The sequence below is a fragment of the Rhodobacter sp. NSM genome, assembly GCF_052244495.1.
GTDB lineage: Bacteria > Pseudomonadota > Alphaproteobacteria > Rhodobacterales > Rhodobacteraceae > Cereibacter_A.
The window spans coordinates 165,794-222,835 of the sequence record NZ_JBQPXH010000005.1; the positions used below are offsets into that span (position 1 = coordinate 165,794).

Here is a 57,042-nt window from a genome sequence, read left to right on the forward strand (position 1 = left end):
GGCGCAGGAGAACGGCATCGACATCGGCCATTATCGTGCGAGGCAGGTCGTGCGGCGCGACTTCGACCGGTTCGACCATATCGTGGCGCTCGATCTCGAAAATCTCGCGGCCTTGCGGCAGCTTCGTCCGCAAGGCGCGCGTGCGCGGCTGTCGCTTCTTATGGACCATGTGCCGGGACGCTCGGGCCAGGCGGTGGCCGATCCCTATTACGGCGGTCCCGAGGGCTTTCTCAGAACATGGTCGGATGTGACCGCCGGGGCGGATGGTCTGCTCGCCCGGCTGCTGGATCCTGCCTGACGAGCGCCGCCGACGCGCCGGAGCTTTTCGGGGTCGAGGTCCTGCACGTCGAGCCGCTGCGCGGCGGCGACCTGTCCAAGGTGCTGCGCCTCACGTTTGCCGATGGACGGCACGCCGAGGTGGATCCCTCACGCCTTTCACCACACCTCCTGCCGAAGTCCATGCGGACCACGGTCAGCCCGAGGCGGGAGCGGCGAGCCGGCGCGGCATCTGCCAGCTCTGACCGGCTCCGGTGCAGCCGACGCTCTTCGGTAGTGGCTTGCCGGGGCCTCGTGGAGCGGCGCCCCGGCGCGGGCCGAAGATCGCAGCGCCTCAGGCGTCCGCCGTCACGCGACGGCGGAGGGGCAGCTTCTCCGACGCGACGCGCAGGCCCTCGCGCAGCGTCTCGCGCCCCGAGGGTGTGAGCGAGATCATGAGCGCGGTCAGCGCATAGGCGAGAAGGCCGCCCTGCACCAGCGCGATGAACCCGGATCCCGGAAGGTGTGGCTTCACGAACCACAGGATCGCCATGACCAGATGGACCGACACGACCAGCGGTCCGACCCCGCGCAGCATGTCGACGAGCCGGATCGGCCCGCTCCGGCAGGTCAGCCCCCAGATGGCGGGCACCTTCAGGTATTCGGCAACCGCGACGGCCACCACCACACCGATCAGCCCGAACGGAAGGCCAGCCAGCACGGCCGCACCGGCGAAGAAGGCGTGGATCAGGCCCGAGTGGAAGAAGTCCTTCGAGCGGCCCTGGCTCAGGAACAGCCACCCTGCGATGTTGTTCAGTGGCTGCACCAGTCCCGCGATGCCGAGGGCCGTGAAGATCGCGACGCTCCCGTCCCAGTTCCCGCCGAAGGCGAGCGGGATCACGACGTCGGCAAAGGCTGCGGCACAGGCCATCATGGGCAGCAGCAGGAAAAGAAGCAGCCCTGCGACGCGGACGAAGGCGCTGCGATAGCGGTCCGGCTCATCCTGAAGTCGCGAGAGGGCGGGCACCATCACCCGCGCCAGCGGGTTGAAGATGGAGTTTGCCGGCATCAGCACGAGCTTGAAGGCCCGGTCGTAATAGCCCAGCGACTCGCCCCCGAAGGCGCGCCCGATCACCACCTTGTCGACGTTCATCGAGAAGAAGTTGGCGAAGTTGAACCCGGTAACGCCCGCGCCGAAGTTCAGGAGCGGCCGCCAGCCCTCGATCCGCCGGGGCAGGCCCGGCCGCCAGCGCGAGCCGAGCCACATGCCGACGGTGGGCACGATGGTTCCGACGAGCGCACCTCCAAAGAGCGCCCAGGGGCTCGGATGGATCCATCCCCAGAGCGCGGCCGCCGCGAGCGAGCAGACCGCGCCGGCCACCTGGATGACGCCCAGCCGCACATATTGCATGCGCCGGATGAGCAAGGCGCCGTGCTGGGCGCCGAGGCCGTTCAGCGCGATCGTGACCGACAGGGCAGCGATCAGCGGGCCGACGCGCGGCTCGTGGTAGAACATCGCGACGAGGGGCGAGGTCACGAGCAGCAGGACGGTCAGCGAAAAGCTGAGCGCCACGTTGATCCAGAACAGGAAATTGACTTCCTCGTCCTTCAGGCCCTTCTTCTGCACGGTGGCTGCGAGCAGCCCGAAATCCTGCAGCATCATAAGAAGGGCGATGACCGGAGTGCACATGGCCACGAGGCCGAAGTCCTCGGGCGACAACAGGCGCGACAGGATCACGACGGATCCGATCTGTGTGAGCATCAGCGCCGCCTGGGAGATGACGGTGACGACGGCCCCCCGGCTCGCGGTCGCTCGGAGAACGCCTTCAGGCGGGTCGAAGGCGCTGGAATCGGAAGTCACGTCGGAAATCTCCGTCACGATGGGGGGGCGGCAGCGCGGCGGGATCAGCAGACCTCGCCCGCAGTCCCGCGGCAAGCCTTTTCGGACCAGGGCCGCGAACGCAAGCTTCACGCTCCGCGCCGCGGCCGATCATCCCTGCGAGATCGGCGCGGCGCACTCCTGCGGCCGCGCCTGATCAGGATGGGGTTCGCGTCAGGCCCGCCGAAGCTCGATCTGAGGTTCCGGGGACGCATCCTCCATGAGGCGCAGGACCAACTCCGCCAGCGACGATGTGCCGGTCTTCGAGTAGATGCTCCGCAAGTGCGACCGCACGGTTGACCGTGCGAGGCCCAACTCGGCCGACGCGCCCTCGACCGAGAGACCCCGGCTGAGCAGGAGGCAGACGCGGAACTCGGCGCGGCTGAGGTGCATCGGGTTCGCCTCGCTCAGGATCGGCCTGCCGGCGGCAACATCGGCGCGGTTGCGGTGGCCTGCGATCGCGCGGGTGACGATGCCGCTCTGGCGGTTGGCCCAGGAGCGCGCGAGCATGGGCAGGACCGCCTCGATCGCGGCCTGCAGTTCGGGCATCAGATCCTGCCGGAAATGCAGTTCGACATGATCCCGCGCCGAGGGTCCGGCGGAAAGGACCAGGGCCACGAATTCCTTCATCCGCCGCGCGCCCTGCCAGTCGGCGAGGGCCCCGTCGCCCTCGGCGGAAGAGCCTAGCCAGAGACTGCCAGCCGAGGCCCGGCGGAACGCGTCGCCAAACTGGCCTTCGCCATAGGAGAGCACGAGCGGCCGAACCGGCGCTCCGCGGCGCTCGTCATGCATGGCCACCCGCTGCTGCGTCCCGTCGGCGAGGGAGCGCACGATCATGCCGCATTCGGCGCCGACACTGCGCACGAGTTGGGCGAGTGCCTCTGCCAGGCTCTGGCGTCCGCGAAGGGCCTCGCAGAAGTCGGTCATGGCATCGACCACGGCGACATGAACCACGGCGGGTCGGCGTTCGGCGGCGGTTCCGATTTTCCAATGTTTCGTCATGAAAATGCGTTCTCCTGAAGTCGTCGGCGTAAAATGGCCAGCGATGGGAAATTCCATACTTTAGGCTATGTCGATAATCCGTATAACCTCTTGCCCCATCTGTTAGGCAGGTTTCAATGCCGCAAGGGCGAAGTCAACAATCGGTCGCGTGATACTGTCGAAAAAGACCGGGCCTGCACGCGGGAGTAATCGTTTCGCCCGCGTTCGCGCAACCTGAAGCCGTAAAGCGGCTCACTCCTGCATCGGGCGGGAAACGGGTGCCGATCCTGATGTCCGGGACGGCGGCGGACCCATGGGGCCTCCACGCGCTCATTCTCGAAACGCGTCTCGGCAAGAGGCCGCCGCAGCCTGCGAAAATTCTTGCACGGAGAGGCCCCGCAGAATCGGTCAGTGTGATCGAGGGATCTTCATTGCCGTCTGACGGCGGTCGGCGGGTGCGACGCCCGCAGCAGTGCGGGCGCCGCCGTGACGGGCGGGCGGAGCCGGGGAGCTGCGGCCCGCCGCTCGCCCTAACGCAGGTGGTTCGGAGGCTCGAGGCCCCAGACCGGCGTGTCGATCCCGGCCTGCCGCGCCTTCAGTTGCAGCGACAGATAGCGCGAATAGTGCCGCGACTGGTGCAGGTTGCCTCCATGGAACCAGAGCCCCTCCTGCATCGTCGGCTTCCACATGTTGCGCTGTTCACCCTCCCACGGACCAGGGTCCTTGGTCGTGTCCGATCCGAGACCCCAGCACTTGCCGACCTTGTCCGCCACCTCCTGGCTGATCAGGTCCGCCGCCCAGCCGTTCATCGAGCCGTAGCCCGTCGCATAGACGACGAGATCGGCGGGAAGCTCGGTGCCGTCCTTCAGCACGACGGCGGTTTCGGTCAGGTGACTGACATCGGACCCCGACTTCAGCTTGATCGACCCGTCGATCACCAGATCGCAGGCGCCGACGTCGATGTAGTAGCCCGAACCGCGCCGGAGATACTTCATGAAGAGGCCCGAGCCGTCGTCGCCGAAATCCAGCATGAAGCCCGCCCTGCCCAGAGCCGCGTAGAACTCCGCGTCGCGGCGCTGGATCTCCTCGTACTGCGGGATGTGGAACTCGTGCATGATCCGATAGGGCACCGACGCGAAGACCATGTCTGCCTTTTCGTGGTCGATGCCGTTGGCCAGCGCCTGCTCGGAATAGAGACCCGAGAGGCAGACCTCCATCAGGCTGTCCGACTTGACGATATGGGTCGAAGAGCGCTGGACCATCGTGACGTCCGCTCCGCCTTCCCACAGCGCCGCGCAGATGTCGTGCGCCGAGTTGTTCGAGCCGATCACCACCACCTTCTTGCCGCGGTAGGCATCCGGGCCGGGGTGCTGGCTGGAATGCTGCTGCTCCCCCTTGAAGATGTCCTGGCCGGGGATGACCGGCACGTTGGCCTTGCCCGACATGCCCGTGGCGAGCACGAGCTGCTTGGGGCGCAGCACGACCTCCTCACCGTTGCGGTCGACCACCACCGTCCATTCCTTCGTGGCCTCATCGTAGCGCGCGGATTTCGCCGTGGTGGAGGACCAGTAGTTCAGCTCCATCACCTTCGTATACATCTCGAGCCAGTCGCCGATCTTGTCCTTGGGCGCGAAGACCGGCCAGTTGTCCGGGAACGGGATGTAGGGCAGGTGGTCGTACCAGACCGGATCGTGCAGGCAGAGCGACTTGTAGCGCCGCCGCCAGCTGTCGCCCGGCCGCTCGTTCTTCTCGACGATGATCGTGGGCACGCCCAGTTGCCGTAGCCGCGCGCCAAGCGCAATACCGCCCTGGCCGCCGCCGATGATCAGCACATAGGGCTGCTCCTCGTAGCCCAGCCGCTTCGCCTCTTCCTCGCGCTTCTCCTTCCAGGTCTTGCGGTTGGGATCGTGGCCATGCTCGGCCCCCATCGGCCGGCGGATGCGGCGCGGCTCCTCGTGGCCCTTCAGCTCGTGGAGAGCCGTCAGAAGCGTCCAGACCTTGCCGTCCTTCATCCGGACATGCCCCATGCCGCGCCCCGCGGCCGTCTCGAAGGCAAGCCAGCCCTCGGTCACGCCGTCGGCCGCCGTCACCATCTCCGCCGGGTCCAGCGACAGGGCCCGGGGCGCGATGGCTGCCAGCTGCGCCGAGGCCATCTCGCGGATCCGGTCCTTGCCCTCGCAGGTCTTGATGTTCCAGGTGAAGGCCGCGAGGTCGCGCCAGAACCCGGTCTCGAGGAAGCAGTCCGCGACCGCTTCCGCATCCTGCGCCACGAGGGCCTTCTCGAGCTTCGCCACGAGAGCGGCGAGTTCGAGGCTTTCACTTTGATCGAGCATGTGTGTCTCCCTTCTTCCTCCGGACAACAGCCTCCGCCGCGGAGGCGACGACGCAAAATGCGGATTCTCGGGCACCGGATTTCAGGCACTTGGCGGCGGCACCTGTCGCACGGCATGCAACAGGTGTTGCAGCCCTGGCGCCGGGTCCGAGCCTAAAGCCTCATTTTGTGATGTCTGGCGACGCGCTAGCATCCTCGCGCCGAAGGGGGGCGGACGTCGGTTGGTCCGCGAAACGGTCATGCGGAGCAAGAGAACGGGGAGCGGCATGGATCACGAGCTCAGCCATCTGCGCGAGATCGAGGCCGTGGCCGAGGGGCGACCGCCGGCGCGCGACAGGGTGGTGGTGGAAAGCTGGCTGCGTTGCCTCAACCAGCACCGTCTCAATCCCACGGCGCGGGCCGAAGCCTTCATCCTGCCAGAGACCGCGCTCCGCGAGCACCGCCAGCGGTCCGAAGCGCTGATCTCCATCGCACGGTCGGGGATCGAGAGCCTCTACGCCCTCGTGGCCGGGCAGAATTACGTCCTTCTGCTTGCCGACCGGGCAGGGGTGACGGTCGAGTATCTCGGCGACGCGGCCCAGAAGCAGGACCTGCGCCGGAGTGGTCTCTACATGGGGGCCGAATGGTCCGAGGCCCGTGCCGGAACTTGTGCGCTCGGCGCCTGCATCGAGACGGGCGAACCGCTCGTGATCCACCAGACCGATCACTTCGACGCCACGCATACCGGCCTCTCCTGCACGGCGGCCCCGATCTACGACACCCGCGGGCGGCTCACGGCCGTGCTCGACATCTCGCTGCTCTCCTCGCCGGTGGCGAAGGCGAGCCAGTCGCTCGCGCTGAACCTTGTGACCTCGGCCGCGCGGCGGATCGAGATGGCGAACCTCATGGCCGAGAACCGGCACGAGTGGGTGCTGCGCCTCGCGGGATCGCCGGACTTCCTGGACGTGGATCCCGAGGCCGCACTGTCGCTCGACGGTTCGGGGCGGGTGCTGGGGCTGACGCACGGGGCGGCGCGCATCTTCGCGAGGGCCGCGGGGCAGGACTGGCGTGCTGCGGCACGGCTGATCGGACGCCCGGTCTCGGATTTCCTGAACGTGCGGGTGGACCGTCTCGACGACCTCATGCGCCAGCGCCCGGCGTCGGAGCGGTTCATCGAGACCCGCGACGGACATCGGCTCTTTGCGCATGCCATCGAGCCGCGCCGGGCGCCGCCGCGGCCTTCGTCGGCACCAGCGACTCTTCCGCCCGCGCTGCGGGCGCTGGCCGGCGAGGATCCGGCGATGGCCGCACTGGTTCGGACGGCCGCGGCGCTCGCTTCCCGGCGGCTGCCAATCCTGATCGAGGGGGAGACCGGCACCGGCAAGATGACGCTCGCGCGCGCCATCCACGACGCTGGCCGCGGTGGACCCTTCACCGTCGTCCGCTGCGCGGAGATCGGCGAGGACGAGGCGCTGCTCTTCGGTCGCCAGAGCGGACGCCGGCAGGAAGAGGGGCTGATCGCGACCGCGCACCGCGGCACGCTCGTGCTGGACAAGATCGAGGACCTGCCGCCGCGGACACAGGCGCGCCTCCTGCGGCTCGCGGCCGAGGGAAGCTATCTGCCGGTGGGTGCGCTGCGGCCGGTGCCGGTGGATCTGAGGCTCATCTCGACCACACTGACGCGAGGCGCAGCGCAGCTGAGGCCGGACCTCCTCCACCGGCTGGCAGGGGCGCGACTGAGGCTGCCTGCCCTGCGCGACCGGCAGGACCGGCTCTGGCTCGCCGAACGCATGCTGGCCTCGGGCGAGCGGCCTCTCGTTCCGACGGCCGAGGCATTGGCTGCGCTCGCCTCCCATGGCTGGCCGGGCAACCTGCGTGAACTCGACCATCTGGTTCAAGGGCTCCGCGCCACGGCCACCTCGGCGCAGGTCGATCTCGAGGACATGCCGGAGCCGTTCCGGGACGCCGCACGCAGCTTCCACGAGCGGCCGCAGGCAGCAGGGGCAGTGCTCGCGCAGGTGCTGCGCCAGAGCGGCGGCAACGTCTCGGAAGCCGCACGACGGCTGGGCGTGAACCGCTCGACAATTCATCGCCAGATCCGGCGGATGGGCATGGTGCGATGAAATGCACTGGCTTTTGAGGGAACCCCGCGGCTGGACGCTTGACTTTGGAAACCGGATCGTTTCCTAAACATCCATCCGCAGCCGATGGAGTCCGTCCGTGTCCCTCTCCCGTCATTCGTTCGCCCTCGCGGTCCTGCTGCTTGCGGGAAGCGCCGCCTCTACCGGCTGGGCCCAGGGTCCGGCCGGAGGCGAGCGCCCGCCGTCGCCGGTCACGGTCGTCACGCTCTCCGAACAGGATTATCCCATCGTCTCGATCCTTCCCGGGCGGGTGACGGCCGCGGAAGTGGCGGAGGTGCGGCCGCAGGTGAACGGCATCATCCGCGAACGGCTGTTCGAGGAGGGCACCGAGGTCGAGGCGGGCCAGCCGCTCTACAAGATCGAGGACGACATGTATGTCGCAGCGGTCGCCGCTGCCCGCGCCGCCGTGGCGCAGGCCGAGGCGACACTGCGCTCGGCCGAGAAGGACGCGCGCCGGGCCGAGGAGCTCTTCGGCAACAATGCCGGCAGCGAGCAGCGGCTCGACACGGCCGTCGCCACCCGCGACGCAGCCGCCGCCGCGCTCCAGATGGCCCGGGCCGAGCTGCGCACGGCCGAGATCAACCTCAACCGCACCACGATCGTCGCGCCGATCGCGGGCACGATCGGCCTGTCGCAGACGACGACCGGCGCGCTCGTGGCCGAGGGGCAGGAATCGCCGCTCACCACGATCCGCAACCTCGACCGCGTGCATGTGGATGTGACGCAATCGGCGACCGACCTCCTGAAATGGCGCAGCCGCACCGGCCGGAATGTCATTGGCCGCTCGGAGCAGAACGTGGCCCTGATCCTCGCCGACAGCAGCCGCTACGCCCTGAAGGGCCGCCTTGCCGCAGCCGAACCGCAGGTGCAGCCGACGACGGGCATGGTGACGCTCCGGATCCATTTCCCCAATCCGCAGAGGATCCTGCTGCCCGGAATGTATGTGCAGGTCGAACTTCCGGTGGCGCGGGCCGACAGCGCAGTGGCGGTTCCGCACCAGGCGGTGGTGCGCGACCGGCATGGCGTTCCTGCCGTGTGGCTGGTGAATGAAGAGAACCGGGTCGAAGCGCGCACGGTCGAGATCGTGAAGTCCGACGGTGACCGTTGGGTGGTCACGAAGGGCCTCGCGACCGGCGATCGCGTGATGGTCGCGGGGTTCCAGAAGACCGCCATTGGCGCAGTGGTCGCGCCCGAGGGACAGGCTGCAGCGCCCGCCCCGGCTGTTGCGGCCGCAGCCGCGAACTGAGGGGCAGGACACCGCAATGGGACGCTTCTTCATCGACCGCCCGGTCTTCGCCTGGGTGATCGCCATCGTGATCATGGCGCTCGGGGTCCTCTCGATCCTGCGGCTTCCCGTGTCGCAGTATCCGTCGATCGCCCCGCCGGCGGTGGTGATCAACGCGACCTATCCGGGCGCCTCGGCCGAAACCGTGACGGACACGGTGACCCAGGTGATCGAGCGCGAGATGACCGGCCTCGACGGCCTGCGCTACATCCGCTCCTCCTCGACCTCGACGGGCGTCGCGCAGATCACCCTGACCTTCGAACTCGGCACCGATCCCGACATCGCGCAGGTGCAGGTGCAGAACAAGCTCGGCCAGGCGCAGGCGCTCCTGCCGCAGGCGGTGGTGCGTCAGGGCGTGACGGTACGGAAATCCTCGGCGGGCTTCCTCATGGTCATTGCCATGACCTCGACCGACGGCGCCTATTCGGCATCGGAGCTTGCGGACTACATGTCCTCGAACATGGTCGAGAGCATCAGCCGACTGCCGGGCGTGGGTTCGGTGCAGGTCTTCGGTTCGCAGCATGCGATGCGGATCTGGCTCGACCCGAACAAGCTCAATGCCTACGACCTCTCGCCCTCTGACGTGACCGACGCCGTCTCGGCGCAGAACGCGCAGATCTCGGCGGGATCCTTCGGTGCGCGCCCCGCGCCCGAGGGCCAGCAGCTTCAGGCCACGATCACCGCCCAGTCGCTGCTGCAGACGCCGGAGGATTTCGAGCAGATCGTGCTGCGGGCCGAGACCGACGGGGGGCTCGTCCTGCTGCGTGACGTGGCGCGGGTCGAACTCGGAGCGCAGAGTTACGAGATCGACGGCCGCTACAGCCGCAGCCCGGCCTCGGGCATGGCGATCCAGCTCGCCTCGGGCGCGAACGCACTCGACACGGCCGATGTGGTGCGGGCGCGGCTCGACGAACTGGCGGCCTTCTTCCCCGAGGGCATGACCTACGAGGTGCCCTATGACACGACGCCCTTCGTGCGGATCTCGATCGAGGAGGTGGTCAAGACGCTGATCGAGGCGATCATCCTCGTGGTGCTCGTCATGCTTCTGTTCCTGCAGAACTTCCGTGCAACCCTGATCCCGACGCTGGCGGTGCCGGTCGTGCTGCTCGGCACCTTCGGCGTGATGGCGGCGCTCGGCTTCTCGATCAACACGCTCACCATGCTCGCGATGGTGCTCGCCATCGGCCTCCTTGTCGACGACGCCATCGTCGTGGTCGAGAACGTCGAGCGGATCATGGAGCAGGAGGGGCTCGACCCCGTTGCCGCCACCCGCAAGAGCATGGGCGAGATCTCGGGCGCGCTGGTGGCCATCGCCATGGTGCTGTCGGCCGTCTTCGTGCCCATGGCCTTCTTCGGCGGCTCGACGGGCGAGATCTACAAGCAGTTCTCCATCACCATCGTCTCGGCCATGGCGCTGTCGGTGCTGGTGGCGCTGACGCTGACGCCGGCCCTTTGCGCGACCATCCTCAAGCGCAACCACCATGCGGCCCGGCGCGGCCCGGTGGGCTGGTTCAACCGCGGCTTCGAGGCGACGACCCGCGGCTATGGCGGGCTCGTCTCGCGCGTCGTGCGTCGGCCCGTGCTGATGATGGTCTTCTTCGGGCTGATCGTGGCGGGGATGGTGGGCCTCTTCCAGCGCACGCCCACGGCCTTCCTGCCCGACGAGGACCAGGGCGTGCTCATCACGCTCATCCAGACCCCTTCGGGTGCCACGGCCGAGCGGACGCTCGCGGTGATCAAGCAGGTCGAGGACTACTGGCTCGAGCAGGAGAGCGAGAACGTGACCTCCGTCTTCGGGGTGAACGGCTTCTCCTTCGCGGGGCAGGGGCAGAACATGGGCATCGTCTTCGTGCGGCTGAAGCCCTGGGAAGAGCGACCGGACCCGGGCCAGAGCGTCGCGGCCATGGCCGGGCGCGCCTTTCCAGCCTTCATGGGCATCCGTGACGCGATGGTCTTCCCCATCGTGCCGCCGCCGGTGATCGAACTCGGAAACTCCAACGGATTCACGCTGTTCCTGCAGGCGCGTCAGGGGCAGAGCCATGAGGAACTCCTCGACGCGCGCAACATGCTGCTGGGCCTTGCCTCGCAGAGCCCGATCCTCGCGTCGGTCCGCCCGAACGGGGTCGAGGATGCCTCGCAGTTCCGTCTCGACATCGACTGGCGCAAGGCCGGGGCCGTGGGCGTGACCGCGGCGCAGGTGGGGGATTTCCTCAACACCGCCTGGGCGGGGGCCTATGTCAACGACTTCCTCGATCAGGGTCGGGTGAAGCGCGTCTACGTCCAGGGCGAGCCCTGGGCGAGGACCGATCCCGACGATCTGGAGCTCTGGCGGATCCCGAACCAGGACGGGGAGTTCGTGTCGCTCTCGACCTTCGCCGACCAGACGTGGTTCTACGGGCCGCAGCAAGTCTCGCGCTACAATGCCGTCCGCGCGATGGAGATCCAGGGCCAGCCGGTGCCCGGCGTCTCCTCGGGCGAGGCCATGGCCGAGATGGAGCGGCTGGCCGCGCAGCTGCCGCCGGGCTTCGCGCTGGAATGGACCGGTCTCTCGCTCGAGGAGCGCGAGGCGGGGGATCAGGCGAGCCTTCTCTTCCTGCTGTCGGTGGGCGCGGTGTTCCTCTGCCTCGCCGCGCTCTACGAGAGTTGGTCGGTGCCCATCGCGGTCCTGCTCGCCATGCCGGTGGGCATCCTCGGGGCGCTGATCGGCGCCTGGGCGGGCCAGCAGGCGAACGGGGTCTATTTCCAGGTCGGGCTTCTGACCGTGGTGGGCCTGACGGGCAAGAACGGCATCATGATCGTCGAGTTCGCGCGCAGTCGCCTTGCACAGGGCGAACCGCTGCTCGAGGCGATCCGCCACGCGGCGCTGCTGCGGTTCCGCCCGATCCTCATGACCTCGCTTGCCTTTTCCCTGGGTGTGGTGCCGCTCGTCCTGTCCACGGGCGCGGGGGCGGGGGCGCGTCGCGCCATCGGCGACGGCATCCTCGGCGGCACGATCACCGGCACGGTTCTCGGGATCATTTTCGTCCCTGTGTTCTTCGTTCTCGTGAACGGCCTCTTCCGCCGCCGCAAGACCGCGCCGGCGGTCGCGACGACCTGAGGCCCCCAGGCGAGGGACGTGCAGGATGACCGAGGAGAAACCGAAGATCGGCAGGCCGCCGGTGCTGAGCTGCGCCGAGCGGACCTGCCAGATCCTGCGGGCGGCCGAGCAGGTCTTCGTCTGCCACGGCTATTCCGGCACTACGATGGACCGGATCGCCTGCGCTGCCGGCATGTCGAAGCGGACGCTCTACCAGTTCTTTCCCGACAAGCTGGCCGTGCTGGTCGCGATCCTGAAAGCCTATGACGCCGGGCCGCTGATGGCTGTGCTCGCCGATCCCGAGCCGCCGGGCACCGCACGAGAGATCCTGCATCGCTCGCTGGTCGAGATCCTGCGATTCCTCCTGAGCCCGGCGCAGGTGGCGCTGACCCGCCTCGCGGTGGCCGAGGCGACCGTCGCGCCCGAGGTCTCGCGGCTCTTCTACGGGAACGCGATGGGCGGGCTGAGTGCGGCCTTCACGCGTCGCATCGCGGCGCTTGCCTCGGAGGGCCGTATCCGCTGCAACGATCCCGACTGGCTCGGCACGACCCTCATCGGCGCAGCGCTCAACCGCCAGCTCTTCCGTCGCCTGACCCATGCAGAGTCGGCGCCGCCCGACGAGACGGATCTCGACAGGCGCGTGTCGGCTCTGCTGGACCTTGTCGGGCCGACCCTCGGGCTGCCGGAATAAGGCGGCATCCCGCTGACGGCTTCGCTCAGGCAGCGCCCCTCACGTCGCCCGGAGAGGGCACACTGCCGCGACAGAGCAACAGACGCGGATCGCTTCCGTGGCACTCAGCAGCAGTTGTGCTCGAGGTGCCAGAGAAGGGCGAGGCCCTCCTCGTCCTCCAGTTCCTCGAAGAAGCTGAAGAGGCTGTTGATCTGGCTTCCGACGAAATGCAGGTTGTCGGTCGCCATCCGCGCCTTCTCGGCCAGCTTCTGCTCGAAGTAGCGCACCCAGCGCGACTCGCTCGCCGCCATCTGGGCGTGAAGCATCTCCATCATGCGGTCGGCCTTGGCGTCGCAGTCGAGGCCCAGGAAGGTGATGTAACGGTCGGGTGTCTGGTCGTTCATGGCGTCTCTCGGTCAGGGTGCCAGCGGAGATGCGGCCGGCGAAAGGCGCGGTCACGATAATCCGCGGCTGCCATGCGGTCTGTCAGCCGGACGACAGTTCGCTCATCTCCTCGAGCCGGTCCGGGCGCAGAAGGTCGATGTGCCGCCGGTCGGGCCGCGCAATCACCCCCTCGCGGATCAGGCGGTTGACAAGGGTCGAGAGCGTCTGCCGCGAGGTGCCGAGGGCATTCGCAAGCGCCTCCGTCGTGTCGATGAGACGGATGCGGTCCGCGCCCTGTGTCCGCCGTTCCGACAGCAGGAACCGCGCAAGCCTCGACTCGACCGGCCGGAAGGCCAGATCCTCGATCAGGCTGAGCGCCCCTTGAAGGACGCGGCCGATCTCGCGGAAGGCGGCAAGTCCGAGTTCCGGTTCCCGGGACACAAGGTGCAGCATGTCTTCGACAGGCCAGCTCACCACCTCGCAGGTCTCGAGCGCCTCGACCCAGGCCCGGGTGTGGGTGACGTAGAAACCGCCCGGGCGCAGGTATCCCAGCACCAGTTCCCTGGATGCTGCGGTCAGGCAGATGCGTGCGAGGCCGCTGTCGAGCAGGAAGACCCTGTTGCCACGCTGTTCCGGCCGGACGATGGCCTCGCCCGGTCCGTACTGCCGCCGAAGGCCGCGAGGCAGGCGCGCGAGCCACGCGGCGTGCGGCGGGGCGCTCCTCGATTCAGGCGAAGCGGGCGGGACCATGGCGGATCCTAACGCGGAACCTGCGGCGTTCGCACCCTCAGCCGCGGCGACGGACTTTCTGCCGCATCGAGCGGCCGAAGGTGCGGCAGCTTCGGAGGTGCGGACCTGTTTTCAGGCACCGCGACACGTCCACGAAGCGTTGTGTGTTCATGCACATGATCCGCGCATTGGCGCGAATTGTCTGCGCATGCGAGCGAGGTCATATGTTGGACCACATCCATCAGAGGTATCGCCATGACCACCATTCTCCGTATCGACAGTTCCATCAAGGGCGAGGCAGCCGTCTCTCGCCGCCTCACCGGACGCATTCTCGACCGGCTTCTTGTGGCACATCCGGATGCGAAGGTCGTCACGCGAGACCTCGCGCAGGGCATCCGCCAGATCGACGGCTCGTGGCTCGGCTCGGTCTTCACCCCTCCGGAGCAGCGTACGCCGGAACAGGAGGAAACGGCCCGGACCGCGGATGCGATCCTCGCCGAGGTGAAGGAGGCCGACATCCTGGTGATCGCGCTGCCGGTCTACAACTTCGCCCCCCCGGCGCAGATCAAGTCCTGGATCGACCACATCGTCCGGCGCGGCGAGAGCTTCGTCTACACCGAAGAGGGCGCGGTCGGCCTGCTGACCGGCAAGCGTGCCATCGTGGCCTTCACCTCGGACGGCACGCCGCTGGGATCGGATCTGGACCACGCCTCCGGCTGGCTGCGGCAGGTGCTGGGGTTCATCGGCATCACGGATGTGGAATTCGTGGCAGCCGACCGGATCGTCTTCGGTGCCGAGGAGGCGCTGCAACGGGCAGAGGCGGCGGTCGCAGCTCTCGCGGCCTGAGCGAAAGCAGGCGTCAGGGCGAAATTTACCTCGCCTCATCGCCACTTGCAGGCAGAGGTTGAAGTCGGAAAGGCCGCGCCCCTCGGGTGCGGCCTTTGGCTGCGCGGGTCACTGTTTCCGCCGCGGAGACATCGACAAGGCAGCGGCCGCCCGCCCCGCTCCAAGGCCCTGCCGCAGGCATTTGCCTGCACTTCGCAGTGGAAGCCTCTGTGCAGGAAGCAGATTTGCCCGACCCCGCGAATCCCGCGACCCGTCGACCCTTGCGGGCCGAGTCGCCGGGAGCGGGCGATCCGGTGCCCGAACAGGGGCGCAAATGCGGCGCAAATGTGGCGGCCGATTTCCCGCGCCCGCGGAATCCGTGAGTCCTGATGCAGTTGCAGGGTTTCCGGGGCCGCAAGGCCAACCCCGGCAATCTCCAAATTGCCGAGGTTGCGGACAAATTGCATCACATTCCCCCGCCATGACTCAGGATGCATGCGGACTGCGGAGCAGCAAGCCTGCAGGTCTGAACCCTCGGGGGCAGGCCGGCGACGTGATACCCGAATGCGGAGATTGGATGTGCGTGATTTTGCAGACAGGGACGATGTGGTTCCGCACGGGGGGCGGCCGGCGTTCGAGGAATTGGAAAGCTACTGGGCGGGCCTGAACAGGATCCGCGAGGCCCTGCTGGAGCTTTCCAGCGATGCGGCCCCCAGCCTGAGGGCCGAACTCGACCGGATCATCGAGCGCATTGACGCCTTCGAGCCTTCGGTGAGCGTCCTGGGACAGGTCAAGGCCGGCAAGAGCACCTTGCTCAACGCGCTGATCGGCCAGCCGGGTCTGCTGCCTTCGGATGTGAACCCCTGGACCTCGGTCATCACGAACGTCCATCTCAACTCGCCGCGCCGACCGCTCGAGACGCGGGCGCTCTTCCGCTTCTTCGACGCGCTGGAATGGGACCGGCTGGTGACCACCGGCGGACGCCTTGGCGAGATGGCGCACCGCACCGGGTTTGAAGCCGAGGCCGAGCAGATCCGTACGCAGGTCATGCAGATGCGGAGCACTACCGAAGGCCGCCTCGGCTCCGATTTCGAGACTCTGCTGGGCAGCAGCCACGCGTTCCCGGATCTGTCGCACGACGTGATCGACCGCTACATCTGCTACGGAGACGCTGGCGACTCCAACGGCCGTGCGCAGGGCTTCTACGCCGACATCACCAAGACGGCCGATCTCTTCGTCGACCTGCCGGGCTACCCGCAGAATCTCTGCATCCGCGACACGCCGGGTGTGAACGACACTTTCATGATGCGCGAGCAGATCACCATCAATGCGATCAGCGAAAGCCGCGTCTGCGTGATCGTCCTGTCGGCGCATCAGGCGCTTTCGACGATGGACATGGCGCTCCTGCGCATCATCGGCAATGTCGAGGCGCGCGAGGTGCTGATCTTCGTGAACCGCATCGACGAACTCGCCGATCCGGTGGCCCAGACGAAGGAGATCGAGGCCTCGATCCGCCGAACACTCGACCGGGCGAAGGTGGGCGCGGGGCTGACGATCCTCTTTGGCAGCGCGCTCTGGGCAACCCGCGCGCTTGAAGACCGCTGCGATGCGCTGCCGGAAGCGAGCCGGCGCGCCCTGCTGGCCTGGACCGCCGCGACGGGCGGAGCCGACGGCCGCGACCTGCGCGACCTCGCCTTCGAGGCTTCGGGCGTGCCGGAATTGCACGCCGCGATCTCGCGCCGCGTCGTCGAGGGGCCGGGGCAGGCGATGCTCGCCGACATTCAGGCCGAGACCGGCAACGTGATCTCTGAAGTCGAGACGGTCGATATCGTCGCGCGGAGCACGGCTCTCCCCGGCAAGCCCGTCGATCGTCCGGCCATCGAGGCGCGGGTGGCCGAGGTCGGCCGTCTCTGCGACGAGCGACTGAAGGCGCGCATGGCCGACGCCTCGGCCGCCCTGGCGGAACGGCTCGGCCGCGCGCAGGAGCAGTTCGTCGAAAGCGCCGTCGCAGCCCTCGCCTCCCACATTGCCTCGTTCGGCGACACCGAGGGCTGGCGCTGCGATCCGACGACGCTGCGCATGATGATCCGCTCGTCCTACCTGTCGGCGGCGAAGACCGTGCGCGGCGCGCTTGCCGATTGCACCGGAGAGGCGGCGGAGGCCTACGGGCGGCTTCTGTGCGGCGACCTCGCCGTGCCGGAAGGCAGCGTGGCCTTCCACCTGCCGCAGGGACCGGTGCCGCAGGCGCCCGGCATCATCGCCCAGACGATCTCGCTCGACATGCAGACCTCCTGGTGGCGCCGCTTCTTCCAGCGTCGGGGATCGCCTGAGGATCGCGCCCAGCGTTACCGCGCCGTCATCTCGGCCGAGACTCTGCCTCTGGTCGAGACTGTCGGCAAGGAAGGCTTTACCGGCTTCTGCAATGAGGTGGAGTCGGCGGCCCGGGCCTTCTGTACGAAGCAGGCGGGCTTCGTTGCCGCCGTGCTCGACGCGATGGAGCGGCCCGCGACCGAGGACCATGCGCTCGCCGAGGTGGCGGGTGCGCTCGAAGACGTGACAAGGAGGGGAGCGGCATGAACCTGCCTCTGGAACTGTCCCAGATCGTCGGCGAAGCGGCCGACGTTTCGCCGGCCATCGCCGCACGTCCGCGCATCATGATCGCGGGCGAGTTCAGTTCGGGCAAGACCTGCCTCGTGAACGCGCTGCTCGGCGAGGCCATCCTGCCCTCGTCCGTCACGTCCACCTCGCTGCCTCCGATCTGGATCAGCCACGGCGAGGGTGCGCCGGAATGCGTCGGCATCGACGGGCATGTTCAGGCCTTCGAATCCGTTCCCGAGATGGTGGCCCATGTCCTGGCAACCGATCTTGTGCGCATCCACCATTGCCGCATCCAGCTTCCGAATCCGCTGCTCCTCGATTTCGACCTGATCGACACGCCCGGCAGCTCCGATCCCAACATCCCGTCGACCAGCTGGGAGCGGATGGTCGCCGAGGCCGACATGATCGTCTGGTGCTCGCCCGCCGTGCAGGCCTGGCGGCAGAGCGAGAAGTCGATCTGGCTCTCGCTGCCAGAAGCCGTGACCGGGCCGAGCCTGCTCGTGCTGTCGCAGGCCGACAAGCTGGCGAACGAAGAGGACCGGGCCAAGGTGATGGGCCGCGTCCTGCGCGAGGCCGATGGCCTCTTCGCCTCGGTGTGCATGTCCTCGTTCCTGTCGGATACCGACGTGAGAAAACTGCGGAGCCTTCTGCGCGACTCCGCCCTTATCCTGCCGCGCCGCACCCCGCGCCCGATCCTGCCGCCGGGTGAAGCCCCCGCCGATACGGCCGCCCACAAGGTCGTGCCGCGACGGATCCGCGGTTCGGCCGCAACGAGCGGGCCGCTGCTTCTCGTGACCCGCGCCGCCAGCGAAAGCGATGTCGCGCCCGAGCAGGAGGAACCCGCGCCGCTTCCACCGGACGAGGCCGAAGCGAATGCGCCGGACCTTGCCGTAGAGGCGATCGAGGCGGAGCAGCCGGACGCGGTCGCGGAGGCGCCGGAAGCGGATCCTGCCGATGACCTCGACCTGAGCGACATGCTGGCAAGCATCGGCGACGCAGCAGCCTTCGACCCGGTGCCCGAGCCGGTGGAGCCGGAAGCCGAGAGCGACTTCCTCGCCCTGTTGCGTGGCGCGATCGAGGCAGGTGCGGAGCACGGTTCGGATGAGGCGACCGAGGGTTCACGCCACGGAGACGAGGACGGCGTGCTCGACATCGAGGAGGCGAGCGAAGATGAGCCGGCCGCCATCAATACCGCACACCTTTCCCATCAGGAGGTGACGCTAACACGCGAGACGCTCGCTGCTGTGCCGCTGCGGACGGCAACGTCATCTGCCGGCCCTGCCGCCGATGCCGCGACCGACCAGCCACGGGAAGCCGCGGCCGAAGCAGCTCCCGTCATGCGGGACACGGAACCCGTGACCGCGCGGCGGGCTTCGCGTCCGGCAGCCCCGGCGATGATGTTCGGGCCTGCACGGATGCTCTGGGAGCAGATCCTGCCCACGCTCGACGCCGATGACCCGGACTCGCTCCTCGACGGCATTGACCAGCTGGTGGCGGAACTCGACCTTACATGGGCCCGCGCCTGTCTGCAGTCCGCGCCCCCGTCTGGCCGCCGCAGGGGCGGGCCGGCCTGACCGCCAGGAGAAGAGAATGGAGATCGGCTCGCTGCAGAAGAAGGAGATCGCGGCCCTCCGCCGCATCGTCTCCGACATCGGGGAGGCGGCGGGGCGAGAGTCGCGCGAACCCTTCATGCGCATCCTGTCCCGGCTCGACGCCTGGACGGCGCGCGTGGCGGTGATCGGACAGGTGAAGGCGGGCAAGTCCTCGTTCCTGAACGCCTTCATCGGCCAGATCGGTCTGCTGCCCTCGGACGTGAACCCCTGGACCTCGGTCGTCACGAACCTGCGCATCAACGTCCCGGGCGATCCGGCGCAGGGAGCCTCGTTCCGCTTCTTCGACGAGGGCTCCTGGGACGAGATCGTGAACGGCGACCCCCGTGTGCGTCGCCTGGCCGAAGAGATGCTGCCGGGCTTCGATTCCGGCATCCTGCTCCGGCAGGCGCAGGAGATGAAGGAGCGCGCGCAGGCGCGTCTCGGGCGCGCCTATGCGACGCTTCTGGGCAGCACGCATGACTACGACTTCCTTTCGGCCGAGCTGCTCCAGAGCTATGTCTGCGCGGGACCCGGCGCCGACCAGGGCCTCGATGATCAGGCGCTGGGGCGCTACGCCTCGATCACGCGCGAGGCCGACGTCTACCTGCGGCTGCCCGAATTCGCGGTGCCGGTCGTTCTGACCGACACGCCGGGCGTCAACGATCCCTTCCTCGTGCGCGACGAATTCACCTGCCGCAGCCTCGACCGGTCCGACATCTTCGTCGTGATCCTCTCGGCGCATCAGCCGCTCACCGAGGCCGACATAGCGCTCATGCGGATGCTCTCGGCCGAGCGCGCGAAGAACGTGATCGTTTTCATCAACCGGATCGACGAACTGGAAGAGTTCGACGAAGAAATCGATGCCCTCGTCTCCGACGTGGCCCGCCGGCTGCGCGCCGCAATTCCGGACGCGGCCTTCTCGATCCACGCAGGCAGCGCTTGGCTGGCCGAACTTGCGCAGCGGGATGATCCGGCTGCCCGTGCCCTGCGGGCCGAGGCGGACAACGAGACCCTGCGTCGCTTCCTCCTCGACCGCTACGGCACCGTGCCGGACGGGCAGGCGGAGCGCCTGATGCTCGCCTCCGGCGTGGGCGAGGTGAAGCAGACGCTCGGCAGCCTGATCGACCTCGGCGCAGGCTATCGCCAGCTTGCCTCGATCCACGAGGAACTGCGCTCTGAGGTCGGAGCCCTGATCGCCCTCTGCAAGCGCGAGCGGGACTCGGTCGCCCAGCAGGTCGAGTCGATCAGCGGGCAGAGCGCCGCCCGCTTCCTGATGGAGATCAGGGGAGAGATGGCGCAGCTTTCGGACCTGCGCCGCCGCCTCGACGAACGTTTCGAGGCCATGACCGCCGCGACCGACCGGATCCTCGCGCGTTCGGCCACCGCGATGCAGCAGGCGCTCGAGACCACGATCCGCGGCTTTGTCGAGGAACAGCGAGCCGCTCTCGCTGCGCGTGCCGCGGCGGGCGAGCGCCGGCCGATGACGGTCGATCTCGTCGCGTTGAGCCGCGTGCTCGACCAGACCGTTGCCGAGACCTTCCTGCGCTACCGCGCCGCTGCCGACACCAGCCTGAACGACTGCCTTGTCAGCGCGGCCAGCATCGCCGGCGAGCGGTTCGAGGACATTGCCGAGGGCGTGTCGCTGCGGGGCCTGCCGCATGACGAGTTCACCACCGCCCTCACGCTCAGCCGTCGCGCCCTCACGGTGGATGTCGTCTCGGCCCGCGGCTGGGCCTTCTGGCGCCGCCCCGGCATGGACGTTCAGAAGACCTTCGAGGCGCTGCGGCGGATCACGCTTGCGGAACTGCTTCCCTGGTCGCACAAGATCATGAAGGCTGCCACCGAGGCCCAGGCCGAGCGGGTCGTGGCGGGCAAGGAAAGGATCCAGATCATCCTCTCGATGGTGGACAAGGCGATCGCCGAACGCGCTCAGAGACTGCGCAGCGACTCCTCGGTGATGGCGCAACTTGCGGCCGACCCGACGCGTGCGGCGCAGGTTTCACATCGCCTGCAAAGCCGAATCGAGGTGCTGGAGCGTCGGCTGCAGCTTCTGTCGATCAGCGACAGCCGCCTGTCGAAGTCCCACCTCGCCGCTGCCGCCTGAGTACATGATGTCCTTCCAGCACCCCCTGCCGCGTCTCGACCCGGCCCCCGGCCGCCCATCCGCCGGCCGCCGGCTGCGCGTGGTGGTCGCGGGAGAGTTCAAGTCGGGCAAGTCCAGCGTCATCAACGCTCTGCTGCGCAGGCCCGTGCTGCCGATGCTCTCGCGGCAGGCCTCGCGGCCGGCGTTCCTGGTGCGCCATGTAGCGGATCATGCGGGAACGGTTCTTCTTCATCACGGCAACGGCCAGACGGAGCACGCGGAGACTCTCGACGATGCCACGAACTTCGGCGGGGCAGGGCTCTGCGAAGTTCTGGTGAATGCCCCCCATCTCGACGGGGTGGAACTGGTCGAACTGCCCTTCCCCTGCGATGGCGAGGTGGGGTCCGAAGCCCTTGCGCTGATGGCAGGTGCCGACCTGCTCATCTGGGTTTCCATCGCATCGCAGGCCTGGCGGCTGTCGGAGAAGGCGATCCTGTCCCGGTTGCCATCCATGCGGGCGCGTTCGGTGATCGTTCTCTCCCGCGCCGACAAGCTCCGCAGCGCCGAGGACTGGGACCGGATCGAAGAGCGCGTCCAGCGGGAGGCCGGGCCTTTCTTCAGCGCCGTGGCCTTCGTTCAGGCGTCGCGCGAGACGATCAGGGCCGCCGCGATTGACGATCACGCCTGGGAGACTTCTGGCGGGCATATCCTTGCCGACCTCGTGAGCGAGCGCCGCCAGCGCATGGCATCAGAGGCGTCAAGCCAGCCCGCACCGCGCACCGTCTCGACCACGCCGCGCGAGGCCGCGCCCCGGCCCAGGCGAGAAGCGGAGACCGGCAGGCAGTCGGAGATCGATCAGGTGGCTTCCTCGCTCGCAGGTCTCGTCTGCGGCGGAATCCTCCGTGTCGATGACGGGTCTCTCCTGTGCTTCGGTCCCGAACGTGACCGCGCCGAGGCCATCGCGCCAGCAGTCCATGCGTTGCTCCCGGCGCAGGATGCCCTCGAGACCGCGACCGGCACGCCTGTCGAGGAATGCAGGCTGCACCTCGGCCCGCACCTGCTGCTTGTCACGCGCCCCACGCCTTCGGACATCGCATTCCTGCTGCTTCGGCAGGACCGCACCAACATGATCCTGGCGCAGACCGCGTTACGTCGGATCATCTCCGCCTGTTCCGGAGAGAACTGAACAGTCCGACCGTCGTCCGCCCACGCTTGCGTTGGAATCGCGGCTGGTTCCCGGCGATGCAACGGATCGGCGCGGATCCGCACCATCCGGGGTGTCGAAAGGGCGACTTCTCGCACAACCATTGCGTGTGGCGTGGCCATCGGCCGGTCGCAAGGCTAGGATCATGGGAACGATCGGCCGCGAGCCGGGTCTCTTACCACCGACCGCAGACAGGATCCCCCTCACATGTCCCTGGCCCCGCCACCCTCGCCGCGCATTGCGGCCTTCGACGGTTTGCGCGGCATAGCTGCCGTGATCGTCGTGCTCTACCACTATCTCTGTCTTCTGCATCCGCATCTCACGCCCTCGATGGGGCGCACCTTGACGGACTTCGCCCACACGCCGGTCCACATCCTCTGGAATGGCCGCTTTGCCGTTGCGGTCTTCTTCGTCCTGTCGGGCTTCGTCATGGCAGCCGCGGCCGAGCGTCGCCGTCACGCGCTCCTCGCGAACGTCTTCAGCCGCTATGTTCGGCTGGCGCTTCCCGTCACGGCGAGTTGCCTCGTGGCATGGGCGTGGCTCGTGGCATTTCCGGATGCGGCACTGCGGATGCAGGAGACGGTCGCTTCGCCGTCGCGCTGGCTGTCCTTCACCTATCAGGAGCCGCTCAAGCCGATCTGGATCGCGGTCGCGGACGGCATGGCGGCAAACTTCGTGCGCGGGTTTTCCCGTTTCAACAATGTACTTTGGACGATGAAGTTCGAGTTTCTGGGGTCCATCGGCATCTTCCTTCTCTATTACCTCTCGTCGGGCCGCCTGCGGCTGACGATGCTGGCAGCCGGGACATTCGTCGTGGTGCTCTGGCTTCCCGACCCCTACCTCGCCTTCGTGCTGGGCGCCGGACTCTACGAGATGCATCGGCGCGGTCTTCTGCGCCCACTGCCCGGCGCGGCGCTTCCGGTGACGGCCCTGCTCGCGGCCTTCATCCTCGGCTCTCCGGGCGAAGGTGCGCATGCGCGCCTCGATCTGCCGGAGGTGCCCGAGAGTTGGGAACTGGGAGAGCCGCGCGGTCTCATGCCGGTGCTGGCCGCGACGCTGTTGCTCTACGCCGTGCTGACGCTGCCCATGCTCGCACGACTGTTCGAGACGCGGGTGCCGCTCTTCCTCGGGCGGATATCCTTCGGGCTCTACCTCGTCCACGTCCCGCCGCTCTACACGGTCGTGGCCTGGACCTACCTGAGCGGCGCACCGGAAGCCGTCATCGCTCCCGCCTATGCTGTCCTTGTCCTTGCGCTTGCCCTGATCTTCACACGGTTCGTCGACGAGCCGGTCCTGGCGCTGATCGCCGCCGTTCGCGGCAGGTCGTCGTCTGGCACGCGATCGGTGCCAGCCGATGCTTGACCTGCCTGACTGCGCTTCCCATCCTATGTCGGCCCGCAGCCCGCGTCACCGCGCCGACCGTCCCTTTCGGAGGTTTCGATGAACTACCGCTCGATCTCGGACATGAACCGCGACATTCTGCGAAATCTGCATCGGCTTCCGCGGGATCTCGATCTGGTGGTGGGTGTGCCGCGCAGTGGCCTGCTCGCGGCGCAGATGCTGGGTGCGGCGACGGGTCTTCCGGTCGTGGCGCTGGATGATTTCCTCGAGCGTCGCACGCCGGCGGCGGGTGCGGAGCGGCGCGTTCTCGTCCTTGAGGACAGCCTGAGCTCCGGCATCGCGATGCAGGAGGCGCGCGATCGCATCGTGCAGGCAGGCCGCGACGCGGGCGTGCTTTATGCGGCCGTCTATGGCCTGAGGCGCGACCACCTCGAGGCAGATCTCATTTTTGAGGCCGTTCCCCAGCCACGCATGTTCCAGTGGAACGCAATGCACCACAAATTCCTCGCCCGGTGCTGCGTCGACATCGATGGCATTCTCTGCCACGATCCGAGCGAGGCAGAGAACGACGACGGTCCCGCCTATCTCCAGTTCCTGCTGAACGCGCGCCCGCTCTGCCGCACCCGGCAGCGCATCGGGATGCTCGTGACCAGCCGGCTCGAGAAGTATCGCGCCGAGACGGAAAAGTGGCTGGCGGCTCAGGGCATCGCCTTCGACCGGCTGATCATGCTCGATCTGCCGAGCCGGGAAGAACGCATGCGCCGCGGCGCACACGGGAGCTTCAAGGCAGCGGTCTATCGCGAGAGCGATGCGCTTCTCTTCATTGAAAGCGAGCCCGCGCAGGCAGAGCGCATCATGCGCCTGTCGGGGCGCCCCGTCCTGTGCCTGCCCGAGCAGCGGATGCTGCTTCCCGATCTCGCTTGCGTGGCCGGGCAGATCCCGCGCCTGCGCAGCCGGACCGCCGCACGGCATCTCGTTCGTCAAGCCGCGTGGGCGCTGCTGGGCCCGGAACGCTTTGCCGGCCTGAGCCAGAGACTGCGGGCCGCCTGATCGGGTCCTGTGCCATTTACGGATTAAATTGCCATTTTACGTCAATTGTCTGCGGCGCAATCCTCATGTTTCGCATGAAGTATTGGCCAAGCACGCGTCACAGGGTGCCCAATCGTGGATGGATAGGCCGTTCCGGCATAAACGCGGCGGGCGGAAGGGAGCACCGCCCGCCGCTGGCCGTCACAAGAGGGGAAGGGCGACGGCCGTGGCTCGGGCGGCGAGGGTGCCTGCCTGACGGGCGATATCATTGCAGGCGCTGCGAAGCACCAGAAGGAAGGTGCGAAGCTGATGGTCGCCCCTGATCTCGGGCCGCCTCGCATGAGCGAACGCCGCAAGGGACGCGGAGGCATAGGCTTCCTGATCGTCCCAGAGGCTCCGCACCTCGGCTGCCCAGCGATCCGCAGAAGCGTCGGATGGAACGATGCGACCGCCATACCCGATGGCTTCCGGCAGACCGCCCTGGTTCGATCCGATGACCGGGATCCCGCAGAACTGCGCCTCGGTCGCGACGCGGCCCCAGGCCTCCTGCCAGACACTTGGCGCGAGCAGGATCCGCGCGTTGCCATAGACGGACCGCATGTCGTTCGTGCGCATCCGGAGCGTGACATTCGGCAGCGATGCGATGCGCGCCTCCAGTTCCTGCCTGCGGTCGGGGCTCAGAGGCCAGCTTTCGACGAAGACGAAGGGAATGTCGGGGCAACGCTCCGCCACGGCGAGCGCGGTGTCCAGACCCTTTACGGGCACCGGATTGATGAAGGTCACGTTCTCCCTGCTCGACTTCGTCCGATAGCGCTCGGGCTCGACCAGCGGCGGCACCACGGTCGCACGGATGCCGAAGGCCTTGGCATAGGTCCGCGCGGTAAAATCGGAATTGGCGACGAAGCGCGCGCCGGGCACGCTCGACGGGTCTCCGCCAAGATCCTCAAGCTCCACGTTCCGGAAGTAGAAGACCACCGGCACGCCTGCCTTCGCGAGCGACTGGGCGAGGGGGACGGCGCGCCGGGTGTTGTCGTTCTGGACGACAGCGACATCGGGCCGGAAGTGCCGGACGACTTCTGACGCGTCGACGGGATCCCAGGTGCGGAACACCTTGTAGCCGCCCATGCGGTCCTGCGCATAGTCGCGCCGCAAGAGGCGTCGCTGCAAGCGCGCGCGGTACTCGGTCCACCCTCCTCCTTCGAGGCCGGAGAGCACCGCCACCTCGTGTCCCTCCGCCTGCAGGGCGGCGGCGAGCTGGTCGGTGCTCGACTGAGCGCCGCCGGTTCGCTGCGGAAGGTAAGGATCCCCCAGCGTGAAGAGAACACGCAGGCCTCGCTGCCGCGGCGGTGCGGCAGCCCTTGCATCCTGCGTATTCGAGAAACTCGGTAGCCGAGCATCGGACAACTTCAGGTTGCCTACGGTCTGCTGCATGAGCTGCAGCAGGGAGGACGACGCAGCCGACTGTCGTCCACCCGCCATGGGCGTGGCAGATGCTCTGTCGGCACGACCCTGTGTCGTTTGACGAAAGTTCTGTGACAACGTACTGTTTTCCCGCGCTTCCGATGTGCCAGATCCGGATAGAAATTGGAGCGCTGCTGCCCCTCCGGCCAAGCTTCGTTGTTCCGACAGGTCAGCGGCCGGATTCGCCACCTGGGACTTGCACCCAGACTCCTGATGACTCTCTCAACCTTAGGTTACTTTTCCAGACACTCAACCTTCGGAGACAGATTCTCACAAAGATGCATTTTCATTCGCCGCTTTCGGCGGAGATCCGCAGCGTCTCTGCCCGCATCATGCTGCGAAGCGGCGCAATTTTGCTCAGCGTGCGAACCGCCGCTTGAGGGCCGCGACGTTGTCGGCCCCGATCAGGCCGCGCACGAAGGCCTTGGCATTCCGCACGAGCAGCGGCGGCGCAGGCGATGCCGCGGGTTCGGCTGCAAGTGTTTCACGGGTAAGCAGGCGGTGCGTCTCGAGACAGAGCACGGGCTTGCCGGAGATGTCCGCGATGCGGCGCGCCTGCCGGTTCTCGCTCTCGATGAAGAGCGGAGCATCGCTCTGCCGGTAGACCTCGGCCTTGAAGCTGCCGTGAGCGCCAAGACGGATACGCTCGGCCTGGCTCGGAAGGTCGAGCATCACAAGCCGATCGAAGAGGATGCCGCGAGCTGACAGCCAGGCCTCGGTTTCCGCGCGGTACTTTTCCAAGCGGCTCGTGACCAGCGTCCCGATCCGGTGGCCGGGCTGGTAGAGCGGGCGGGCCGAGGCGAGAAACTCCAGATAGGCCGCGCCATCGTCGTTCTCGGCCGAAGTCGGATCGAGGCAGAGCACGCCGTCAATGTCCACGCAGGCCCGTTCGAGGACCGGATGCTGCATGAAGTTCCACTGGAAGATCCGCGGCCCGGGCAGGGGCTCGAGCACGAGATCGGCCCCGGGCACCTCGGGCCCCTCACCATAGGCCACCACGATCATCGCGGTCACGCAGGCCTTGGCGAGGCGGTCCCTCACGCCCTCCACATCCCGCTCGGTTCCTGCGATCGCCACCACCTGCCGCGGCGCGGGCCGGCCGGCCTCGGCCGAAAGCTTCGTGCGGCCGACCGAAAAGCTGCGCCCCGCGAGGAAGCTGTCGAGGTCCGACATCGGCACGTTGGCAAGAAGGCAGAGGATGTTGGCGGCAAGCATCCCGCCCTCTGGAAGCCCCACGACGAGGTCGACCTCGCGCGGGATCCGGTGGAGGTGGCGTTGCAGCATGTCGGCGAGGTCGGCGATGGAACGGTAGTGCATGGGTCTCCTCGTCAGCCGGGCGTGAGGCGGCTCATGGTTCGGGTGCGGAGCCGCAGGACGCCGCCGCGTGCCAGCGACCAGGCTTCGCGCAAGACCTCGCGCCCCTGGGGAAAGGGAAAGATGAGAAGGATCGTTGTGACATAGGCCACCGCGGCGCCTTCGAGCAGCGCCAAGAGGCGCCCCTCGGACAACCAGGGTTGCGCCAGCCAGACGATCCCCAGTGCCGCATGCGCGGCCGCGACCAGCGGTCCGCAGGTGCGGGCGACGTCGCCCGCGCCGACCGCGCCGCGCCGGCCAATGTAAAGCCAGAGAACGGGCGTCTTCAGATACTCGCTGACCGAATAGGCGATGGCCACGCCGAGCGCCCCGTAGGGCAGACCGAGAACGAAGGCCACGACTGCGAAGGCCGCCGTGGCGAAACCCCAGTACATGAACTCGGTCGACCGCCCCTGGCTGATGAAGAGCCAGCCTGCCGGGTTGTTCAGCGGCTGCAGAAGCCCGGCAAAGCCGAGCGCCATGAAGATCGGCGCGCTGCCCGCCCATTGCTCGCCGAGGGCGAAGGGGATCAGGATGTCCGCCATTGCGGCAGCGGCCGCCACGCCGGGCAGCACGAGGAGGAGCGAAAGCGACAGCACGCGCAGGTAGGCGCTCCGGTAGCGGTCAGGCTCGTCCAGCATCCGCGAGAGCGCGGGGATCATCACCTTCGACAGCGGATTGGCCACCTGGTTCAGCGGCATGAGCAGCAGCTTGTAGGCCCGGTCGTAGAGGCCGAGCTGCACGCCGCCCCAGACACGGCCGATCAGCACATTGTCGAGATTGCGCGCGAAGAAGTTCGCGAAGTTGAAGCCCGTGATGCCCGCGCCGAAGCCGATGAGCGCCCGGCCGCCCTCGGCCCCTCGGGGCAGGCCCGGCCGCCAGCGCGAGGCGAGCCACATGAGGCCGGTCGGCAGCAGGGTGCCCACGAGCTGGCCGCCGAAGAGGGCCCAGTAGCTCGGTTGCACCATTGCCCAGACAGTCGCGGCGGCTAGTCCGGCGACCGCGCCCACGACGCCGATGATGGCGATGCGGCCATATTCCATCCGCCGGTTCAGGAGCGCCGCATGCTGCGCCCCGAGCCCGTTCGCCGCCACGATCAGCGCCATCGCGGCGATGAGCGGCCCGATCCGCGGCTCCTGATAGAACAGTGCGACGAGGGGCGAGATCATCAGCAGGAGGAGGGCGAGCGTCACCGAGAGCGCGACATTGACCCAGAAGAGGAAGTTCACCTCCTCGTGCCGCAACCCTGGCTTCTGCACGGTCGCCTGCACCAGACCGAAATCCTGCAGCATCCCGATCAGGGCCAGCACCGGTGCACACATGGCGACGAGGCCGAACTCCTCGGGCGCGAGCAGGCGCGACAGAATGACGACCGACGCGATCTGCGTGGCGACCATGACCGCCTGCGAGGCGCCGATCGCCATCGCACCGCGGCCGACCGAGGCGCGCAGCGACCCCGGCGGCGGATCGAACCGATATGCGCCGCTCACCGGATCATCCGTCCGGCGGCAGCGATCAGATCTGATCGCATCGAGAATTGACTCCCTCGGTTCCACGGCAGGTTCCGGCACGGAACCGGCACCTGATCTCGCAGCTTTCGACTGAAGCCCCAAAAGAGGAGCAAAGTTCCCTTGCGTGCAACCCCGCCTCCAGACCGCGCTGTGCGGGTTCTTGCCGTTGCCCGAACATAGTGCAATTGCTCGCTGCACAAGCACAATCGCGCTGCGGTTGCAAGTCACACCGGCAAGTGATTGCCGATCAGGCGCTTCCTGCATGGACAGTCCGGGTCTGCTCGCCTCAGGGTGGCAGGCAGCAATCCGGAGATGAAACAGATGAACCTGGCATCCGCCGACAGTGTCGCCGGCGAGCATTTCGACGTGGTGATCGTGGGATCGGGTTTCGGCTCCTCGTTCTTTCTGCACGGGCTGATGCGGAAACCCGGTCGCCGTGTGCTGGTCCTTGAATGGGGCGGGCATGCGACACATGACTGGCAGCTGGAGGAGGGAAGGAATTCGCCCGTCACCGACAGCGACACCTATGCGACGAACTCCCGGAAGCCCTGGAACTTCACCATCGGGTTCGGCGGGGGCACCAACTGCTGGTTCGCCCAGACGCCGCGGCTCCATCCGGGCGACTTCCGGCTAAGGACCGAGCACGGCGTGGCGCAGGACTGGCCGGTCACCTACGGCGACCTTGAACCCTATTGGTGCGACGCCGAGGAGATCATGGCCGTGTCGGGAGACCCGGACATGGCGCGCATCATGCCGCGTTCGCGTGACTTTCCGCAGCCCCCGCACCGGATGCCCGACCCGGACCGGCTGATGAAGGAGGCCCGGCCGGACACGCATTTCGCGATGCCGACCGCCCGGGCCCGCGTGGCCACCGAGACGCGGGCGGCCTGCTGCGCCTCGCTGCGCTGCCAGATCTGCCCGGCGGACGCGAAGTTCACGGCAAACAACGGGCTCGTGCCGCTCTACGAGGCGGAGGACGTGACCCTTTGCCTTCAGGCCGAGGTGCGCCGCTTCGAGTCCGCGGGCTCGTCGGTGGGTGCTGCGATCTTCGCGGATGCCGAGGGGCACGAGCACAGGGTGACGGGGGACCTGTTCGTGCTGGGTGCCAATGCGATCCACAGCCCGGCGATCCTGCTCCGGTCGGATCTGGGCGGCGGCCTCACCGGGGTGGGGCTTCACGAATCCTACGGCTGGTCAATGGAGGCCTGGCTCGATGGCGTCGACAATTTCGGCGGCAGCACGATCACCACGGGGCTCGACTTCAGCCTCTATGACGGGCCGCATCGCAAGGACAGCGGTGCAGCCCTGGTCTATTTCGAGAACCGATGGTCGCACGGGATGCGCCTCGGAGCCGGACGGATGCGCCAGACGCTGCCGCTGGTGATCGTGACCGAGGATCTGCCCGAGGATCGCAACCGCGTCACGCTCGACGGGGAGGGGCGGGCCTTCATCGACTACCACGGGCCGTCCGATTACGCCCTGAAGGGAATGGAGCGTGCCAAGGCCGCCCTGTCCGATCTGCTCGCCCCGCTGCCGGTCGAGAGGATCCTCGACCACGGCATCCGGGAAACCGAGTCGCATCTGCAGGGGACGCTCCGGATGGGGCGTGATCCGGGAACCTCCGTGGTGGACGGGGGCCTCGTTCACCACCGCTTGCGCAACCTCGTCGTGGTCGGCACGAGCACCTTCCCGACCTGCTCGGCCGCCAACCCATCGCTGACGGCCGCCGCCCTGTCGCTGCGCGCGGCCGACCTTCTCGCCTGACGGAGCCTCCGATGAAACTGAGCCGCCGACGTGCCCTCCAGCTTGCAACCGCGACCGCAGCCCTTGCGGCGGCGGGTGGCTACACGCTCACGCGCCGCCCCGAGGATCTGGTCCGTTCGGTGCTCGAACGTCACTTCGGCCCGCTGCGGATGGATGAGGCGGATGTCGAGGCGTTGACGGCCGCGAGCCTCGAGCGGCGACCGTGGATCGAGCCGCCCTGGAAGCTCGCCGCCGCCTATGCGACCGCCCATGAGGCGGGCCTGGACAGGTCGGCGCTGGATCTTCTGCCCGACGAGCGTGCGGCGAGGCTCGAGCAGTTCGAGCGTCATGTGCTCGGTGATGCGGTGCAGATGACGAGCGTCGCAATGAGGAACGGGCCGGAGGAGCAGGTGGTCTTCATCGGCCCGACCGCCTGCCTGAACCCCTACGCGACGTTCGAGATGGCGTGACGATACTTCATGCGTAACCTCAAGATATTTGCGCAAGCGCCTGTCATCGCACGATGATTGCAAGTCTCGGCGCTTGGCCGGACATGGCTCGCGACGATGTCAGATGATCTTCAGGCTCGGTTGACCCTCGATCACGTCGCCGATCTCGACTGCCGTGTCGAAGCCGTGCCGCGAAAACACCGCCAGAACGTCGGCTACCACCTCCGGCGCGCAGGAGACGAGGAGACCGCCGCTCGTTTGCGGATCCGTCAGAAGGGCTCGCTCGGCTTCGGGGAAGGCATCGCAGAGGGAGATCCCGTCGCCGTAGCTGTCCCAGTTGCGACCCGAGGCCCCGGTGACGAAGCCGCGCGCCAGCAGACCGCGCACGGGGGGCATCACGGGCACGCGCGACCAGTCGATCCGCATCGTGACCCCGGCGCCGCGCGCCATCTCGAGCGCATGACCGCCGAGACCGAAGCCGGTGACATCGGTCAGCGCATGGACGCCGTCGAGCGCCGCGAGATCCGGGCCCGGCGTGTTCAGCCGGGTGGTCGTGGCAATCATCTCGGCATAGCCCGCAGCATCGAGTTCGCCCTTCTTCAATGCGGCCGAGAGGATCCCCGTGCCGATGGGCTTGCCAAGCACCAGCCGGTCGCCGGGGCGCGCCGCGGCATTGCTGCGGAGCCGGTCGGGATGAACGAGGCCGAGCGCCACCAGACCGTAGATCGGCTCGACCGAGTCGATGGTGTGCCCGCCCGAGATGGGAATGCCTGCGTCGGCGCAGGCCGCGGCACCACCTGCGAGGATCCGCCCGATGGTCTCGCGCGACAGGACTGAAATCGGCATGCCCACCAGCGCAAGCGCCATGATGGGCTGTCCGCCCATCGCGTAAACGTCGCTGATCGCGTTGGTCGCGGCGATGCGGCCGAAGTCGAAGGGATCGTCGACGATCGGCATGAAGAAGTCGGTCGTGGCGACGAGAGCCTGCGTGTCGTTCAGCCGCCAGACCGCCGCATCGTCCGAGGTCGCGGTCCCGATCAGCAATTCCTCGGGCACGGGCAGGGCAGGGGCGTTGCGCAGCAGCTCCGTCAGGACGCCCGGCGCAATCTTGCAGCCGCAGCCGCCGCCATGCGCGAGAGAGGTCAGCTTCGGCTCGGTCGCGGGTCTGTCGGCCATGGGTCGTCCCTTCGGAAACGGGGCGGTCACGAGGCCCCGGCACAGGGATGTAGCGGTTGAGGGGGCAAGTCAACTCGGCGGTCCGCCGGATGGCGTCACCGGATCGATGCCGGGGTTCTGCGCCGGACAGCGCGGGCAGGAACCGGGCCGACGATCACGGTGACGCCCCACTCGCACGACGCTTCCGGGGATAGGCGACTGGCCGGGGCTGTCCGGCCAGCGCAGGCAGATCGCCGATCCGGCGTTCGCGAAGGCTGGAACGGCCACCCCACCAGGACCTGCCCGAAGGCAGCGAATCGTGGTCGCACGATTGTTCCGTAGCGGTCCGCGCTGCCGGGGCAGCACGCGCAAGCGCGCTGACCAATCATTTACCTCTTCAAGCGATAACAGCCCTGTCAACTCTCTCCTTCGCATGGGTCCTCCTGCCGGAGGGATGCGTCAACTCGCACTCGGGATGGCGACACTCCACCTGATCCCATGCTCCATACAGGTGGATCGGTGGACCGGACACGGCGCGAAAAGCAATGCAGGTGCAAGTTCATTGCGAGGATTCAGAGGCTCCCCATGACCATCAAGCTCAAGCTCGCCGCAGCATTCCTCGCGGTGTTCCTTCTTTCCGGCGTCGCGGGTGTCGTTGCCTACCGCGGCTTCAACAATCTCGATGCACAGATCGAAGACATGATCGACAGCGAGGTGCAGATCGCCCTCAAGGCCGAGGCGCTGAACTCGGCGCAGCTCCGCCTGAAGGCCGCAATCCGCGAGCATCTCGTCAGCGTCGGCGAGGCCGCGATGCGTAAGCAGGAAGACGAGATGGCCGCGGCCCGTGCCGACCAGAAGGCCGCAATGGAGGTCCTCGATGCGGCCAATCTCAGCCCCGAGAACCGCGCGCTCCTCGACGAATACAGCGCCCTGCGCCAGACGATCACGAAAGTGAACCAGGCGGCCGTCGAGTTCTCGAAGAAGAACGACCTCGATGCGGCGCGGAAACTGCTTCTCGACACGGACTATCTCGCGATGCAGCAGAAGCGCGAGGGTCTCGTCCGGTCGCTCGTCGAGAACCAGCAGCGGGAACTCGCCGAAAGCAGGGCGCAGGCGAGCGCTCAAACGGCCCGGGCCCGCACGATGCTCATCGGAATGTTCGTTCTCGCAGGCGTGGTGGGCACGACGGCGGCCCTGCTGATCACCCTTTCGATCGGCCGCGGCCTGCAGAAGGCGATCGACCTGTCGAAGCGCGTGGCGGCCGGAGATCTGAGCGAGACCGCCGACGCGCGTGGCCGTGACGAGATCTCGGAACTTCTCCGGTCCAACAACGCGATGGTCGAGAAGCTCCGGGAAGTCGTGGGCGGCGTCACCGTCGTGGCGCGCCAGGTCGCATCGGGCAGCGGCGAAATGGCGGCGACCTCCGAGCAGCTGAGCCAGGGTGCGAATGAGCAGGCCTCGGCCACCGAGGAGGCGTCGGCTTCCGTCGAACAGATGGCCGCGAACATCAAGCAGGCCTCGGACAACGCATCGCAGACCGAACGGATGGCGGTGAAGGCTGCGGAAGATGCGCGCGCCTCAGGCCAGGCGGTGGGCGAGGCGGTGACCGCCATGCGCTCGATCGCCGACAAGATCATGGTCGTGCAGGAGATCGCGCGCCAGACGGACCTTCTCGCGCTCAACGCGGCAGTCGAGGCGGCCCGGGCGGGCGAGCATGGCCGCGGCTTTGCGGTGGTGGCGGCCGAGGTGCGCAAGCTTGCCGAGCGCAGCCAGACCGCGGCGGCCGAGATTTCCTCCCTCTCCGCAGGCACCGTGCGCGCGGCGACCGGCGCAGGCGAGATGCTGAACCAGCTCGTGCCCGACATCGAGCACACGTCGCGCCTTGTGACGGACATCTCGGTGGCGTCGCGCGAACTGGCTGCGGGCGCGCAGCAGGTGGCGACAGCGATCCAGCAGCTCGACAAGGTCACCCAGCAGAACAGCGCCGCCTCGCAGGAACTCGCCGGCGGTGCAAACGAACTGTCGGGCCAGGCGGAACGGCTCCAAGGGACCGTGAACTTCTTCCGGCTGAGCGAGACTGCGCAACCGGCCGCTCCGGCGCCGCAGCTGCGCGTCGTGCAGGGCGGCCGCTCGGAACCGGAAGCTCAGGCTCCGCAACGGAAAGTCGCCTCCGGGGGCTTCAGCTTCAGCCTCGACGGCGGTGACGACAATCTCGATCAAGCCTTCCAGCGCCAGAGCCATTGACCGCGGACGCGACCGGGCAACGGGTCACTTCCCCTCGACCGAAACCGGTTTCGCAGCCGCCTTGCCGTCCGTCGACCCGACGGGCGGCAACGTCATTCCGTGCTTCGCCAGATACGGTGCGAAATAGTCCCTGAACGCCTCGAAGCTGTCGGCGAGCTTCAGGAACTCGTCACGGTCCATCACCAGCACCTTCGTGTCCTCGATCGCCCGCACGCTCGTATGCCTCCGGGTCGCGCCGAGGATCAGCCGCTCGCCGAAATGGCCGCCGGGGCCGATCGTGCGGGTCTGGGTCAGACCCGTCTCCGGGTCGGGCCGGGTCATCTCGACCGAGCCCGTGACGACGGTGTAAAAGCCGTCAGACCGGTTTCCGATCTCGTAGATCACGTCTCCGGCCCGATAGCGGACATACCGCGTCGGCGGCACCGAGCGCGTGTTGAGCTGCACGACGCTGCGCGGACTGAGCCCGTCCATGAACCAGTTGATCAGCACGAAGGCGCGTGTCGTGAGGCCGGGCAGGAAGGCCAGGTAGTAGAAGCGCCAGAGCAGCCAGGCGGGAAAGCCCTTCAACTCGATCCCGAAGACCTGCGCGACACCCTTGCGGGCGCCGAGCGAGGCGAGGGCGCCCTTGGAGCGGTATTCGAACGGGCGGGGCGAGCCGCCTTCGATCGTGGCCGCGATATTCTCGGCCAGTTGCTCTGCCTCTCGCACGGCGAACTGTGCAGTCGGCGGGGCATAATCGCGGGGTCCTTCGGGCGCATCCTTCAGCGCGATCAGGGCGCAGTCGCCGAGCGCCCAGACGCCGGTCTGGCCCTTCACTGCAAGCGTGCGGTCGACGGTGATACGGCCGCGCTCCGAAGGCAGGCCCATGCGGCGGACGACAGGCGAGGGGGCGTTGCCGATCGTGGCCACGATGGTGCGCGTGTCGATCACCTCTTCGCTGCTGGTTACCAGTTGCGTTCCGGTCGCACTGGCGACACCCGTCTTGAGCTTCACCTCGATCCCGCGCTCGCGAAGCGTCCGGGTCGCGTAGTCGGCGAGACCGGGGGACATCTCGCCCAGGATCCGATCCGCGAACTCCAGCACGATCATGCGAACCTCGGATGGATCGATGTCGGGATAGAACTTCAGCGAGCGGTCGATGAGGTCCTTCATCTCACCCGCCGTCTCGATCCCCGAGAAGCCGCCGCCCACGACGCAGAAGGTCAGCGCACTGCGCTTCACCTCGGGCAGGCGGGTGATCTGCGCATGCTCGAGCTGGCCGATCACATGCGCGCGCAAGCGGCGCGCATCTTCGAGCGTGCGCATGGTCAGCGCATGCTCCTCGAGCCCCGGCATGCGCGAGAGGTCTGCCGACTGCCCGAGCGCGATCACGAGATGATCGTAGGCGATCTCGGTCGGCCGCCGCTGCACGCCCTGAAAGACGGTGACAACCCGGCGCTGGAAATCGACACTGTCCACCACGGCCTTGCGCACGAAGACGTCCCGAAGAAGGAACCGGAGCGGGGAGACCGCATGCGCCGGAGTGATGGAGCCTGCGCCCACCTCGGGCAGCAGCGGCTGGAAGACGAAGTAGTTCTCGGCATTCACCAGTTCGATTTCGGCGGCCGCGCCGAGCCGGCGCTTGAGGGCCCGTGCGGCATACATTCCGCCGAAGCCCCCGCCCAAGACCACGATCCGTGAGGTCACGACGATTCTCCTGATTGAGGTGGCCAGCATAGTCTTCGCACCCTTCCCCGCCAGTGAGGGGGCGATACCTTGTGGAACGGAAAGCTGCGGCATGACCCGGCAAAATGTCGCATGCATGCCTCTGTCGCGAATGGCGCGGGCCTTGCAGAGGCCACGACACGGCCGATGAGACCCGATCGCGCGGATGCTGCAATTGCGGGCAGAGGTGCCACGTCGACGCTTGTGGTTCTGCGGCAAAATGCCCGGGGTGTCCGATGGCACCGCGTAACTACCTCGAACGTTGAGACCTGTATTGTAGAAATTGCGGATGTCGCCGACAGGCTTGCCCGCGCATGTGACGAGGTGCAGTGATGCCGAGTGAGGGGATGTCCGTTCTGCCGATGCAGACAGCGCCGCAGGCGGCCGAAGGGGTCCGAACCGCGCCCGGTCGGGCTGGCCCTCGCGCAGTCGTGGCGGCACCGCATGGCACGTCCGCGGCAGGGCACCCATCCCATGCAGGAGGAGCGCCCCATCCACACGTCCCGGCGCCGCCGTCGCACTGGCTGACGGAGGAGGAGGTTCCGGACGCGGGCGTCGTGGCCTCTGCGCTCGCCGACTATCTTCGCAATGGCCTTGCCCGGTATCGGGCGCTGGTCTGCATCGCCGGGGAGGCACCGGAAGCGCCCCCTCAGGACAGGATGCTGATCACGATTGCACCATCCGGGCCGCGCGAGTTGCGGCTCGTCCTGTTCCTGCCGGGGCAGGACACGCTTCGGCTCGATCTCATCGATCTGGGGATCTATCGGCTGCTCGGCTCGGGCCTTCCGATGGACGGCGGCGGCTTGCGACTCATCCCGATCCCGGCTTTTTCGCACCTGCAGGCGGAAGGCAGCGTCCTGCGCAAGGATGTGGTCTACCGGATCGCGCCCCTGGGCGCCTTCGCGGACGACGACGAGGCAATGGGCGGCTGAGCCTTCGCGTGAGGACTCTGGCGTAGCTTCGCTCAGAGGGGCTTCTTCGGGCCTTGATCGTCCCATACGCTCAAGAGGCGACAGACGGGGCGTGAATCCGGAAGCGGAATCCAAATCCGATAAGTCATCTTATGTAACATAAGCGGTAATGACAGGTGATGGGCCGGGCAGTCGTCGTTCCTCATACGAGCCTCCCGCCTCAGACAGCAACGAGTTCCGCGGGGCATAGCCTTCGAGATGAGGGTGGTTCCGCCGCCTCCTTCGTGGCAGGAGAAGGAGGTTGCGCAACAGGATCGCGATCATGTCCCGGGCCGTTCATATCCGCAGCTACGTCGGTACAGGCGATCTGCATGCGCATGATCACGCGCAGCTGGTGCTGCCCATCCTCGGGTCGCTCGAGATCGAGATCGGCGGGCGTGGAGCAAGGCTCTCCCAGGCGCTTGCGGCGCTGGTGGCGCCCGGTGAGCGTCATACGCAGGCAGGCGTCTGCACCAATCGCTCGCTCGTGCTCGATCTGCCAGCGGATGCGCTCCCCGAGCGCGCACTCGATTGCCGCTTTCTGCCCATGCCGGAGGCCGCCAAGCGTCTGGTCGAGTTCGCGGGTCTGTCATCGGTGGACGGCACGCTTGCCGAAGCGGCAGCGGATCCGCTTGCGCGGCTTCTGCTGGGAAGCCTCTGGCAGCGGAGCCGTCCCGCTTGTCCCTTCACGAGGCTCGAGGCCGCCATCCGGCAGGAACCGGCTGCCGACTGGCCCGTCGGCCGAATGGCGCGGCACCTCGGGATGAGCCGCTCGCAACTCTATCGAGCGCTCGCCGAAGCGCGCGGCACGACGCCCGCCCGCTTCCTCACCGCGATCCGGCTGTCCCTCGCGCAGGGTGCCCTTCGGGACGGACGGAAACCGCTCGCACAGCTTGCTGCCGATCTGGGCTTCTCGGATCAGGCAGCACTGACGCGGGCGATGCGGCGCGAGACCGGGCGGACGCCCGGAGCCTGGCGCACCCTCTGTTCCGGGACGGAAGGCCCAAGACCTGAAACGTAAGGTAAAGACGCGCCGCGCATCCCGAGGCATGAGCAGACGACACCTCTCAAGGACAATGCCATGCCCTCCCGCACCCTTGGCCTCCTCGCCGTCATCCTTGCCGCGATCCTCTGGGGCACCACCGGGACGGTCCAGAGCCTCCTGCCGCCCGAACGCGAACCTCTCGTGGTCGCGGCGATCCGACTTGGAGTGGGGGCGGCGACCCTCGGCCTCATGGCATTGGCGACGCCCGAGAGCAGACGCGCCCTCGCCCATCTGCCCTGGCGACCGGTTCTGACCGCGGGCCTTGCAATCGGCCTCTACAACCTCCTGTTCTTCGTTGCCGTGACGAAAGCCGGAGTCGGCGTAGGCACCGCCATCGCAATCGGAAGCGCACCGGTGTGGGTCACAGTCTACGAGGTGCTCGTGCTGCGCCGCCTTCCTGGGGCGCTGCAGGGTGTCGCGCAGGGTCTCTCGATCCTCGGCGCGGTGCTGCTGGTGGCAGAGGGCGGCGACACGACGTCCCTGCCGGGTGTGGCGCTTGCGGCCGGGGCCGGGGCTTCCTACGCGGCTTACTCGCTGGCGACCGGACGGATCGGCGAACGCGTGCCTTCGGGGACGCTCGCCGCGGCGACCTTCGGCATCGCCGCCTGCCTTGCCGCCCCTGCCCTCCTCTTTCTGCCCGTCGCATGGTCCATGAAACCGGATGCATGGCCTGCCCTGCTCTTCCTCGGAACTGTTTCGACCGGGCTTGCCTATGCGCTCTTCACCCGTGGTCTTGCCCGGATCGCCACCTCGACTGCCGTCACGCTGTCACTCGTCGAGCCCCTGACGGCCTGGATCCTGGCGATATGGGTTGTCGGCGAAGCCGTGACCGTTCAGCGTCTGACCGGCGCCCTGCTGGTTTTCGTCGGGCTTGCACTGGTCACAGTGGCGCCGGCCCGGCGGGCGCCGGCCACACCCTGAGGCGAGACTCGCCGGCGGCCCACAACCTCGGGGACCTGCGCACCAAGCGGACGAGGCCGAAGTTGCCTGGCTTTACCCACAGGAATCTCATGCCGGCGAATCACCTTCGATTTGACCCGCCGCCTTTGAGAATCAGCGCTTTGGAGAGGAAAAGTTAACGCTGACATGCAATTGCCATCGGAGTGTCATGCAGATGAAGATTGACTTCCGCTAGGTAACGGCGAAACTTCCGGCGTCGCTCCGGCGGCAATGGTGCAGGAAGAGGAGGACTGCCCCATGATTTCCGAACCGACCGAACGGCGGCGAGCCCTGTTCCGCAGCCGAAGGACGCCCGTTCCGCTCTCTGCAGATACGAGAGCCGAGATGGATCCGTGCGACGAGCCAGACGATATTGCCATGCTCGATGAGTCCGGATGCATCTGGAAGGCGGCCGGACTATGCCCCGGCCAAAGCGAGGTGAACGCCGATGGCAGCATGGTCTGTCTGTGCGCACAGGTGCTCATGGCGCCGTCCCCGGACAAGGTGATCGACACGCTCACCGACCTCGGCCTCAGCGATGAGCAGATCGGCCGCTATTTCCACATTCCGGTCCGCTGCGTCACGGCGCTGCGCCGTCCGACATGATCCCGGCTCCGGCGATGGCATAGCCTCGCCGGAGCTTCCGCTGCACCAGCCTGTCCCAAGCCATGCGGATGACTTCGGGTGATCCGGAGGCTCGCATGCCCATGCGGCCTACGCTGCCGATACGTCCCCAATGAGCGACGAGTATCTCTCCCGCGAACAGGTCCCGGTCGCGCCGGATCAGGTAGTATCGGAAGCAGTTCTGCTCCGGATCGATCTTCTCGAGGCGGATTTCCATCGCGGCCCCTCCTCTGCCGACTTGCCCAGCAAGCCGCGGATCGATCCATCTGGCAAGTGCGCAATGCCGATGATGCCGCTTCCGCATCGCGACCCGTCGTTCCCGGTCGTGCCGGAACCTTGCGTCGCCGCAATCCTCGACGAAGCTTCCGCGTGCCCGAGCCGCAGGGGCCGGCCCCCTGCAGAACCCCGACGCCTTCGTCAGCCGGCCAAGGGATGAAGCAGAAGGTTGCCTCGACGCAGGCAACGGCACCGACAGAGGTTGGGGACAAGTTCTACCTCTGCCGGTGCCGGACCGGGCGTTGCCTTCTGGCGCAGGCATCGAAGTCGGCCGGTGGCGTCAATCTAGGCTGACGCCGAGCGCCCGCATTGACGACCGGCAAGGACTTCGGGCGACAGGCTGACGCAGCCTAACGCTTCCGGCCCGCCGTCTCCTCCAGAAGCAGGGCCTGTTCAGCCGTGCGCCGCATGAGGCATTCGGAGGCAACCACCATGCGGTCCGGCTTGCCGCGGCGGCGGACTGCCTCGAAGAAACAACGCTTTTCGCTCCAGTCCTTCCATGCGTCCTGCATGTTCGAGAGGTCCTCTGTCATGCGCGGGCCGCCCTGCGAGATCGACTTGGCGAATTCGACGTCGCGAAGCTTCGCCTCTTTCATCGCGGCGGCATAGGCGGCTGTCATGCGGTCGCGCCACCAGTTGGCTTCCGCCGCCATGCAGGCCGCAACCTCGACCTCGGTCGCGCCGCGGGTCTCGCGGTGGCACTGATCGGCCGCAAGCCCGATGCATGTCCCGCGCTGGCCTGCGGACTTCTTGCCGGACAGACAATCTTCCGTTGTCTCGGAGTGGAACGGAATGGGCTGGGCCTCGAGCGCCGTCGGAGCCAGAAGGATCAGGGCAAGGAGAAGACGCGGCAAGGGGCGCGGACACAACATGGCATTTCACTCTTTCTGAACGATCCGCCGCGGCGGCCGCCGCGGCCGGCGCAATCATAGGATGCGACGGCGGAGGACGTCCCGTGACATGGTCACGCGGCGGCAGGACAAAGAGGAGCCGGTCCGGCAAGACCGTCTGCACAGGAACCGCACTTCCTTCCGGGCCAGATCAGGATACTCCTGCAAGTTATTGTAATGCTAATGTAATCATGCATCAAAGCAGCGGCTCCAGCAACTCGCGCAGCGCGACGCGGGCCCGCAGGCGGCTGGCGAGAAGATACATGCCTCCGAACTTGCGCTGGATGTAGAAGGTCTCGACCGGCGGCAGGTGGTGGATCTCACGCCGCTCCGCGATCTCCATCCCGAGGTCCCGCAGGCGCATGGCAACATCGTTGCTGGCGAAATCGAAGGACGACTTCCGCAACGGCTCCATGGATATGTCGAGCATCTGCAGCATCAGGATCTGCAGGTCAGCCGGCACCGCGCCCGAGATCAGGCCGAGGTCAAAGACGGCCTCGCGCATGGCCCCGGCCTCGCCGTCGAGCCCCGCGCGCAGGAGCCGCCGGTAGCCTTGGGCAAGCCCGGTCTCCACCTCGCGGGTGGCGCCGAAGTCGAGCAGCACGACCTGCCCCATCGCCGGATCGTGGCGGTAGTTGGCAAAGTTCGGGTCGGTTTGCATCAGACCGAACTCGAGCAACTCCCGAAACATCAGGCCGATCAGGCGCCGCATGACCTGGTCCCGCGTATCCTGTGGGGCATCGGCCAGATCCTCGACCGGATCTCCGGCCACATGGCTCATGGCGAGGACGTCACGGCGCGTGAGTTCGGCGTTCAGGTCCGGCACCCGAAACTCTGGCGCTCCGTGCAAGAGCAGCCTGAAGCGCGACAGGCACCGTCCTTCACGCTGGTAATCGGCTTCCTCGTGAAGCTGCCGCTTCGCCTCGGCCAGCATCGGCGCGATATCGAGCCCCTTCGGCACGAGGCCCGCGATCTTCATGAGGGTCGCGACGTTGTCCACATCGCTGTCGATCGATCGCCGGACGCCCGGATACTGCACCTTGATCGCGAGATCCTCGCCCCCCTTCGTGACCGCGCGATGGACCTGCCCGATGGAGGCTGCCGCAATCGGCCGGACGTTGAAGCTGCGGAAGCGGCGCTGCCAATCGGTGCCCCAAGCCGCGTTCAGCACGCTGCGCAGCTGCTGGGGTGGCATGTAATGCGCTTCGGCGCGCAGTCGCGCGAGGATGTCGGCGAGTTCGGGTGGCAGCATCTCACCCGCGTCCATCGAGAGCAGCTGGCCAACCTTCATGGCAGCACCGCGCATCTGCGAGAGTTGCTCGGCCAGCCGCGACACGTTTGCCGGCGTCAGGATCAGGTCGCTCATGGCGGGGCGCCTGCCCTGCGCGAGTTGGCGCGCGCCATGCAACGCCACGTTGCCGGCGATGCCAGAGGCCAATCCGCCGAATCGCGCAAGGCGGGAAATCCTGCCGCTGGGCACCGCCAGGGCGCGGGGTTCTGGGATCGGCTTGGACACTCTCGGTATGCTCTTTCTGAATTGTGGGAAACGTAGGCCGTGAAGGCCTTTCCACAAGGATGAGGTGTGTCAAATTGACCAGATCCCACACTTTCGTCAGTGACTTGGTCACGAAGGAACAATCCGCCTTGATTGTGTCACAATGACATTCTATCGCCTTCCGATAGGCAGGGTTACAATCGATAGTTGTAACTACCTACAGACGAGCGGATCCTTCTGAACCTATGCGAAATGATGTGTCCGACCTTGGCGATGAGAGTGGAGAAGAGGATCAGATGATGTCGTCTGCTGCGCGCCCGCTGAGCCACGCCTGGACTGCCTCCGTTCCGCAGGCCGATGGCCGGCGTCCGATCCGCCCCCTGGCAAGCTATCGGCTGGAATCCTGGCGTCCGGGCCCATCCTTCTGGGAACCCACCATAGGTCAGGAAGAAGGCCCCATCAGGGCGGAGCATGCGCTGCTCTCGTTGACTGGTCCGCTGATCGTCGTGGCATCGGTGCTGATCAGCATTCTGCTCATACTGACATGAGAATGAAGAAGGGCGCGGGCCTTCCGGCGCCGCGCCCCTGATCCGGATGTGTCGGAATCACGCGACCTTGGCGCGCTCGAACCCCACATCAATGCCGTCATCCGAGTTCAGGGCAAAGTCGAACCCGCCAGAGGCAACGCGGCGCGGGCCGACCACCTCCAGACGCTGCTCTGGCCGGGCAACCGGAGGGGACGCGACGGGATCGGCCGGAGAGGAACCGATCCGGAAGTAGCCGACGGCCACCCGTAGATCCTCAGATCGCTCGGACAGATCTGCGGCGCTCGCCGAAAGTTCGCTCGCGGCTGCGGTGTTCTGCTGCGTCACGATGTCGAGCTGCTGGATCGCCGTGCTGACCTGTGAAGCCCCGGCTGCAAGCTCATGAGAAGCTATGGAAATCCCGGAAACCAGCTGCGCCGTCGTTTCGATGTCGGGAACGAGCCCGTCGATCATGTGACCCGCCGAGACCGCGGAACGCGCAGTGCCGATGGACAGCTGCGAGATCTCGGCCGCCGCGGCCTGGCTGCGTTCGGCCAGCTTGCGCACCTCGGCCGCAACCACGGCGAAGCCCCGGCCATGCTCGCCCGCACGCGCCGCCTCGACCGCGGCGTTGAGCGCCAGAAGATCCGTCTGGCGTGCAATCTCCTGCACCACCAGGATCTTGTCGGCGATCGAGCGCATGTCCTCCACCGCCCCCGAAACCGCACCGCCGCTTTCGCGCGCCGCCTGGGCCGCTTTCGAGGCCATCTTCTCGGTCCGCGAGGAATTGTCGGCGCTCTGCCTGATGGTTGCCGCCATTTCCTCGACCGAGGCCGAGGCCTGCACCGTGGCCGAGGCCTGCTCGTTCGCACCCTGACTGAGCTGCTCGGACGTGGCGGCGACTTCGGCGCTGCCCGCCGCGACCTGACCCACCGCCGCGGTGACCCGGCCCACCACGTCGCGGAGCCGCAGCACCATCCCGTTCAGCGCGGCCAGAAGGTCGCTGAGCTCGTCGTTGCCGCGCAGCGCCGCGGTCTCCGTGAGATCTCCGTCCGCCACCCGCCGGGCGACCGCCAGTGCCCGCGCCAGCCCCCGACCGATCGTCAGGATCAGCCATCCGGCCATGGCGAAGGCGATCACCGAGGCCGAGACGATCGCGCCCACGATGAGCATCATCGTCAGCGTCCGCGCCTGGGAGGCCGCGGCCTCGGTCTCTTTAAGATGGGCGATGTTCTGGTCGCGCAGATCCTCCATGATATGCATCCGCGTCGCCTGCAGACGGGTGAAGTAGTCGCCCCAGAGAAGCTTGCGCGCCTCTTCGCCGCGTCCCTCGTCCGAGAGCAGCAGCGCCTTGTCGTTCACCTTGATGGACTGAGTCCAGAGATCCTCGTATTCGACGAGCTTCGGCTGGTCCGCAGCCGGCGACGCCGCCACCAGCGCATCGAAGGCCTCGCGCATGTTGGCGCGGGCTGCCTGCACCGCCTCCCTCTCCTTGGCCTTCCCGGCGGCGGGCGAGAGCATATGGTCGCGCACCGCGCCCTTCATGCGCAGCTGCTCGGCGTTCAGGCGCTCGGCAAGGCGCACCCGTTCGAAGTCGCGTTCGACGAGGACGGTCATGTCATCGCTCAGGCGATCGATCGTGTAGAGGGCGTAAAGGTTGGTGCCGCCGGCCATGGCGAAAATGACCGCGAAGGTCACACCCAGCTTGCTGCGAATTGAAAATCTCATGTCGGAACTTTCCGGAGATGGCCGGAGGCATGCAGCCGCCGGACTGGTCGACATGGGGCCACCGTCGCACCCGGCCCCTACTGGTAAGCCGGCTTCGCTAGCCGAGGACCTTCTTCATGACTGCCAGAAGCTGTGCCTGGGAGAACGGCTTGACCATCCAGCCGAGCGCGCCCGCCGCGCGGGCCTCGGCCTTCAGCGTGTCCGCGGATTCGGTCGAGAGGAACACGATCGGCGTGCCCTTGCCCTCGGGATGACTGCGATAGGCCCGGATGAAGCTGAGCCCGTCGAGGCGCGGCATGTTCTGGTCGGTCAGGATCGCATCGACGCGCCGCGACAGCGCGACCTCCAGCGCCTGTTGACCGTCCGAAGCCTCGATCACCTCGTAGCCGGCCTCGCGCAGCGTGAGCGACACCATGCAGCGGATGGACGGTGAGTCATCGACAGCGAGGACCGTGCGCGTCATCGGTCGCCATCCTTTGGTTGCATCCTTGCGTCCGTTCGGGGCTCTCTGTCGCGCATGTCCTACCTGCCTTCGCCGCACGGACGGGCCGTGCTCAACTCTCGGGAGTCGAACGACCGGACCGCTGACTTTTTAAGGGTCGCGCCTTGAGAATTTGAAGGGGATGCCACCGCCCGAGACTGATGTTGCCGCACCGCATGACCCGCATCCGCAACGCATCAACGCCCGGCAGGAAATGCCTGCCGGGCGCCCGGGCCGAAGAGGAGGCATGCCCGGGCAGATGCCCGCGGCAGTCCGCATGTCAGAGGAAGAAGTCGCTTGCCCGCAGGCTCACGGGATCCTCCAGAAAGATCTGGAGGTCGGCGCGCCCGTCGCCGTCGATGTCGCCTTGGACCAGGCTTCCGCCGTCGTGGCGGACATAGCGCAGTTCGCCCGCCTGGCCGGAGAAGTTCGCGCGCCCGATGAAGTCGAAGCTCTGGTTGCCCGGCCGGCCTGCGTCGGCATCAATCTGGCCGAGAGCGATGTGATCGGCCCCCTGCGCGAAATCGGTGATCGTGTCCCGTGTGGACCGATCTCCGAAGCTGGCACGCACGCTGCCGAAGACGAAGACATCAGCGCCGCCGCCGCCGGTCAGGAAGTCCCGGCCGAAGTTGCCGACCAGCCGGTCGTTGCCTTCATCGCCCCTCAGGTAGTCGATGCCGCCTCCACCGCGCAGCACGTCCCTGCCCTGCCCGCCACTCAGCACGTCGTTGCTTGTTCCGCCGTTCACGGTGTCGTCGCCCAGGCCGCCATACAGCCGGTCCACGCCCTGTCCGCCCCAGATACTGTCCGCGCCTGCGCTGCCGTTCAGCCGGTCATGGCCACCGCCGCCACGGATGACGTCGCCCTCCGACGAGCCGACGAGACGGTCGTTCAGGTTGCGTCCGTTCATTTCGACACCGGAGCGGTCAAGGGTGAATTCGACGCAGATCGTCTCGTAGGCGCCGAGCGAGAGGGAAAGCACGTTCCCGTCCATCAACTGGTCGGCGTTCAGAAATCCGATGCGCGCGTCGCCACCGTCCGCGAGCGGATCGCTTCCGGCCATGCCGATCTCCGTCGCCCAGACATGGCTGTAGCCGGACGCCACATCGGAGATGTCGAAGGCACCGGTCAGGGTCGAGCCGGTGATGTTCGAGATGAAGATCACCGTGCGAGAGTCGCTGCCGAAGGCCTCGACCATTGTCCTGCTGGAAACCGCCCGCAGATCCAGCGCCTGGAGCCCCACGAGTTCCTCGTTCATGATCCGCAGGGTCTCGCCCGCCACGGTCAGGCCGCCGTAGGTCTCGCCGGCATGGCCCGTGGTCGTCGAGAGACGCGTGGGGTTGTTCTGCTGAACGCTCCAGATGTTGGTCCGGTCGACGCCAGCCTCGACCGCCTCGGCGAACAGGGACACCAGCCACGGCGCCATGAGCAGGCCCGAGATATCCTCGTGGCGCGCCGATACGTTCCACTCGGAGACGTGCCGCGACATCTCGCCGAAGTCCGGATCGCGCGCGGCCATCCGGTCCCAGGCGTCGAACGGGTTGTAGGTCCAGCCGTCCACTGACGTCCCGGTGAGGTAGCGATGCGTGACGACTCCGTCCACGGCCCGCTGTTCGGCCGCGGTGTCGAACTCCCGGAAGATGAGAGACGTGGCGCTGACCGTTGGCCCCGTATAGCCCTCTGGCACTCGTCCGCCGTTCGGCAGCACCTGCTCGGCGCGGCCTCCGGGGCCGACCTGCACGACGATCTCCGGTTCCACCCAACCGCGAGGCAGGTCATGCGAGGCGCGAAAGTCGTCAATCGTGCTCTGGATCACCGCGGCAAGCCGGCTCGCGATCCGGCCGTATTCGACGGCGCTCAGGTTCTCGCCGAAGATCGAGGAATTGTCGGCCCACCATTCGTTGCCGAGTTCGATCGCAGGGATCTCGACACCCGCCGAGAGCGCATGCTCGAGCAACTGCGTCATGAAGCGGCCGACCAGCGCCTCGTTAACCGCTTCCTGACGGTTGCCGGCCCCGTCTCGCACCGTCCCCGCAAAGCGGATCGTGGGCATGACGAAGGTCATCGACAGGCCCGCCGCTCCGGCGGCGTCCAGCGCGTCCCACAGGCCGAGGGTCGAACCGCGCAGGGGGCCGTCCCCGTCCGGATCGAACATGTGTGTCCTGTCGCCGTAAGCGAAATTCTGCAGCGAGCCGTTGGGGTTCGTCAGGTCGAACATCCGCTCCGACAGGGTCCCGCCCGGATAGCGGATGGCCGACACGCCAAGATCGTTGACGGCGCGCACGTAGTTGTCTCCCGGGCCGAGGCGGTCACGGTCGAACAGGAAGTTGACGCCGAAGTGGTCGGTCGTGACGACGGAGCCGATCCTGTCGTCGCCGGAAGTCGTCGTGGCGATACGATGCATGATGCGGGCCTCTTTGGCTGAGGGACAACACCACCCCGCCAGAACCGGGACAGCAGACGAATGGGATGACGCCCGGAGGACCGGACGCCCGATGCGGGGATTCGAATGAAGCGCCTTCTGGCGCAGGCCGACCTCAGATCAGGGCAGGATCCTGGTCGAGCAGCATCCGCTCCGCATCGGCCGCCGTGGAGAGGGCCAGACAAGCTTTCGGCCGATCATCGCACCTGGGCAACGACTGTTTCATGGCAATTTTCTCCATTTCCATCGCGCAGCCTTCTTGTTCCTGACCAGAACGGCCGAACTGTCGAAAAGTTCAGTGATGAAACCGGCGTATCGCTGGCTCTTTCGCATCCTGCCCCGTGCTTTGGTATGGGTGCAGCACGCCTGAACGGACGGACGGTGCCCGAAACGGCCCGAAGCATGCATGCGGAACCGCCTTTGTCACATGGCCCCGGGTCACGAGGCAGTGCGCAAGGCGGCCGCGTAGCGGGTTCGCATGGCGCCGCCGCCGTTTGCCTGCACGAGATCCGGCCGCTTGCCGCCCGTCTGCGGTGAAGGCGGCCGAGGCACAGGATGGGCATCCGCGATCCGAGGCGGCGCGATCTCGCGGGCGAGCTTCAAGGCAACCGCCTCCGCAAACCCCTCGAAATCCGCGGTTTCCATCACGAACGAGCCCGGACCTGCCACGACGTGGGTGCGATACCACTCCGGCAGGCCCTCCTCCTCGTCCGCGACCGCCAGAGCGTTGACGATGACGCCCCGCTCCTCGGCCTGCCGGCGGGCCTCCGGCAGCTGCCCGTGCCGGCCCGACCGCGGGGCCAGCCTCTCGCGACCGTCGCCGGAGATGTTGACCACCAGCCGGCCAGCACAACCGTGCCCGTCCAGCATGCCGATCGCCGCCGCGAGGCCCGCGCCCACCCCGGTGCGGCCGGACGACGGCCGCCCCAGTTCCGCAAGCCGGCCCGCAACGTCTCCGGCGTCGGCCTGTCCGGCGATCCGCATCCAACCCAGTGTCAGTGGCGGAACCTCCGCGTCGGACCAGACGACCGCCGCCACGTCGACCACGCCTGCGGCTGCCAGCGCCGCCTGCACCCGCGGACTGCGGAAGGCCGAGGCATATCCGCCGATCTGCAGCGCGAACTCCTCCGCGTCGATGCTGAGCGAGCTGTCGATGGCCAGCACCAGCGCAAGGTCCGCGCAGTCGGAGGCGCAAGCGGGTGCGGATGCCAGCGCAAAGGCCAGCAGGGCGGAAGCGGCTGTCCGGGACATGACTGGCTCCTTCGAGCGGAAAGGGACATGCGGGACTGCACCCGCTGGCTTCCCTTTTCCGCCCTCGCCGGCAACGCAGCGTCAAAACTGCGTTCGCCCCCAGTCAAACCGACCGCGGCCCGGGGTTGCGGAATCCGGACCGGCCGGAATCCGCTCAGCCTTCAGCAGCCCACGACGGCGCAGATCTGGCGGCGGTAAGCCTTGTTGGCCTCGCTTTCCGCGGAGGGTGCCACAGGCGCGGCCGCGGCCGCGGGCTCGGGGCCATCGCAGGGCAGACGGTAGCCGGCCTGCAGCCCCGTATTCACGCATTCGCCGATATCCCAGCCGGATGGCAGGTCCGAGAGGTTCACCTGCTTCCACTTCGGGTGCCCGCTCTGCTGCAGCTCCTGAAAATGGGTGCTCACGACGTGAGAAATGTCGGAAACCGCCTTGCAGCTTTCGCGGTGATACGCGTTGCGCTTCGGATCGTAGCCATAGGTCATGAGTACCGCCTTCACCGCGATGGCTGCAACCGGGCCGTCCTGGAAGGGATAGGTGCCTGCGGGGATTTCGGTCGGCTTGTAGACCTGTTGCAGAACCTCGTCGGCAACCGGCACCAGATGGAAGCGCGTCCCGTCGATCTCGGGCGTGTCGAAGATCTTCGCGGGCATGCCTGCCACATAGAAGAAGGCGTCGATCTCTCCCGCCAGCAGCGCCCGCAGCGACTCGTCCTGGTTGATCATCAGCCGGTCCGAGGGCGTGACCTGGGCCAGATCCAGCACCAGCGACGCGGTGAGGAAGGTGCCGGAATTCTCGACACCGATCGCGACGCGCTTGCCCTCGAGATCCTTCAGCCCGCCAATATCGGTCGTCGCCAGAAGATGCACTTCCTCGTCATAGAGGGGGAAGGCGATACGGACGCCGAAGATCGCGCGGCTCACCTCGGGATCGTCGGCGGCGAAGGTCTTGAGATATTCCAGCACATCCGACTGCACGATCCCGAACTGCGTCAGCGGGCGCTGACGGACGCCGAGGAAGTTCTCGAGCGACCCGGCGCTCTCGCGGACGGTCATGTCCAGCCCGCAGGTGGCCGCGGCGGCGGCAATGTCGCGGCCGATCTGGATATACGTCCCCGTCGGCCCCCCTGTGAGCATGTTGATCTCCACGGCCGGCGCTCGCGATGGCAGGGCGAACAGCATGAGGGCAATCGCGATCAGTCTGGCAACGGGCAAGGCTTCCTCCTGCGTTTCGGTAAGGGTCGGGCGGTTCAGCAGCCGCCCAGCGAACGGACAAGGGCAACGAGCGTCTGGCGGTTCACGGCACCGGTCGCCTCGCGCAGCGCGTCGAGCGGGCAGACACCGGTCTCCAGAAGCGAGCGGAGCCTCTCATAGGACATGCCGTCAGAGGTGGCGAGGCCCGGCGCCGCGGCGAGCGCCGCCGCGACGGCCGCAGCCGACCGCGGCGCGCCCGTTGCGGGCGCAGTGTCCGCAGCGTCAGCGGCCGGCGCAGGCTCGACGGCGGCCTGGGCCGCGGCCTCCTGCTCCGCCTTCTTCCGGCTCAGTTCGGCCTCGGTTCCGGCGAGCAGGTCGCGCGCGGCCGCCTCCGCCTCGGACAACTGCGAAAGTCGAGCCTCGATCTCCGACAGGGCCTTGGCCTGTTCCGCAGCCTTGGCCTCGCCTTCGGCTTCAAGCGTCGACAGCCGCCGCTCGGCCTCGCCTATGGCGTCCGTCAGCCGTTCGAGTGCGGCCTCACCCTCGGACAGCTGCTGCTGCAGCGCCTCGGCCCGCGTCCTTGCCGCGGCCCCCTTGGTCTGCACGGCATCGATCTGCCGACGAGCCTCGGCCTCGGCGGACTCGAGTTCGTCCAGACGGCTCCGGGTCTCGGCTTCCGCGGCCTGCAGCTCCTGCATGCGCTGCTGCGCCTCTGCCTCGGCCGCACGGGCGGCCTCCGCACGCGCCCTGGCATCGGCTTCGGCAGCCTCCAACTCCTTGGCCCGTTGCACGGCCGCCGCTTCGGCGGCCTCGAGGTCCTGGCGGCGCTTGAGGCTCTCGGCCTCGCGCGCCTTCGCCGCCGCTTCCGCCGCACGGCGCTGCTCTTCGGACGCCTGACCGGCTGCGGCACGCTCGGCCGCTTCGCGCAGCTTGTCCTGCTCCGCCGCCTGCAACTGGGCAAGGCGGGCTTCTGCGGCCGCCAATGCCTCGCTACGCTTGGACATTTCGTCAGACAGCGCCGCGACCGCCGAGCCGAGGTCGGCACGCCTGGCCTCCAGCGCCTTCACCTCCGTCTCGCGATGCGCGACCGTTTCCAGAAGCTTCGCCTGGCGCGCCTTCAGCTCGGAGACCGACGCCTCGCGCTCGCTCACCTCCGCCGCCAGTTCGGCCTGCCGCGGCCCAAGGGCGCCGATATCGGCCTGACGTCGGGCCAGAGCCTGCGACAGGTCGGCTTCGCGTGCGACCAGATCCTCGACGGTCGCCGACCGCTCCGAGATCGTCGCCTTCAATTCGGAACTGCGCGCCTCCAGCCCCTTCACGTCCCTCTCGCGCGCCTCTGCGGCCGCGACGGCCGCTTTCTCCCGCTCTTTCAGTGCTTTGAGCGCCGTCTCGCGCTCGTCGACGCGGCGCGCAAGCTCCTCCCGGCGGGCATCGAGCGCCGCAAGGTCGCCTTCGCGCAGCGCGACCGCCTTGGTCAGGCTCGCATGCCGGTCCGACAGGATCTGCAGGCTCGCCTCCTTGCGCGCGATCGTGTCGGCAAACTTGCGCAGCCGGGCACTGGCCTCCTCGGCCTGCTTCTCCAGTTCCTTCACCTGATCGGCGAGCCGCCGGCGCTCGGTCTCGAGGCGCGCCGACTTGACGTCGGGGCGTGGCCCTGCAGCGGGGTCCGCTTGAAGGCCGGCCGGCTGGACGGTGGCACCGCTCGTCGGCGGTGTCCCCTTCCGCGTCTGATCCTCGAGCCGGAGCTGCTCGTGCCGCAGCTTCGCCAGCTGTTTCTCGACCCGCGCCGTCTCCTCGCGCGTCTCCTCGAGACGCGACAGCTCACGCCTCCGTTCGGTGGTCAGGACCGTGATCCGGGCCTCGAGCGCAACCGCCTCATCCTCGAGCAAGCTTATGATGGATCTGTAGGAACTCTCCATCGCGCCGCCTGACTCGGGCTGCGTTCCCTCGGAAAGCTTTTCCTCGGTGCGGGCATGAGTCGGGTACAGGGCGAGGATGCCCAGGACGGAAATAAGATTAATCAAATTAATCGGGCTCATGACCGTCATCCCGGCATGGCTTCGGATTTCAACTGGAATACATCATACCCCTCAACCGGCGATCCACGTCAATAGGCTCGCCATCATTCGTAAGGTGTATTCGCCTCCCCTTTTCGCATCGCGTCGGGGTTGAGCAAGCTCCTCCCATGGGTGCGCCCGGACTCGAGCAGGAAGCTCATGACCGAACGCTCGCGCGGCAGAGGCCTGACGTCACGATGGCAGGTGAGCCAGTAAGTTCGGCGCAGAACCACTTCTCCGGCAAGGACAAGTTCGAGATCGGGGAACATCCGGGCGATGTAGTAGGGCAGCACGCAGAGCCCGAGCGCGTTGCGGGTCGCCGCCAGCTGGTTGAAGATCGACGAGCTCTTGAACTGCGCACGGATGCCCGGATGGACCTCGCCCAGATAGTCGAGGCCGGGCGCGAAGATCATCTCTTCAATGTACCCGATGAAAGGGTGTTTCAGAAGATCGTCGCGCTTCACCACCGGCGGATGATCGGCAAGATAACTCCTAGCGGCGTAAATATGCAGCGAGTAGTCGGCGATTTTCTCCGAATGATATGGACTCGCCTTTGGCGGATCGAGCGTCACCGTCAGGTCGGCCTCGCGGCGCGAGAGCGACATGATCTGCGGCAGGGTGATGAGCTCGAGCGCGATGTTGGGAAAGCGGTCGGTGAACGCCCCGAGGAGGACGCGGCTGAACCAGCTGCCGAAACCCTCGGGCACGGCCATCCGCAACACGCCCCGCTGGCCCGGACCGTCGCCCAGAAGGTCCACCTGCATCCGCTCGGTCTCGGCTTCCATTCGCTCGGCCGTTTCGATCAAGCGTCGTCCGACGGGCGTCAGCTCGTAGCCGCGCGGGTTCCGCTCGAACAGCCGCATGCGCAGGGCGGCCTCGAGGCGGTCGATCCGGCGCGAGACCGTCACATGGCTTGTGCGCAGCTGTCGGGCCGCCCGGGAGAGCTGCCCGGTTCGGGCGACTGCAAGGAAGAACTGCAGGTCGTCCCATGTGAAATTGCCCATACGTCAACCGCCTCATGTACGAAATCGGACAGAACTTGTTCCGAAATAGCTGCGACAATTTGCTTGAGTCCAGCCCCGAAACATCTGATCCTTCGTGGGTGCACCGGGTTCGAGGAGGCCCGCACGGCACATTCATGAACAGGACGGAACGCCTCGACCCGCCTTGGGCGGTGCCCGGCCCAACCGTCTCAGGGAGGATGATGGAATGCGGAAAGCCCTTCTTTCTGCGGTGTCGCTGGCTGCGCTGGCCGCACCTGCGGCGGCGCAGGTTTCGGATGACGTGGTCAAGATCGGCATCCTGAACGACCAGTCCGGCGTCTACGCCGACTTCGGCGGCAAGTTCAGCTATGAAGCTGCGCTGATGGCGGTCGAGGATTACGGCGGCACCGCGCTCGGCCAGAAGGTCGAGGTCGTGACGGCCGACCACCAGAACAAGCCTGACATCGCCTCGAACATCGCACGCCAGTGGTACGACACCGAGCAGGTGGACGCGATCATGGAGCTGACCACCTCGTCTGTGGCCCTCGCGGTGCAGGCGCTCTCGCAGGAGAAGCAGAAGGTCACGATCACGACCGGAGCCGCCACGACCGAGCTCACCGGCAAGCAATGCTCGCCCTACGGCTTCCACTGGGCCTATGACACGCATGCGCTGGCTATCGGAACCGGCGGGGCGCTGGTCGAGCAGGGTGGCGACAGCTGGTATTTCCTGACCGCCGACTACGCCTTCGGTTATTCTCTCGAAGAGAATACCGGCAACGTGGTCAAGGAAAAGGGCGGCTCGGTGGTCGGTTCGGTCCGCCACCCGCTCTCCACGACCGACTTCTCCTCGTTCCTGCTTCAGGCGCAGGCCTCGGGCGCGAAGGTCATCGGCCTCGCCAATGCGGGTCTCGATACGCAGAACGCCATCAAGCAGGCGGGCGAGTTCGGCATCGTCCAGGGCGGGCAGCGGCTGGCCGCCCTGCTCTTCACGCTGGCCGAGGTCCACGGGCTGGGCATCGAATCCGCCCAGGGTCTGACGCTGACCGAGAGCTTCTACTGGAACCGCAACGAGGAGACGGCCGAATTCGGCAAGCGCTTCATGGAGCGCACGGGCGCCATGCCGAACATGGTGCATGCCGGCACCTATTCGGCGGTGCTGTCCTATCTCAAGGCCGTCGATGCGGCGGGCACGGACGAGACCGAGGCGGTCGCGGCCAAGCTGCACGAAATGCCGGTGGACGACGTGTTCTCGAAGGGCGGCAAGGTGGCGAAGAACGGCCGGATGATCTCGGACGTCTATCTTCTCGAGGTCAAGAAGCCCGGCGAGAGCGACGTGCCGTGGGACTACTACAACGTCCTCGCGACGATCCCGGGCGATGAGGCCTATGTGGATCCGGCGCAGAGCGGCTGCCCGCTCGTTACGCAGTGACGATGGCGTCGGTCGCAAACCACGAGCCGCGGGTGGTGCTGTCCGCCCGCGGCCTCGGCAAGGATTTCGGCGGCTTCACGGCCGTGAACAATGTCGACCTCGACGTCCATCACGCACGGATCCACGCGCTGATCGGGCCGAACGGAGCGGGAAAGACCACGGTCTTCAACCTGTTGACGAAGTTTCTTCAACCGAGCCGTGGCAAGATCACCCTTCTCGGGACCGACATTACCCGCACGCGCCCGGACAAGGTCGCGCGCATGGGGATGGTGCGTTCGTTCCAGATCTCGGCCGTGTTTCCGCATCTGACCGTGCTCGAGAACGTGCGTGTGGCGCTGCAGCGCCCTGCGGAACTGGCGGTGCAGTTCTGGCTGCCGCTCTCTACGCTCGACCGGCTGAATGGCCGGGCCGAGGTCCTGATCGAGGAACTCGGCCTCGAGGCCTATCGCGACACGCGGGCGGCCGATCTCTCCTACGGGCGCAAGCGCGTGCTGGAGATCGCGACCACCCTCGCCCTCGATCCCGAGGTGCTGCTCCTCGACGAGCCGATGGCCGGCATGGGCCAGGAGGACGTGCAGATGGTCGCCGGCATCATTCGCGAGGTCGCCCGCCACCGGGCGGTGCTGATGGTCGAGCACAACCTGAACGTCGTGGCCGACATCTGCCACCAGGTCACGGTGCTGCAACGGGGCGAGATCCTCGCCCATGGCGACTATGCCACCGTCAGCACCGATCCGCGCGTGCGCACGGCTTATATGGGAACGGAGGACGCATGACGCTCTTGGAGGTCACCGGCCTTCACGCCTGGTACGGCGAGAGCCATATCCTGCACGGGGTGGACCTCGTGGTCGAGGAAGGCGAGACGATCTGCATCCTCGGGCGCAACGGCATGGGCAAGACCACGACGCTGCGCACGATCATGGGGATCCTCAGGAAGCGCACCGGCACGATCCGGTTCGCGGGCAAGGACATGATGGAAGTCCCGCTTCACCGCACCGCGCGCGAGGGGCTGGGATTCGTGCCCGAAGAGCGCGGCATCTTCGCCACCCTCACCGTCGAGGAGAACCTGACGCTTCCCCCGATCGTGGCCAGGGGCGGCATGTCGGTGGGCGAGATCTACGAGCTTTTCCCGAACCTCAGGGAGCGCCGCTCGAGCCCCGGCACCAAGCTCTCGGGGGGCGAACAGCAGATGCTGGCGATGGCGCGCATCCTGCGCACCGGCGCGCGCTGCCTCTTGCTCGACGAGCCGACCGAGGGTCTCGCCCCGGTCATCATCCAGCGCATCGGCGAGGTGCTTCTCGAGCTGCGCGACCGCGGCATGACGGTGGTGCTCGTCGAGCAGAATTTCCGCTTCGCCTCGAAGGTTGCGGACCGTTTCTACCTGATGGACCACGGCCAGATGGTGGCGGATTTCCCGGTCGAGCAACTGCCGGCGAACATGCCGATGCTGAACTCCGTGCTGGGGGTGTGAGATGATGACGATCTTCGGCATCCCGACGGCGGCCCTCTTCGGCCAGCTTCTCGTCGGGCTGATCAACGGCTCGTTCTATGCGCTGCTGTCGCTGGGCCTCGCGGTGATCTTCGGCCTTCTCCGGGTCATCAACTTCGCGCATGGCGCGCAGTACATGGCCGGCGCCTTTGCGGCGCTGCTCCTGCTGACGCAGACCGGGATCGGCTACTGGCCCGCGCTGATCCTCGCGCCGCTGATCGTGGGCCTCCTTGGCGCCGTGATCGAGCGGACGATGCTCTCGCGGCTCTACAACCTCGATCCGCTCTACGGTCTCCTCTTCACCTTCGGGCTTGCGCTCACGCTCGAGGGAACCTTCCGCTGGTTCTTCGGCACCTCCGGCCAGCCCTATTCGCCGCCCTCCGCCCTGACCGGCGCGGTCAACCTCGGCTTCATGTTCCTGCCCGTCTACCGCGGCTGGGTGGTCATCGCCTCGCTCGCCGTCTGCATCGGCGTCTGGCTGCTGATCGAGAAGACGAAGCTCGGCGCCTATCTCAGGGCCGCCACAGAGAACCCGGTGCTCGTCCAGAGCTTCGGGGTCAACGTGCCGCTGCTGCTGACCTTCACCTACGGCCTCGGCGCGGCGCTGGCGGGCTTCGCGGGCGTGCTCGCGGCGCCCGTCTATCAGGTCTCGCCGCTCATGGGCTCGAACCTCATCATCGTGGTCTTCGCGGTCGTGGTGGTGGGCGGCATGGGCTCGATCCTCGGCGCGATCGTGACGGGCTACCTCCTCGGCATCGCCGAGGGGCTCACCAAGGTCTTCTACCCCGAGGCTTCGAACATCGTGATCTTCGTCATCATGGCGATCGTCCTGATCCTGCGGCCCGCGGGACTTTTCGGAAAGGATGCGTGACATGGCGCGCGGCTCTGCAACACCGGCGGCACTGACGGTGGCCGCCCACCCCCGGGCCGGCGCGCTCAAGCTCGTGCTGCTCCTGATCGCGGCGGCGGCGCTGGTCGCCGCGCCCTTCTTCCTCTACCCGATCTTCCTGATGAAGCTGCTGTGCTTCGCCCTCTTCGCGGCGGCCTTCAACCTGCTGCTGGGCTACACCGGCCTTCTTTCCTTCGGCCATGCGACCTTCTTCGGCGGATCGGCCTATTTCACCGCCCATGCCGTGAAGGTCTGGGGCTGGCCGCCCGAGTTCGGCATCCTCCTCGGCATGGCCGGGGCCGCGGCGCTCGGCCTGCTGATGGGGGCCATCGCGATCCGGCGGCAGGGGATCTACTTCGCCATGATCACCCTCGCGC

At 67.2% G+C, this 57,042-nt stretch carries 46 protein-coding genes and 1 other annotated feature (2 of these 47 only partly in view); of the genes, 25 read left to right on the plus strand and 21 right to left on the minus strand.

Annotated features, from left to right (window positions below; genetic code table 11):
* Positions 1-298: the 3' portion of a low molecular weight protein-tyrosine-phosphatase gene (locus tag ACTVZP_RS12425; protein ID WP_443212459.1), read on the plus strand. It extends 176 nt beyond the left edge of the window; 298 of the gene's 474 nt are visible here — the last part of the coding sequence; its start codon lies beyond the left edge, outside the window; the stop codon is at positions 296-298.
* A gap of 312 nt (positions 299-610) precedes the next feature.
* Here the strand turns inward: ACTVZP_RS12425 and ACTVZP_RS12430 are convergent, their stop codons facing one another.
* The 3 genes from ACTVZP_RS12430 to ACTVZP_RS12440 all read right to left on the minus strand — a co-directional run bounded on the left by ACTVZP_RS12430 (position 611) and on the right by ACTVZP_RS12440 (position 5,448).
* Positions 611-2,116 (minus strand): lipopolysaccharide biosynthesis protein, encoded by a 1,506-nt coding sequence (locus ACTVZP_RS12430; RefSeq protein WP_443212460.1) that lies wholly within the window; start codon positions 2,114-2,116, stop codon positions 611-613.
* A 192-nt stretch (positions 2,117-2,308) separates the two neighbouring features.
* Positions 2,309-3,136 carry a helix-turn-helix transcriptional regulator gene (locus tag ACTVZP_RS12435; RefSeq protein ID WP_443212461.1) on the minus strand — a complete coding sequence of 276 codons (828 nt, stop codon included), beginning with the start codon at positions 3,134-3,136 and terminating at the stop codon, positions 2,309-2,311.
* Positions 3,137-3,645: 509 nt separating this feature from the next.
* Positions 3,646-5,448 carry an NAD(P)-binding domain-containing protein gene (locus tag ACTVZP_RS12440; RefSeq protein ID WP_443212462.1) on the minus strand — a complete coding sequence of 601 codons (1,803 nt, stop codon included), beginning with the start codon at positions 5,446-5,448 and terminating at the stop codon, positions 3,646-3,648.
* A gap of 265 nt (positions 5,449-5,713) precedes the next feature.
* Here ACTVZP_RS12440 and ACTVZP_RS12445 point away from each other — a divergent pair, with 265 nt between their 5' ends.
* The 4 genes from ACTVZP_RS12445 (at position 5,714) to ACTVZP_RS12460 (ending at position 12,619) form a co-directional block, all read left to right on the plus strand.
* Positions 5,714-7,549 (plus strand): sigma-54-dependent Fis family transcriptional regulator, encoded by a 1,836-nt coding sequence (locus tag ACTVZP_RS12445; RefSeq protein ID WP_443212463.1) that lies wholly within the window; start codon positions 5,714-5,716, stop codon positions 7,547-7,549.
* Positions 7,550-7,646: 97 nt separating this feature from the next.
* A complete protein-coding gene (locus ACTVZP_RS12450) occupies positions 7,647-8,813 on the plus strand; it encodes an efflux RND transporter periplasmic adaptor subunit (RefSeq protein WP_443212464.1) in 1,167 nt (388 codons plus the stop codon).
* 16 nt (positions 8,814-8,829) lie between these two features.
* Positions 8,830-11,949, plus strand: a complete 3,120-nt coding sequence (locus tag ACTVZP_RS12455; protein ID WP_443212465.1) for an efflux RND transporter permease subunit — start codon at positions 8,830-8,832, stop codon at positions 11,947-11,949.
* Between the two features lie 25 nt (positions 11,950-11,974).
* Positions 11,975-12,619, plus strand: coding sequence for a TetR/AcrR family transcriptional regulator (locus tag ACTVZP_RS12460; RefSeq protein WP_443212466.1), 645 nt, complete (start codon positions 11,975-11,977; stop codon positions 12,617-12,619).
* Between the two features lie 104 nt (positions 12,620-12,723).
* Here the strand turns inward: ACTVZP_RS12460 and cowN are convergent, their stop codons facing one another.
* A complete protein-coding gene (gene cowN / locus ACTVZP_RS12465; RefSeq protein WP_443212467.1) occupies positions 12,724-13,002 on the minus strand; it encodes a N(2)-fixation sustaining protein CowN in 279 nt (92 codons plus the stop codon).
* Between the two features lie 82 nt (positions 13,003-13,084).
* On the minus strand, positions 13,085-13,732 hold the full coding sequence (locus tag ACTVZP_RS12470; RefSeq protein ID WP_443212468.1) for a Crp/Fnr family transcriptional regulator: 648 nt from the start codon (positions 13,730-13,732) through the stop codon (positions 13,085-13,087).
* A 234-nt stretch (positions 13,733-13,966) separates the two neighbouring features.
* On the opposite strand from ACTVZP_RS12470, the gene ACTVZP_RS12475 reads away from it, so the two are divergent.
* The 7 genes from ACTVZP_RS12475 to ACTVZP_RS12505 all read left to right on the plus strand — a co-directional run bounded on the left by ACTVZP_RS12475 (position 13,967) and on the right by ACTVZP_RS12505 (position 24,404).
* Complete coding sequence (locus ACTVZP_RS12475; protein WP_443212469.1) at positions 13,967-14,557, plus strand: FMN-dependent NADH-azoreductase; 591 nt, start codon at positions 13,967-13,969, stop codon at positions 14,555-14,557.
* A 558-nt stretch (positions 14,558-15,115) separates the two neighbouring features.
* Positions 15,116-17,113, plus strand: coding sequence for a dynamin family protein (locus ACTVZP_RS12480; RefSeq protein ID WP_443212470.1), 1,998 nt, complete (start codon positions 15,116-15,118; stop codon positions 17,111-17,113).
* Positions 17,110-18,708, plus strand: coding sequence for a dynamin family protein (locus tag ACTVZP_RS12485; RefSeq protein ID WP_443212471.1), 1,599 nt, complete (start codon positions 17,110-17,112; stop codon positions 18,706-18,708). Before ACTVZP_RS12480 ends, ACTVZP_RS12485 begins: the two co-directional genes overlap by 4 nt.
* A gap of 16 nt (positions 18,709-18,724) precedes the next feature.
* Positions 18,725-20,830 (plus strand): dynamin family protein, encoded by a 2,106-nt coding sequence (locus tag ACTVZP_RS12490; protein WP_443212472.1) that lies wholly within the window; start codon positions 18,725-18,727, stop codon positions 20,828-20,830.
* Between the two features lie 7 nt (positions 20,831-20,837).
* Positions 20,838-21,995 (plus strand): dynamin family protein, encoded by a 1,158-nt coding sequence (locus tag ACTVZP_RS12495; protein WP_443212473.1) that lies wholly within the window; start codon positions 20,838-20,840, stop codon positions 21,993-21,995.
* A gap of 225 nt (positions 21,996-22,220) precedes the next feature.
* Complete coding sequence (locus ACTVZP_RS12500) at positions 22,221-23,375, plus strand: acyltransferase family protein (RefSeq protein WP_443212474.1); 1,155 nt, start codon at positions 22,221-22,223, stop codon at positions 23,373-23,375.
* 78 nt (positions 23,376-23,453) lie between these two features.
* Complete coding sequence (locus tag ACTVZP_RS12505) at positions 23,454-24,404, plus strand: phosphoribosyltransferase (RefSeq protein WP_443212475.1); 951 nt, start codon at positions 23,454-23,456, stop codon at positions 24,402-24,404.
* A 180-nt stretch (positions 24,405-24,584) separates the two neighbouring features.
* Here ACTVZP_RS12505 and ACTVZP_RS12510 read toward each other — a convergent pair whose 3' ends face one another.
* The 3 genes from ACTVZP_RS12510 to ACTVZP_RS12520 all read right to left on the minus strand — a co-directional run bounded on the left by ACTVZP_RS12510 (position 24,585) and on the right by ACTVZP_RS12520 (position 28,687).
* Positions 24,585-25,814: a glycosyltransferase family 4 protein gene (locus ACTVZP_RS12510; protein ID WP_443212476.1), complete on the minus strand. Its 1,230-nt coding sequence runs from the start codon at positions 25,812-25,814 to the stop codon at positions 24,585-24,587.
* Positions 25,815-25,999: 185 nt separating this feature from the next.
* Positions 26,000-26,057, minus strand: a sequence feature (sul1 is cis-regulatory element that is thought to sense ions involved in sulfur or methionine metabolism; They are found in Alphaproteobacteria).
* 144 nt (positions 26,058-26,201) lie between these two features.
* Complete coding sequence (locus ACTVZP_RS12515) at positions 26,202-27,161, minus strand: phosphoribosyltransferase (RefSeq protein WP_443212477.1); 960 nt, start codon at positions 27,159-27,161, stop codon at positions 26,202-26,204.
* A gap of 11 nt (positions 27,162-27,172) precedes the next feature.
* Positions 27,173-28,687, minus strand: a complete 1,515-nt coding sequence (locus ACTVZP_RS12520) for a lipopolysaccharide biosynthesis protein (RefSeq protein ID WP_443212478.1) — start codon at positions 28,685-28,687, stop codon at positions 27,173-27,175.
* Between the two features lie 342 nt (positions 28,688-29,029).
* Between ACTVZP_RS12520 and ACTVZP_RS12525 the strand changes: the two genes are divergently transcribed.
* Together ACTVZP_RS12525 and ACTVZP_RS12530 are read left to right on the plus strand one after the other, a co-directional pair.
* Positions 29,030-30,472, plus strand: coding sequence for a GMC oxidoreductase (locus tag ACTVZP_RS12525; RefSeq protein WP_443212479.1), 1,443 nt, complete (start codon positions 29,030-29,032; stop codon positions 30,470-30,472).
* Positions 30,473-30,483: 11 nt separating this feature from the next.
* A complete protein-coding gene (locus ACTVZP_RS12530; protein WP_443212480.1) occupies positions 30,484-30,921 on the plus strand; it encodes a hypothetical protein in 438 nt (145 codons plus the stop codon).
* Between the two features lie 99 nt (positions 30,922-31,020).
* Here ACTVZP_RS12530 and selD read toward each other — a convergent pair whose 3' ends face one another.
* Complete coding sequence (gene selD / locus ACTVZP_RS12535) at positions 31,021-32,076, minus strand: selenide, water dikinase SelD (RefSeq protein WP_443212481.1); 1,056 nt, start codon at positions 32,074-32,076, stop codon at positions 31,021-31,023.
* 564 nt (positions 32,077-32,640) lie between these two features.
* Here selD and ACTVZP_RS12540 point away from each other — a divergent pair.
* A complete protein-coding gene (locus ACTVZP_RS12540) occupies positions 32,641-34,299 on the plus strand; it encodes a methyl-accepting chemotaxis protein (RefSeq protein WP_443212482.1) in 1,659 nt (552 codons plus the stop codon).
* Positions 34,300-34,323: 24 nt separating this feature from the next.
* On the opposite strand, the gene ACTVZP_RS12545 is transcribed toward ACTVZP_RS12540, so the two are convergent.
* The gene (locus ACTVZP_RS12545; RefSeq protein ID WP_443212483.1) at positions 34,324-36,015 is read right to left on the minus strand and encodes an FAD-dependent oxidoreductase; all 1,692 of its coding nucleotides are present in this window, start codon (positions 36,013-36,015) and stop codon (positions 34,324-34,326) included.
* A gap of 545 nt (positions 36,016-36,560) precedes the next feature.
* On the opposite strand from ACTVZP_RS12545, the gene ACTVZP_RS12550 reads away from it, so the two are divergent.
* The 4 genes from ACTVZP_RS12550 to ACTVZP_RS12565 all read left to right on the plus strand — a co-directional run bounded on the left by ACTVZP_RS12550 (position 36,561) and on the right by ACTVZP_RS12565 (position 39,543).
* Complete coding sequence (locus ACTVZP_RS12550) at positions 36,561-36,935, plus strand: hypothetical protein (RefSeq protein WP_443212484.1); 375 nt, start codon at positions 36,561-36,563, stop codon at positions 36,933-36,935.
* A gap of 301 nt (positions 36,936-37,236) precedes the next feature.
* A complete protein-coding gene (locus ACTVZP_RS12555; protein ID WP_443212485.1) occupies positions 37,237-37,974 on the plus strand; it encodes a helix-turn-helix domain-containing protein in 738 nt (245 codons plus the stop codon).
* Positions 37,975-38,034: 60 nt separating this feature from the next.
* The gene (locus ACTVZP_RS12560; protein WP_443212486.1) at positions 38,035-38,919 is read left to right on the plus strand and encodes a DMT family transporter; all 885 of its coding nucleotides are present in this window, start codon (positions 38,035-38,037) and stop codon (positions 38,917-38,919) included.
* A 276-nt stretch (positions 38,920-39,195) separates the two neighbouring features.
* A complete protein-coding gene (locus ACTVZP_RS12565; RefSeq protein ID WP_443212487.1) occupies positions 39,196-39,543 on the plus strand; it encodes a hypothetical protein in 348 nt (115 codons plus the stop codon).
* On the opposite strand, the gene ACTVZP_RS12570 is transcribed toward ACTVZP_RS12565, so the two are convergent.
* The 3 genes from ACTVZP_RS12570 to ACTVZP_RS12580 all read right to left on the minus strand — a co-directional run bounded on the left by ACTVZP_RS12570 (position 39,518) and on the right by ACTVZP_RS12580 (position 42,093).
* Positions 39,518-39,778, minus strand: a complete 261-nt coding sequence (locus ACTVZP_RS12570) for a WGR domain-containing protein (RefSeq protein WP_443212488.1) — start codon at positions 39,776-39,778, stop codon at positions 39,518-39,520. The genes ACTVZP_RS12565 and ACTVZP_RS12570 overlap by 26 nt on opposite strands.
* Positions 39,779-40,187: 409 nt before the next feature.
* Positions 40,188-40,709 carry a lysozyme inhibitor LprI family protein gene (locus ACTVZP_RS12575; protein ID WP_443212489.1) on the minus strand — a complete coding sequence of 174 codons (522 nt, stop codon included), beginning with the start codon at positions 40,707-40,709 and terminating at the stop codon, positions 40,188-40,190.
* Between the two features lie 214 nt (positions 40,710-40,923).
* On the minus strand, positions 40,924-42,093 hold the full coding sequence (locus tag ACTVZP_RS12580; protein WP_443212490.1) for an ABC1 kinase family protein: 1,170 nt from the start codon (positions 42,091-42,093) through the stop codon (positions 40,924-40,926).
* 425 nt (positions 42,094-42,518) lie between these two features.
* Here ACTVZP_RS12580 and ACTVZP_RS12585 point away from each other — a divergent pair, with 425 nt between their 5' ends.
* A complete protein-coding gene (locus ACTVZP_RS12585; RefSeq protein ID WP_443212491.1) occupies positions 42,519-42,770 on the plus strand; it encodes a hypothetical protein in 252 nt (83 codons plus the stop codon).
* A gap of 57 nt (positions 42,771-42,827) precedes the next feature.
* On the opposite strand, the gene ACTVZP_RS12590 is transcribed toward ACTVZP_RS12585, so the two are convergent.
* The 8 genes from ACTVZP_RS12590 to ACTVZP_RS12625 all read right to left on the minus strand — a co-directional run bounded on the left by ACTVZP_RS12590 (position 42,828) and on the right by ACTVZP_RS12625 (position 52,879).
* On the minus strand, positions 42,828-44,474 hold the full coding sequence (locus tag ACTVZP_RS12590) for a methyl-accepting chemotaxis protein (RefSeq protein WP_443212492.1): 1,647 nt from the start codon (positions 44,472-44,474) through the stop codon (positions 42,828-42,830).
* A gap of 97 nt (positions 44,475-44,571) precedes the next feature.
* Positions 44,572-44,937, minus strand: a complete 366-nt coding sequence (locus tag ACTVZP_RS12595) for a response regulator (RefSeq protein WP_443212493.1) — start codon at positions 44,935-44,937, stop codon at positions 44,572-44,574.
* 298 nt (positions 44,938-45,235) lie between these two features.
* Positions 45,236-47,359 (minus strand): calcium-binding protein, encoded by a 2,124-nt coding sequence (locus ACTVZP_RS12600; protein ID WP_443212494.1) that lies wholly within the window; start codon positions 47,357-47,359, stop codon positions 45,236-45,238.
* 133 nt (positions 47,360-47,492) lie between these two features.
* A complete protein-coding gene (locus ACTVZP_RS12605; protein WP_443212495.1) occupies positions 47,493-47,624 on the minus strand; it encodes a hypothetical protein in 132 nt (43 codons plus the stop codon).
* 191 nt (positions 47,625-47,815) lie between these two features.
* Positions 47,816-48,628, minus strand: a complete 813-nt coding sequence (locus ACTVZP_RS12610) for a DUF1194 domain-containing protein (protein ID WP_443212496.1) — start codon at positions 48,626-48,628, stop codon at positions 47,816-47,818.
* Positions 48,629-48,789: 161 nt separating this feature from the next.
* A complete protein-coding gene (locus ACTVZP_RS12615; RefSeq protein ID WP_443212497.1) occupies positions 48,790-49,839 on the minus strand; it encodes a TAXI family TRAP transporter solute-binding subunit in 1,050 nt (349 codons plus the stop codon).
* A gap of 35 nt (positions 49,840-49,874) precedes the next feature.
* Complete coding sequence (locus tag ACTVZP_RS12620; RefSeq protein WP_443212498.1) at positions 49,875-51,737, minus strand: hypothetical protein; 1,863 nt, start codon at positions 51,735-51,737, stop codon at positions 49,875-49,877.
* A gap of 203 nt (positions 51,738-51,940) precedes the next feature.
* A complete protein-coding gene (locus ACTVZP_RS12625; protein ID WP_443212499.1) occupies positions 51,941-52,879 on the minus strand; it encodes a LysR family transcriptional regulator in 939 nt (312 codons plus the stop codon).
* Positions 52,880-53,084: 205 nt separating this feature from the next.
* On the opposite strand from ACTVZP_RS12625, the gene ACTVZP_RS12630 reads away from it, so the two are divergent.
* The 5 genes in view from ACTVZP_RS12630 to ACTVZP_RS12650 are tightly spaced (at most 2 nt apart) and all read left to right on the plus strand, a layout consistent with a single transcriptional unit that may run on beyond the window.
* Positions 53,085-54,287: an ABC transporter substrate-binding protein gene (locus tag ACTVZP_RS12630; protein WP_443212500.1), complete on the plus strand. Its 1,203-nt coding sequence runs from the start codon at positions 53,085-53,087 to the stop codon at positions 54,285-54,287.
* A gap of 2 nt (positions 54,288-54,289) precedes the next feature.
* Positions 54,290-55,063 (plus strand): ABC transporter ATP-binding protein, encoded by a 774-nt coding sequence (locus tag ACTVZP_RS12635; RefSeq protein ID WP_443212501.1) that lies wholly within the window; start codon positions 54,290-54,292, stop codon positions 55,061-55,063.
* Positions 55,060-55,758, plus strand: a complete 699-nt coding sequence (locus ACTVZP_RS12640; RefSeq protein WP_443212502.1) for an ABC transporter ATP-binding protein — start codon at positions 55,060-55,062, stop codon at positions 55,756-55,758. Before ACTVZP_RS12635 ends, ACTVZP_RS12640 begins: the two co-directional genes overlap by 4 nt.
* Position 55,759: 1 nt before the next feature.
* A complete protein-coding gene (locus ACTVZP_RS12645; RefSeq protein WP_443212503.1) occupies positions 55,760-56,647 on the plus strand; it encodes a branched-chain amino acid ABC transporter permease in 888 nt (295 codons plus the stop codon).
* A 1-nt stretch (position 56,648) separates the two neighbouring features.
* Positions 56,649-57,042 carry the 5' portion of a branched-chain amino acid ABC transporter permease gene (locus tag ACTVZP_RS12650; RefSeq protein WP_443212504.1) on the plus strand. It continues 605 nt past the right edge of the window, so 394 of the gene's 999 nt are visible here — the first part of the coding sequence; its start codon is at positions 56,649-56,651; the stop codon falls past the right edge of the window.

Bases quoted from the DNA above. Each gene is read 5' to 3' on its own strand.
- ACTVZP_RS12455 (WP_443212465.1), top strand. From the start codon at position 8,830: ATGGGACGCTTCTTCATCGACCGCCCGGTCTTCGCCTGGGTGATCGCC.
- ACTVZP_RS12610 (WP_443212496.1), bottom strand. From the start codon at position 48,628: ATGTCCCGGACAGCCGCTTCCGCCCTGCTGGCCTTTGCGCTGGCATCC.
- ACTVZP_RS12475 (WP_443212469.1), top strand. From the start codon at position 13,967: ATGACCACCATTCTCCGTATCGACAGTTCCATCAAGGGCGAGGCAGCC.
- ACTVZP_RS12595 (WP_443212493.1), bottom strand. From the start codon at position 44,937: ATGACGCGCACGGTCCTCGCTGTCGATGACTCACCGTCCATCCGCTGC.
- ACTVZP_RS12625 (WP_443212499.1), bottom strand. From the start codon at position 52,879: ATGGGCAATTTCACATGGGACGACCTGCAGTTCTTCCTTGCAGTCGCC.
- cowN (WP_443212467.1), bottom strand. From the start codon at position 13,002: ATGAACGACCAGACACCCGACCGTTACATCACCTTCCTGGGCCTCGAC.
- ACTVZP_RS12505 (WP_443212475.1), top strand. From the start codon at position 23,454: ATGAACTACCGCTCGATCTCGGACATGAACCGCGACATTCTGCGAAAT.
- ACTVZP_RS12645 (WP_443212503.1), top strand. From the start codon at position 55,760: ATGATGACGATCTTCGGCATCCCGACGGCGGCCCTCTTCGGCCAGCTT.
- ACTVZP_RS12490 (WP_443212472.1), top strand. From the start codon at position 18,725: ATGGAGATCGGCTCGCTGCAGAAGAAGGAGATCGCGGCCCTCCGCCGC.
- ACTVZP_RS12540 (WP_443212482.1), top strand. From the start codon at position 32,641: ATGACCATCAAGCTCAAGCTCGCCGCAGCATTCCTCGCGGTGTTCCTT.
- ACTVZP_RS12435 (WP_443212461.1), bottom strand. From the start codon at position 3,136: ATGACGAAACATTGGAAAATCGGAACCGCCGCCGAACGCCGACCCGCC.
- selD (WP_443212481.1), bottom strand. From the start codon at position 32,076: ATGGCCGACAGACCCGCGACCGAGCCGAAGCTGACCTCTCTCGCGCAT.
- ACTVZP_RS12495 (WP_443212473.1), top strand. From the start codon at position 20,838: ATGTCCTTCCAGCACCCCCTGCCGCGTCTCGACCCGGCCCCCGGCCGC.
- ACTVZP_RS12570 (WP_443212488.1), bottom strand. From the start codon at position 39,778: ATGGAAATCCGCCTCGAGAAGATCGATCCGGAGCAGAACTGCTTCCGA.
- ACTVZP_RS12620 (WP_443212498.1), bottom strand. From the start codon at position 51,737: ATGGAGAGTTCCTACAGATCCATCATAAGCTTGCTCGAGGATGAGGCG.
- ACTVZP_RS12600 (WP_443212494.1), bottom strand. From the start codon at position 47,359: ATGCATCGTATCGCCACGACGACTTCCGGCGACGACAGGATCGGCTCC.
- ACTVZP_RS12470 (WP_443212468.1), bottom strand. From the start codon at position 13,732: ATGGTCCCGCCCGCTTCGCCTGAATCGAGGAGCGCCCCGCCGCACGCC.
- ACTVZP_RS12590 (WP_443212492.1), bottom strand. From the start codon at position 44,474: ATGAGATTTTCAATTCGCAGCAAGCTGGGTGTGACCTTCGCGGTCATT.
- ACTVZP_RS12560 (WP_443212486.1), top strand. From the start codon at position 38,035: ATGCCCTCCCGCACCCTTGGCCTCCTCGCCGTCATCCTTGCCGCGATC.
- ACTVZP_RS12635 (WP_443212501.1), top strand. From the start codon at position 54,290: ATGGCGTCGGTCGCAAACCACGAGCCGCGGGTGGTGCTGTCCGCCCGC.
- ACTVZP_RS12580 (WP_443212490.1), bottom strand. From the start codon at position 42,093: ATGAGCGACCTGATCCTGACGCCGGCAAACGTGTCGCGGCTGGCCGAG.
- ACTVZP_RS12510 (WP_443212476.1), bottom strand. From the start codon at position 25,814: ATGCAGCAGACCGTAGGCAACCTGAAGTTGTCCGATGCTCGGCTACCG.
- ACTVZP_RS12630 (WP_443212500.1), top strand. From the start codon at position 53,085: ATGCGGAAAGCCCTTCTTTCTGCGGTGTCGCTGGCTGCGCTGGCCGCA.
- ACTVZP_RS12445 (WP_443212463.1), top strand. From the start codon at position 5,714: ATGGATCACGAGCTCAGCCATCTGCGCGAGATCGAGGCCGTGGCCGAG.
- ACTVZP_RS12575 (WP_443212489.1), bottom strand. From the start codon at position 40,709: ATGTTGTGTCCGCGCCCCTTGCCGCGTCTTCTCCTTGCCCTGATCCTT.
- ACTVZP_RS12545 (WP_443212483.1), bottom strand. From the start codon at position 36,015: ATGCTGGCCACCTCAATCAGGAGAATCGTCGTGACCTCACGGATCGTG.
- ACTVZP_RS12525 (WP_443212479.1), top strand. From the start codon at position 29,030: ATGAACCTGGCATCCGCCGACAGTGTCGCCGGCGAGCATTTCGACGTG.
- ACTVZP_RS12460 (WP_443212466.1), top strand. From the start codon at position 11,975: ATGACCGAGGAGAAACCGAAGATCGGCAGGCCGCCGGTGCTGAGCTGC.
- ACTVZP_RS12605 (WP_443212495.1), bottom strand. From the start codon at position 47,624: ATGGAAATGGAGAAAATTGCCATGAAACAGTCGTTGCCCAGGTGCGAT.
- ACTVZP_RS12585 (WP_443212491.1), top strand. From the start codon at position 42,519: ATGATGTCGTCTGCTGCGCGCCCGCTGAGCCACGCCTGGACTGCCTCC.
- ACTVZP_RS12485 (WP_443212471.1), top strand. From the start codon at position 17,110: ATGAACCTGCCTCTGGAACTGTCCCAGATCGTCGGCGAAGCGGCCGAC.
- ACTVZP_RS12555 (WP_443212485.1), top strand. From the start codon at position 37,237: ATGTCCCGGGCCGTTCATATCCGCAGCTACGTCGGTACAGGCGATCTG.
- ACTVZP_RS12640 (WP_443212502.1), top strand. From the start codon at position 55,060: ATGACGCTCTTGGAGGTCACCGGCCTTCACGCCTGGTACGGCGAGAGC.
- ACTVZP_RS12515 (WP_443212477.1), bottom strand. From the start codon at position 27,161: ATGCACTACCGTTCCATCGCCGACCTCGCCGACATGCTGCAACGCCAC.
- ACTVZP_RS12440 (WP_443212462.1), bottom strand. From the start codon at position 5,448: ATGCTCGATCAAAGTGAAAGCCTCGAACTCGCCGCTCTCGTGGCGAAG.
- ACTVZP_RS12500 (WP_443212474.1), top strand. From the start codon at position 22,221: ATGTCCCTGGCCCCGCCACCCTCGCCGCGCATTGCGGCCTTCGACGGT.
- ACTVZP_RS12565 (WP_443212487.1), top strand. From the start codon at position 39,196: ATGATTTCCGAACCGACCGAACGGCGGCGAGCCCTGTTCCGCAGCCGA.
- ACTVZP_RS12530 (WP_443212480.1), top strand. From the start codon at position 30,484: ATGAAACTGAGCCGCCGACGTGCCCTCCAGCTTGCAACCGCGACCGCA.